Raw genomic sequence first — 46,288 nt, forward strand, 5'->3', positions numbered from 1 at the left:
ACGTCCTGGGGGGGGGGGGGGGCCCGGGGCCCCCCGGGCTCGGCTCCCAGCGCGGCCTGGTATCCCGCACCGGGGGCGGGGCGGCGGGGGGGGGGGGCGGGGGCCCCCCCCCCCCCCCCCCTCGACCCCACGGAGGTCGACGAACTCCATGACGAGCTGGCCGGAGAGTTCCTTCACGGCCCGGAACGGATCGCCCGCTCGCACGGCACGACGTTCCTCCTCCTGCGGGACAGCGCCGGTGCCCAGGAACACGCTCGCCGGGTGCTGGAGCTGCAGGCCGCCCTGCCCGAAGCGCAGCGGATCCCCCGAATCGAGGCAGAGGCGCGCGCCGACCTCGCGGCGGCACTGATCCTCGGCGGCGAACTCGACGGAGCCGCCGAGGTGCTGACGCCCATCACGACACTGGCGCCCGAGCGCCGCGCCGCGGGGCTGGTCGAGCGGATCGTCCACGTCGGTCGACTGCTCTCCACGGAGCCTGTCCGGACCTCACCCGGTGCCATCGCGCTCAAGGAGTCGCTGGAGGAGTACACCCGGGTCGCCGCGCCGAGGCAACTCGGGGGCGGCGCCGCTCGGCTGGCCCTCGAGTAGAGCACCACTAAGCCGGTCCGGGGTGGGCCGGTCGTGCCTGCCCACCCCGGACCGATCTGGTCAGCGAGCGGAGCCGACGGCGGCGAGGATCGTCTGCTCGCGTCCGGGGGTGATTCCGTGGGCGGACGCGCGCGGGTGGGGGACGGGGGTGTTGCCGGCCTGAAGCCAGTCCCAGGTGTCCCGCACCGTCTGCTCCAAGGGGCGGCAGGTGAATCCGGCCGCGTAGGCGGGCTCTGAGTCGACCAGCCAGACGCCTTCGTTCGTCCGCCACAGCGGCAGCTCCGTCCACTGCCGCACGCGGTGCTCCAGCAGAACCCCGTCCGGAACCCAGCGGAGATGACCCTGACTGCCGGTAGCCTCCAGGCACGCTTGAAGGAAACTGCCCATCGTGTCCCGGCCGATCGGGGCGGTCACGTTGTGGACGCCACCGCCCGGCCGCTCGGCGACGTCGACGGCGAAGCGCGCAACGTCGCGCACGTCGACCGGCTGGATGGTCTTACCCGCACTGCCAGGGGCGAGAATGTCGCCGCCCTGCTCAGCCCGACGAAGCCACCACGGCAGGCGGCCGACGTACTCGCCCGGACCGAGGATCACGCCAGGCCGAAGCAGCCAGGACCGCTCGGCGCCGAAGGTCTCGATCACCGCCCGCTCTCCGCCAGCCTTCTGCCGCCCGTAGTGGAGATCGGGGCCCAGCCAGCCTTCCGGGTTCCGGCCGTAGTCGCTCCCGGCGTCGGCCGGCCCGTCCATCAGCGGGTCGCCGACCTTGAGCGGGTGGTCCGGCCACCCCGCATACACCGACACTGTCGAGACGTAGACGTAGCGGTCGGTGGCACTCTCCAGCGCCCGCGCACCTGCGAGCACCACCTTGGGCGGCTGCTCGCCGGCCGAGGTGTCGATCACGGCGTCCCACGGACCCTGCGCAGCCAGCCGAGCCAAGTCCTCGGCCGACGTCCGGTCCCCCAGCACCTGCCGTACGCCGGGCAGGACGACTCCCGACCGTCCCCGGTTGAACGTCGTCACACTCCAGCCGCGGCCCAGCGCCTCCTCGACCACGGCCTTACCCAGAAACCAGCCTCCACCGACCACCAAGATGTCCATGCCCGGCATCCTGCCCAGAACCGGTGCCAGCTGGCCACCCCGTCGTAGCGCCCGGGCCAAGTCGCCGCAGGTCGAGGCCATGATCGTGGCGAAGATGACACCCAGATGACACTCGTGTGCGAATCCGCCCGCCGGATGACAGGCGGACGCCATGGTCCTGCCAGTCATTACTCGGAAGACTTGGCCGCTCACCCGCTGCGACATCTTCCGGCGCCCCGGAGGACCGAGCAGCGCCAAGGGGAGAGGAGATCCGATGGAGAGCGCCGCAACTGCGGTCCAGCCGGAGGAAGACAGCGGCCTGCTGGTCGCCGTCCGTGCCATCCGGGCCGCGCGTTCCCGTGCCGACGTGCCGTCCGACAACACCGGCGGCAAGTCCGACCAGAACGACACCTGAGCAGGTAGCCCACGATGCATAAGACCGCCTCGTGGGCGGTGCGCCTGGGTGGGGACCAGTTCCTCACCCAGGCGCTTCACCGCTCCTACGCCGTGATCCCCGCCAAGGGCGCCGACACCGCTCCCCTTCTGTCCTGGGAGGACCTGAACACCATCCTCGCCACCCACCGCATCGACCCGCCGCGGCTGCGGCTGTCGATGGATGGGCAGACCGTTCCCGTCGGCCGGTACTCGACCCCGGCGACCAACCGGCGCGGGGTGGCCTGGAACCGGCTGCACCCCGCGCAGCTCCACGCTCAGCTCGCCGAGGGCGCCTCGCTCGTGGTGGACGCGATCGATGAGATCCACCCGCCGATCCGCACCGCCGCCGAAGCGTTGGAGCGCTTCATCGGCACGCCCGTGCAGACCAACCTCTACGCTTCATGGACGGAGAAGGAGGGCTTCGGCCGGCACTGGGACGATCACGACGTGGTCGTGGTCCAGCAGTACGGGGCGAAGCGCTGGAGGCTGTGGGAGCCGACCCGACAGGCCCCGACCTTCCGCGACGTGGATTCCCCAGAGGAACCCGAGGGCGAGCCGGTCGCGGACGTCGTCCTCCGCCCGGGCGACGTCCTGTACCTGCCGCGTGGCTGGTGGCACAGCGTCACCGCCGACCAGGGCAGCGAATCGCTGCACCTCACCTTCGGACTCGTCGCCCAGACCGGCGCGACGCTCCTGGGCTGGCTGGTCGACGAACTGCACGAGAGCCCCGCCGTGCGGAAGGACGTGCCGCTCCACGCCGGCGCGGACGAGAAGGCCGGATACCTGGACGGCCTGCGGACTGCGCTGTTCACCGCACTGTCGGACCCTGGCCTGATCGACCGCTGGGCCACGGCCTCCGGCACCACCCACTTCGGCCGACCGGCACCGTCCCTGCCCTTCGTGGACGCCCTCCCTGCGGAGCCGGAGATCAAGGTGCGGATCACTGCCCCTCGCGCCGAACTCACCTGCGACCCCACCGCCGGGACCGTCACCCTGTCCGCAGCCGGAACCGCATGGGACTTCTCCGAGCGGGCGGAGCCCGCCCTCCAGGCTCTGCTCACCGGAGACGCGGTCAGCATCGGGGAACTCGCCGACCTCGCCGGCCTGGAGGCCAAGGACGTGGCCAGCATCCTCACCGTCCTCGTTCAGGGCCAGGCCCTCGCCGTGGTCGGAGTCGGACGGTGAGCCCGGACCTCGGCCTGGGAACCTACCGGGTGCGCGCCGCCGGCGAAGCGGCGCGCACCGCCCTCACGGCCGGGGCGAACTGGATCGACACCGCCCCCAACTACGGCCACGGCCGAGCACACCACGACCTGGCCCCGGCACTCGCCGAGCACCCGACCGCCAGGGTGACGACCAAGACCGGCTTCTACCCGGACGGCCACCACAGCATCGCCCCCGACGACGTCCGCGCCCAGACCGAGCAGTCCCTCGCCGTCCTCGGTCGGGCCGACATCGTCTTCGTCCACAACCCCGAACGGTCCGACCACGACCGGCAGCAACTGCACCACAACCTCCGCGCCGCGTTCGCCGTGCTGGAGGAGGTCGCGCAGGCAGGCCGTATCGGGGGGTACGGCGTCGCCACCTGGGCCGGCTTCACCGACCAGGCGTTCACCGTCGCCGAACTGATCGCACTGGCCCACGAGGCGGGCGGGTCGGCGAACCACCACCTCGCTGGTGTCCAGCTGCCGGTCAGCCTCGTCATGGCCGAGCCCATCGCCCAGGCCCTCGACGGAGCCGGGCCGCTCGTCCACGCGCGCGACGCCGGGATCCTGACGTTCGCCTCCGCACCCCTGCACGGAGGCGAACTGCCGGGTCTGATGACACCCGAACTGGTGAACCTGATCCAGCCGGGATCGACCCCGCACACCGCCGCGTTCCAGCTCATCGGTGCCTGCCCCGCGCTGGACGTTGTCCTCACCTCGACCGGCACCCTCCAGCACTGGGAGGATGCCCGGGACGCTCTCGCCCAGCCGATCCCCGACGCACGACTCAGGACGGTGCTCGATGTCCTTTCAGCCGGATGACGACACCCGGCACGACCTGACGGCAGCGCACCACAAGGCCGCTGGATTCCTCCGCCTGGTGTGCACCGGACCCCAGGTCTTCGGCACCTCCGGAACCACTGTCGGCCGCCGGGCCGAGAACGTCTGGCTCCGGGTCTCCAGGAGCAGCCGCCGCAGGGCGCCCCGGCCGACCGGCCAGGGCGCCCTCGGCGCCGAACAGCTCGTCCCCGACTCCGTCCCGCGCCCCAGGCTCCACGACACCCTCGACTGGACCGAGGACGGGTGGTTCTACCAGGCCGATGTCTTCGACCTGGTAGGTCCCGCGGTCTCCTCGACCCCGGACCTCCACGAAGACCCCGGCCTGGATGACGGCTGGTGGACCGGGCTGCGGAACGCGCTGGCCGCCATTGCGGAAGCGCCGCCCACGAAGATCACTCTGCGCCAGGCGTGGGTCGGAGAGGTCTTCCCGAAGTACCTCGGCATCCCTGCCCCGGCCGACGTCGAGCGGACCACCGGGCACGGTGATCTCCAGTGGGCCAACCTGACCGCCCGGCCCCTCAAGATCCTCGACTGGGAACGCTGGGGGCTGGTGCCGGTCGGATACGACCCCGCTGTCCTATGGGTCAATAGTCTTCTTGTGCCGGCCGTCGCAGACCGCGTCCGGATGGAGTTCTCCAAGGTCCTGGAGACCCCCGCTGGACGGGTTGGCCAACTTATCGCTCTCGCAGAGATGCTCCAAGCGGTCGATCGCGGGCATTACGCGGAGCTTGCACCACGTCTGCTCGGCTGCGCGCGTGAACTGACCGGTGTCGCTCCGCCGCAACCACTCGGATTGTCTTAACAGTCACGGCAAGTGAGTGTTACTCAGATACCGCCGATACCCTGGGTCGCTGGTTGGTCAACTTCAACGACTGTGGTGACTCCGGCGATTTCTCGTGCGCGCCGTCACCGCAGCGCCCAAGGGATAGGTGCGACTATGACGGCCCCGGCAACAACGGCCTCGGACTTCTACTGCAACGAGGCACTGAACGGTCATACGCCGGTGAAGGTGGTGGAGGAGACCGACACGGTGCTCGCGTTCGAGCACACGAGGCCGTCCTACCCCGTACACATCGTGGTCGTCCCGAAGCGGCACATCCCGTCGTTGGTGGATCTCGGCGACGGCACGGAGGAGGACCTCGCGGACGTTCTTCGAGTGGTCCGGAAGGTGGCGGCGACGGTACGCGAGGAGTACGGCGCGGTGTGCGTCGTGACGAACGAGGGCGCGTACCAGGAGTCCAAGCACATGCACTGGCACGTGCTGTTCCGCGGCAGCCTTCCGGAGGGCCTGGCCTGAGACTCGGGCTGCTCAGCGGGCGTGCCGGCCGCGCGGGCGGGCGAGAGCGATCGTCCTGGCTGCGATGTCCCGCGCCGTGCGGCGGACGGCCTCGGGGTCGGGGCGGCGGCGGGCGCCGCCGAGTGCGGGCAGCAGCTGCTCGCAGGCGCGCAGGAGGGGCGTTCCGTCGCCCATCTCCTCGTCGTCGACGACGACGCAGGTGGCGCGCCCCGCGTACGCCTTCGCATTGTCGAGCTGGTCGCCGCGGCTGACTGAGGCCGGCAGCGGGACGAGCACGGCCGGCTTGGACAGGGCCCCCAGCTCGGCGAGGGTCGTTGCGCCCGCGCGGCCGATGACGAGGTCGGCGAGCGAGAGGGCGTCGACCATGTCGCCGTGCAGGTACTCCAGCTGCCAGTAGCCCGGCACGGAGGCTAGCGTGTGGTCGAGGTTGCCGCGCCCGCAGATGTGGACGACGGAGAAGTGCGCCGTCAGCGCTCCAAGTTGGCGGCGCACGGCCTCGTTGACGCGCCGGGAGCCGCTGCTACCGCAGAAGACGAGCAGGACCGGCGGTCCGGCCGGGACGCCGAGCCGGACGCGGAGGTCTTCAGGCCGACCATCGGCGAGGTCGTCGCGTAGTGGAAGTCCCGTGACCACCGCCTTGCGCTGGAGCCACCTGGGCAGACCGGGGGTGTCCTCGGCGAGGAAGACCGTGGTGGCGAAGCGGGCGAGGATCCGGTTGGCCAGACCGAGGGTGTGGTCGGACTCGTGGATGGCGAGGGGGATGCCGTTCAGCCACGCGGCGACCCCCACTGGCACCGACACGTAGCTGCCCTTGCTGAAGACGACGTCGGGCCGCTCGCGCCGCATCGCCCGTGAGGCGGCGAACACTCCGCGGGCGACGGTCACCGGCATGGTGACGTTGCTCCAGGACCGGAACCGCTGCAGCCCTGCGGAGGGGACGGCCGCGAGCCGGATCCCGGCCTTCGCGGCAAGGTCCGCTTCGATGCTGTCGGCGCGGCCGAAATAGACCAGCTCGCATTCGGCGCGCCGCAGTTCGGCGGCCACCGCGAGAGCGGGAACAACATGGCCGGCGCTCGCGCCCCCGGTAATTCCAATCTTCAGCGTCACGCGGTGAATCGTAACAGGGTTCGCGGGAAATTCCATCCGGCCGGGGAATCCAGGCTTCTGTAATGCTGGCCGGATTTCCAGCCCGGAGCCGGAGCGGCGCGTTGGGAAGCTCGGCCTTCGACCCAAGGGGTTCGCGGCCCCATTGGGGCAAGCGTTGATGGTGCGGGGGGAGTGGTCGGGCTGGCTGGGTTCGAACCAGCTCCTCGGCAACACTTATGCCGTGCTCTTTCCGTTGAGCTCCAGCCCGTGGTGAAAGAAAGCTATCGCATCGGCGCGCAGCGGGTCAATATCGGATTTCGCGGCCGGAGAATTGAATTTGGGCGTGACAATTCCGGCATCGGGCCTTTCCTCGTCCGATGCCGGAATGGCTGTGGGTGGCCGTCAGGTCAGCTGTTGGTCCTCCGCAGGGTGTGGAGGTTGTCGACGGAGAGGGGGCTGTTGCGCCCGGTCCATCGGTCCACCGTCTCCAGCTCGCCCTCGGCGTGCCGGGGGGAGAGCACGAGGGTGGTGGGAACGCCGAGCGCCTGGGCGTACCGGAACTTCTCCCCGGCCGGCAGGGGGCGGTCGTCGACGAGGAGCCGCAGCCCGAGACGGTGAAGCTGCCGGACGGTGTGGTCGGCGCGCTCCTGCTGCTCAGCCAGGTCGGAGCGCAGGACGACCAGGTGGACGTCGGCAGGGCCGGTGCCGTGCTTCCAGCGCAGGCCCTCGGCGTCGCGGTGGACGCCGGCCAGGGTCTGGATGCAGCGGGTGAGGCCGATGCCGGAGCAGCCCATGAGGGGGGTGTGGGGGGTGCCGTCGTGGCCGGTGAAGGTCAGGCCCATCTTGGCGGAGTACTGGGTGCCGAGTTCGAAGACGTGGGCGACCTCGACGGCTTCGGTGGCGCGGTAGCGGCCGGAGGGGCAGCGTCCGCAGTCGAGGCCGTCGGTGGCGGTGTGGACGTCGGCGGGGTGGAGGTCGAGCGGGGGCAGGCCGGTGGCCCCGGACCACGATGCGCCGGGGCGCAGGTCGTGGGGGCCGTCGGCGATGGTGAAGCGGTCGAGGCCGCTGACGGAGCGGTCGTGGACGACGGCGATCCTGGTGCAGTCCCACGGGGTGAGGGTGCCTGCGTTCTTGCCGAGCAGGCTGGGAAGCTCCTCGGGGTCGAGGAGTTCGATGTGCTGGCTGGGGCCGAGGGCGGCGGCGAGCTTGCGGGTGCTGATGGTGAGGTCGGAGCGGATGCAGACTGCGGTGGGCCTGGTGGTGCCGTCCGGGCCGGTGACGGCGAAGACGATCACGTTGACGACGGGTTCGCCGGAAGTGGTGGTCCCGGGGAACTTGGCGCTGAGGATGGTGCCGTCGCCGCGGTGGCCGCAGTGGTCGCAGGCGAGGATGCTGCTCTGGCCGAAGTCGGCGAGGACGAGGTGCTCGGTGGTCGGGCCGGCGGAGATGGCCCCGCCGTCAGCGGGAGCCTGGAAGACGCCGTGCAGGCCGATGCCGGTGAGGGCGTCGTTGCAGGCCCGGTTGAGCAGGCTGATCGACTCCAGCATGCCCGCCCGGTCGGCGTCGAAGGTGTAGGCGTCGGCCATGGTGAACTCGCGTCCGCGCATGAGGCCGCCGCGGGGCGAGGTCTCGTCCCGGAACTTCGTGGTGTTGAGGGCCAGGCGCACCGGCAGGTCGCGGTGGGAGCGAAGGTGGGGCCGGACGGTGGCGACGGCCATCTCCTCGGAGGTCGGCGCGAGGCACATCTCCGTCCCGCCGACGCGGGTGGTGATCAGCGCGCCCTCGTCGGTGTAGACCTTCCACCGGCCGGACTCCTCCCACAGGGTCCGGCTCTGCAGGGTGGGCAGGGAGACGCTGTTGAAGCCGTGGTGCTCGAAGGCGTCTCGGGTGATCCGGTCGAGTTGGTCGCGTACGCGCAGGCCGAGCGGGAGCAGGGTGTGCACGCCGGCGGCGTCCGTGCGGCCGACGAGGCCCAGGTGTTCGAGCAGCTCCCACGTCGGGGCGGTGGGGTCGGTGGCGCGGGGGCGGGGCGCGGGGAACAACCGGGAGGTGTAAATGGGGGCCGGGGCAGCGGCGGTGCTCATGCAGCAGCTCCGATCGCATCGCGGGTGACGGTGGTGAGCCGTTGGGCGCTGTGGGCAATGTCGTAGCAGGAGGCGTTGGCAAGGCCCGCCGTGCTCAGGCCGGTGCGCAGCGAGTGGTCGGCAGCGAGCTTGTCGATCGCCTCTGCGAGCTGGGCGGCGTCGCCGGGGGCGTAAGGCAGGCCGGCGGCGCCGAGGGTCTGGTTCATGCCGGCGACGTCGGAGTAGACGACGGGCAGTGCGTGGGCCTGGGCCTCAACGGCGATCAGGCCAAAGGCTTCCAGACCGGAGGTGGTGAAGAGGAAGGCGTCGAAGTCCGCGAAGCGCTCCCACAGCGCATGGCGGGGCTGGAACGGCGCGAAGCGGATGCGGTCGCTCAGGCCGAGTGTCCGGCTGAGCTGCTGGAGGGCGTCCCGCTCGGGGCCGCTGCCGATGATGGTGAGTTCATGCCGGTCGCTGGTGAGCGCCATCGCCTCGATGGCAGTGCGGGTGCACTTGTTGGCGTCCAGGCGGCCGGCGTGCAGCAGCCGGAGCGTGTGGGTGTGGGTGGGACGCAGGGGCCGGGCGGCGCGGGCGAGCGGGATGCCCCAGGGGACGAGGACCGTCTTGTCGCTGTAGCGGTGGCCGGTCAGCTCGCCGATCCTCGCGGCGAGGGCCGTGTTCGGGGCGACGACGGTGGTCGCGCCCGCGACGATCTCGGTGAGGACGTCGCGGGCGAGCGGGTCGGCGTCGGCGGCGATGACGTCGGTGCCGTGCGCGATGGCCACGACCGGAATGCTCTGGGCGGCGCGGACGAAGGCGAGGGCGAGACCGAAGCCAAGGTGCTGGGCGTGGATGGCGTCCGGGCGGGCCTGGTCCAGGTGGCGGCGGACCTCGGTGGTCAGGGCGCCGACGTAGGCGTCGAAACCGGGGCCGTAGGGCGCCTTGGCGGCGGTGGCGAGCACGGTCTCCTCGAAGCCGTGCCGCCAGGTGGGGTCGGCGGGCGGTAGCGCGAGGAACGTGGTCCGGGCGTGGTCGGCCATCTCTCCGTAGAGGTCGGAGCAGAAGATCATGGAGCCGCAGGAGGGCTCCAGCGGCAGGTCGATGCCGGTGGCGATCTGCATCCTGTTCATGCGGGCCGTCCTTCCTGTTGGAGGGAGTCGAGGTAGGTGGCGAGGCCGGACCGCAGTAGGGCGGAGGTCCCGGCCCAGCCGATCGCGCTGGCCGCGTCGAGGACGGACAGGTTCGGCGTGAACCCCTGCTGCGGCCACGCCTGCTGGTAGGCCGGGTGACGGGGCAGGTACTCGTTCCAGGTGACAGCGACGCCGTCGGCGGAGAGGTCAGCGGGGTCCAGGTAGCCGCGGGTGCCGGAGCCCGCCCACAGCTCGTCGGCACCGGCCGCGCGGCAGATTCGGACGATCCGCCCGGTGCGGTCCTCCGTTGGCTCGATCGGGAGCCGGGAGGTGAGGGTCAGTTCGGCGGGCGCGCCGAGAGCGGTGGCCAGGCCGGTGGTCAGTTCGAGGTTGAGGTCGAGCAGCCACCGGTACCCCGCGGTGAGCGGCGGGCCGAGGACCTGCAGCACCTCGTCGAGGTGACTGCTGCGGCCGTAGGCCAGCCGCATCCGGCGGAGCATGCCCTGCGGGTCGAAGGTGTCGGCGATCCGCACGTCTTTGATCAGCTGGCCATGGCTCTTGACCACCGGGACGGTCAGCCACTTGACGCCGTCGGGCGTCTTGACCCGGTTGCGGTTCTGGAAGCCGCCGTCCTCGAACTGCACGTTGTCGTACAGGGCAACGGTCCGGCACGCGAACAGGGCCTCACAGAATCCGAGCCACGGCGCGAACGGCGGCTGCTCGATGTAGAGCCGGTGCTTCACCGGGCCTCCTTGCGGGTGAGCAGGGTGATGAGGGAGGTCTCGAACGCCTCGAAGCGGTGACCGTCGGCCGCGCGGGCCGGGGCGAGGGTCCAGCCAGCGTCGGCGGCGCGGTGGCGGGTGTACTCTCCGCCGAGGTACCAGCGGCCGGCCTGGCTCTGGTGCTCCGAGAGGGCCTTGACCTTGTCGGGGAGCAGGTCGGTGATGTCGACCAGCACGGTGGGGTGGAAGTCGCCTCGGGGGGCGTGGGGTTGGCCGTGCAGGATCGTGGAGCAGGTGCCGACGCGGGTCGCGGCGTTGACGGCGGCCTGGGCGACGGCGAGGTGGTCCTGGTGGTCGGGACCGGCGTGCAGGCTGTGGGTGATCAGGACGGTGCAGCCTAGGCGCACGAGTTCCGCCTCGATGCCGGAGACCAACTGGCGGTCAGGCACCAGGGCGCCGTCGGTGAAGCCCAGGAGCAGCAGGTCGATGCCGCTGCCGTCGTAGGAGGCCGCGGATTCGGCAGCCCTTTCCCGGTCGGTGAGGCTGACGCCTCGTTCACGGTCGGCGAGGGAGACGCCGTTGACCCCGGTGGTGACGACAACGACCGTGACCGCCGCACCGTGTTCCTGGTAGCGGCGCAGGGTGCCGTAGCACATCAACTCGGCGTCGTCGGGGTGCGCGACCACCGCGACAACGTGCTCACGCGGCGGCGCCACGGGCGTCCTCCTCCTCGAAGTCGCGCCAGATCTGCGACGGCTCCGGCAGAGTGCTGCCCTGGTACTTGCCGCGGTACAGCTCCCGGCGGCCAGTGGGCACCCAGAACGTCACCTGGCCGATGCGCTGGCCGGGGTAGACCCGGACCGGCTGCACGGCGTGGAACTGCAGCGTCAGGCGGCCGAGCGACCCGAGGTCGATCAGGTCGGCGGTGCAGTGGACGAACAGGCCGGTGCGGGCGGTGGAGGAGCGGGCCCGGATGATCGGCACGAAGTGCTCGGATCCGATCGTCTCGGCGGTGGAGGCGAGGTAGATCCGGCCGGGCCGCAGGACCATGCCCTCCTCGGGGATGGTGGAGCGCACGAACCGGTTGGGGCGGCGGCAGTCGAGGGTGCGGCCTCCCCACCAGCGCCGCCGGTACCAGCCAATGTCCGAACTGAGGTGGAAATCGTAGGAGTTGGGGCTCAGGAGAGCGGTGTCGAAGGGGCTGATGGTGATCCGCCCCTCCTCGACCTCGCCCGCGATCTGGGGGCCGGTGAGGATCACGCGGCGCTCACCTCCGGGAGGAGGCCGACGGCACCGCCGCCGGCCAAGGCGTGGGGAGCGAACGGGGAGGGGTCGCTGAGGGTGCCGTAGTACCCGGCGTACGGCATCGGCTCGCCGACGACGTCCCAGAAGGACACCTGGCCGATGACCATGCCCGCGTACACCCTGAGCGGTTGGGTGACGACGATCTCCAGCGTCCACTGGTGGACCGCGCCGAGCTGGGCGAGGTCGGCGCTGATCTGGGTGAACAGCCCGAGGCGGCCGACGGAGGAGCGGCCGATCAGGCTGGTGACGTAGTGATCGGAGCCGATCCGTTCGACGGTGGAGCCGAGGTAGACCCGGCCGGGCCGCAGCCGGTAGCCGCGGGCCGGGATCGTGATGGTCCGGGTCGGCGGGCTGGTGCGGGGGTCGACGGGGGTGCGGGTGAACACCTTGAGGGTGTCTCCGAGCCGGTAGCCGTGGCTGTTGGGGTTCGTGTGCTGCGGCAGGAACGGGTCGATGGTGATGTGGCCGGCCTTCACCGCTTCGGCGATGGCGGGGCCAGTGAGGATCACCGGGTGCCGCCCTGCACGTAGGTCTGCCGCAGCAGTCGGCGCTGGCCGGGCTGGATCGCTTCCTGGCCTTCGCCGAGTGGCATCCGGCCGTGGGCCCAGCGCAGTTGATCGAAGACCAGCAGCTGCCCGGGGAGGAGCCGGATCTCGACGCGGTGGCGCAGCGCGGCGTCGGCGAGCGCGCCGAACGCGGTCGCCGCCTGCTGCCGTGCGGTGTCGGTGCCGTCGACGAGCTCACCGCTCAGCAGGTGCGGGTGCATCTTGCTGGTGAACCGGATCGGCAGACCGGGCTCCAGCTGCTCGGGCAGGACCGCGAAGCGCTCCAGTCCCCGGCCGACGCCGTGCACGCCCTCGTCGGTCCAGTAGGAGAACACCGGCTGCTGGAGCAGCGACTTCTCGGCGTCGCCGAGTTCGGCGGCGGCGACCCACAGGTCGGACAGGGCCGAGGCCCCGCCGCCGGCCGGGTCGTCGCGCTCGCAGTACAGCGCGATGTAGCGCGGGATGAGGTCGCGGTCGACGAGGTCGACGTGCAGCCGGTTCTCCCCGGTGCCGTGGGTGCGGCCCGGGTCGGCCTCGGTGCGGACCATGAGGCTGCTCCAGCAGCCGTCGGACGGGTAGACGGCCAGGACGGGACCGAGCGCGGACAGCAGGCTCAGCGCGAGTTCCTGGTTCAGGCGGTGGTCGGCGGTGTCGAAGTCGACCAGGACGCGACCGTCGCCCTCGCCGGTGATGTGCTCGGCGAAGCTGTGCGGTGCGACGGGGCCGTCGAGGAACACGGATGCGGGCAGCGACTGCATGGTCATGACCCCTCCTTGACGTGGTCGGTGAGCAGGCCGCGCAGGGTGCGCGGCGGGTCGAGCGGGCTGGCCGGCAGGCCGAGACGGTCGGCCAGGTACGCCGTCGTGGCGACGGCGCCCTGGTCGGGGGTGGCCCCGGCGGTGACAGGGGTCTCGCCCAGACTCTCGGCCAGGGCGGCGATCTGCCCGGCCGTCTGCGGGCCGTCGAGGACGACCAGCTCGGTGTCGAAGGGCGCGGCGGCCACCAGCGCCTGCTGGTCGACCTGCCGGGGCAGCCCGGTGCGCAGGGTGGCGAGGTTGAGCACGAAGGCGTCGGCCCCGGCCGCGCTCCGGCCCCGATCGGCCAGCAGCTCGGCGAGTCGGCGCCGGTCGTCCAGCGGGACGGCAAGGTGTCCGATCGCCGCGCTTCCCCAGGCCCGGAACGCGCCGACGGCTTCCCGCACGTAGCCCGGGACCGACCCGCGCGCGACCTTACGGCCGCCGGTGTAGTCGACGGTGAACGAGGGCCCTGCCGGGCCGAGGTCGATCCGGAGCAGGCCGGCACCGCACTCGGGCGGTTTGGCCACGTACCGCGGCGGGAGCGCCCAGTGGCCCATCGGGCTGTGGCAGTGCCCGGCGACCATGATGTCCAGCGGGCCGTCGGCGAGTTGAAGCGCCACGTCGCTCTCGAAGCCGGTGTGGCTCAGCCCCAGCACCACCTCGGCACCCGCCTCCAGCAGCCGGTCCCGCTCGGCGGCCAGCAGGGCGGCGGTCGGCTCCTCGAACTCGAACCCGGCGCGCTCGGCGGACGGCACCGCCCCGAACGCCTGGGCCCCGAGCACGCCCACGACACCGATGCACCGACCAGCCGCCTCCAGCAGCAGGCCCCGCTCCCACCGCCCGGCGAAGGTCGGCGGCGGTGTCAGGTTCACGCACACCACCGGGGGGAACCGGTCGGGATCGTGCAGCCGCATCAGGTCGGCCAGGTCGTGGTTGCCGGGCACCACTGCGTCGTAGAGGTCGGCCAGCAGCCGCTCCTCCGTGCGCCCCCGGGAGTATTCATGGAAGGCGCTCCCGCCGAAGAAGTCGCCGACGTCCACGACCAGCGCGCCTTGCTCGCGCAGCGCCTGGACGGCAGCGAGCATCCCCGTGCCGTTCGGCACCGCAGAGTGGAAGCAGCCCGTCGCCGCCACCGTCATGGTGTTAGCGGCCAAGTCCCTGTCCACGTTCAGCACCTCGTGATCGACACGACGCGCAGCGGCACGGCGGCCTCGGGCCAGAAGGCGCTTCGCGAGATCCCGTCGACCTCCTCCAGCCGCAGGCCCGCGCCGAACCAGGCCCCGGCTGCGGTGTGATCGGCCGTGACGGCGGGGAGCACCGCCAGGCCCCGCGCCACGTTGGCGGTGGATGCGAACACGTGGGCGGTGATCCCGAAGGCCAGCGTCCAGTCGAACGGGAGGATCGACAGGAACACCGTGCCGACGTGCAGCTCGCCGTCGAGGTCGACCTCGCGGACGTCGGCCAGCAGGGGCCGGGCCCGGTCGCCGTACGGTCCGAGGGCCGCGCACAGTGCCTCGGCCATCCGCGGGTCCTTCTCCACTGCCCAGATCCGGTGCCCGGCCTTGGCCACCGTGGAGGACAGCGTGCCCAGGCCCGCACCGACCTCCAGCACCGCGTCGTCGGCGCGCAGGCCCGCCAGCTCCAGCAGGCGCTCCGCGACTGCCGGGAAACGCAGGAAGTGTTGGCCGAGGTCGGCCCGGGTCCGGAAGTCGCTGTCCCGCAGGTCCGCGACGACCGCGCTCTCCGGCACCTGCTGCGTGGCCGTCGAGGGTGCCGCCGCGGTCTCCGGGCTGCGCGTCCTGACAGAGGTTGCCATGGTTTCCCTTCCACAAGATGTGGGCCGGACCGTCCTCGGAGGTCCTGCTCGCCGACAGCGGGTCCGCGACCGTGGGTGCTCGGCAGCTGAGCAGGCCGGAGTCGCAGCGGCGCCGGGTCGGGCTTCTGATGTGCCAACTACGCTAGGAATCACCGGAGTCGGAGAACACTCACCGGCAGTACGGGTTCGTGTTCCTCCGCGCCGGCGGTGCCGCGCGGATGCACAACGACACACCCTTTGACCGCGGTCGGGCAGGGGCGAAGGCCGCGATCGTCGAGAACTTCGCGTGGCCGGTGTGAAAAGCCGCGAATTCACGCACGCAGCTGCCCGATTGACGTACCGTCGCCGGGTGATGACGCTCGGAGACTCCCAGCTAGGGGCCGAGACGGCACCTTCCGGCGACCGCCCCGGAGCGGTTCTGGTGCAGGCCCTCGGATACGCCAACTGGTCGCCACGCGATCTGGTGCGCGAGATCAACGGACGGCTCGCGGGCCTCGGCGAACGACGACTCGACCTGACCGTCGCCCACGCCTGGAGCCGCGGCTCGGTACCCCGCTCTGAGACGGTCCGCCGCCTGGCCGCCGCGGTGCTGACGGAGAGGACCGGCCGGACCTACACCCAGACCATGCTCTGGGGTACTCCCGAGCCGGGCGCCCGTAGGGACGAGCAGACCGTCACGGACGACCTGGTCGGGCGTCGCTCGCTGGCCGCTGTGCTGGTCACCGCCACCGCCTGGAACGCGACCGACCCCGCGTCCCAGGCCACGGTTCGACCGTCCGGTGACCTGTTCACCGCGGTCTGGGACGCCGACCGCCAGCAGCACCACAGCATCAGCCGGGAGAGCGGCACCGACCACGTCCTGCCGCCGATGATGACGCTGCTGGAATCCCACCTCGCCGACCTGCGCCGCCTCGACGACGCCACGGGAGGGGGCGCCATCTCCCAGCGGTACGTGCGCGTCGCCCTCGACGGCGTGCTGTCGCTCCTGCAGAACAGCCGCTACACGCCGGACATCGGCACCCGGCTGCTGCGAACGGCCGGGGGGCTCGCTCAGCTCGCCGGGTGGATGGCTTTCGACGCGGACCTTTCGGCCTCGGGCCAGCGCTACCAGCTGGTCGCCATCCGACTCGCCCGTGCCAGCGCCGACCACGACACCGTCGCCAACATTCTCGGCATGCTCGCCTACCAGCACGCGGCGGCCGGCAACCCCACTGCGGCGATCCGCTTCGCCGAGGCCGCCGTCGAGACAGCGGCCAGGAGTCTGCCCACCGTCCGGGCTCGCGCCCTCGGACGGCTCGCCACCGCCCACGCCGCCGCCGGCGACATCGACGCCTTCCGATCAGCCACCGACCGCTGCCTCGCGTTCCTCGAGCACCGCCGCGACGACGACCCCCCTGCGCTCTACTACTTCACCGCTGACCAGGTCGCCGCCGAGAACGGTCAGGGCCTGGTGGACCTGGCCGCAGCCAACCCCGGTGCCAGGGGCCGCCGACTGCTAGAGGAGGCGTACAGCCTCCTGTCACCGATCACCGCGCACGGGCCCACCACCGGGTACACCCGTTCCGCCCTCCTGCACGGCGTCCACCTCGCCCGCGCCCACCTCCTCGCCCACGACGGCGAGGCCACCCTCGCCACCCTCGGGGGACTGACCGCCCACCTGCCCGAAGTCCAGTCCGTGCGCTGCCGCAACCTGCTGCTCGGGATCCGCCGGCACGCAGGTACCCGGATCAAGTCGGCGAGCGGCAAGGATGCGCTGACCCGAGTGGACAGGGCACTATCGGGCATATGACGCCGACTGGTCTTGCCCGCCCCGTTGCCGCCGTGCTCTCCGCCGTCCCGTACGACCACCCGGAGGCCCGCCGCCTCACCTCCGCTCTCCACGCGGAGCAGTCCGCCATGTACGGCTTCGCCGACGACCCAGCGGCCACCGAGCCGGTGCTCTTCGCGCCGCCGAACGGTCTCTTCCTCATCGCCCGCCCGGACGGTCAAGACGAGGCGCTCGCCTGCGGCGGCTGGCACTTGGTGGCTCCGGCCACGGTCGAGATCAAGCGCATGTACGTTGCCCCGCCCGCCCGCGGGCTCGCACTCGGCAGCCGGATCCTGCGCGCCTTGGAACATCAGGCGTACGAGCACGGCGCACGGCGCGCCATCCTGGAGACCGGCAGCCGCAACCTGGCCGCGCTCGCCCTGTACGAGCACCTCGGCTACCAGTCGATCCCCTCGTACGCCCCCGGCCGCGACCCGCTGGTGAACCGCGCCATGGCCAAGCAGCTCACGGCGGCGTAGGCACTGCCCCGCCCCGTCAGGCCGGTGCGGACTGCCAGTCGGTGGGGTCGAGGTCGAGAGCCGCGTCGGCGATCTGCTGGGCGGAGGCGGTGAGGAGGGCTGCGCGGCAGCGGTCGATCTTGCCCTGCACCGCGGGGACACCGGCCGCCCGGTACTCGACCGCTCGCAGCACGCAGTCGAGCTTGTCGGCGTCCTTGGCGCAACGGGCCTCGGGGGTGACGCCATCCTCGAACTCGGCGATCACGTCGGTGAAGAGAGCCTGGATGGACGGTGGGGCCGCCGCGGTCTGGTCGGTTGTGACCTTGCGGGGGTCGGCGGCGGTAACGTACCGGCGGGTGAGCGGGGTGAGGTCGCCGGTACGGGCCTCGGGGACGTCGTGGAGGGTTGCCAGCAGGCTGGTGCGGGCCGGGTCGGCGCCCTCCAGGGCGGCGAGGGTGGCGGCGATCACGGCGGTGCGGTGGCTGTGTTCGGCGACGGTCTCGCTGGCGGACAGCGGGATGCCGTCCTGCCGCCAGCCGGTTCGGGGCAGAGCTCGAAGGGAGCCGGCCTCGAAGAGGAGACGGGCAACGCCCGCTGCCTGGTCACCGTCGAGCTGCACCACAGGGTCCTCCTGATTGCATGTCACCCTTCGTTCCGACCGTAGCGCAGGCGGTCCAGGTCGCGTCGGGACGTCGGGGAGATGAGACTCCCGTCGAGGAGCTCGGCCGTGAACGTGCCGAACGCCTGAGCGGCGTCCGGTGCTGCGTGCGGCAGCCACGGGTGCAGGGCCAGCAGGGTGCTGATCGAGTGGACGTACAGGTCGACGGTGCCGGGCGCGAGATGGAACGAGGAGACGAGGGCGCGGAAGAGACGGATCGGATCCCAGGACGCCGGGTCCGGATGGTGCATGAAGCTGTCGTCGGTCTGGTCGGCAGGCATCGCGCCCAGCCACAGTGCCCAGTAGGACAGATTCGCTAGTTCGCCCCGCTCGTCCTCCAGGAGCGCGGTGGAGATGAAGTGCCGCAGCTGGTCCGGATCGCCCTGGCGCGCTGCGACGGTGGCGACGGTGCGGGCCTCGATCGAGCGGGTGCTGTAGCCGCGCTGGCCCAGAGCGGGTCGCATGCCGCGCAGAGCCTGCTCCGACCAGGCGGCGGCATCGGCGGCGGTGTCGTAGCTGGCGAGGTACAGAGTCTGACGGTGCAGCAGGCCGCCATGCCCGTTTACGGTTGCGTGCTCGGCGGTGGTGCGGAGGTTGGCGAAGAAGCGGGCGCGCTCGGGTGCGGGCAGCAGCGGGCCGGGGCGGGCCGGGCCTCGCCGGGGCCGGGAGGCGCGGTCGGCCAGCGCCGGCGGCGGGGTGCCGCTAAGCGCCCAGGCGACAAGGAGAGCGGAGTCGCGGGGCTGGACCCACCCGGCCAGCGGATGGCGGCCGGTCTCGGCCGGCGGGTCGAGGACGGCGGCCAGGACGCGGTCGGCGTCCAGAGCCGAGCCGCTGTGCGCGAGCAGCAGCGGGTCGGCCCCCAGCAGGGCCAGGCGTCGGCGCAGATCCAGGTAATCGCCGGCGCGGGTGTGAGTCAGCGGGCGACGACCGGATTCCCAGCCCTGCACGGTGCCGACATCGACGCCCAGATCCTCCGCCAGCCCTTCCTGGGTGCGCGGGATGCTCTCGCGGGCCAGCCGCAGCAAGTAGCCGGAGACCAGACCGGCCGACGGCGCTTTCGCGGACACGGGCCCCCTCCTTCGCGCGCTCATTCACGGCTTTCACGCCGACGCCACGGAGTTCACGAAGCTCGCGGCGTCCACCTCTGCCCGCCGGCGGACAGAGGGTGTGTCGTTGTGCAACCGAGCGGTCCCGGCCTCGTCGGAGGGTGTGGCAACCCGTACCGCCGGTGAGTGTTTCCCACCACGCCTGATTCCTAGCGTAGTTGGCACATCAGAGGCCCGGCTGGGCAACGCGGCAAAAGCCGACGGACCTGCCTGCCGCGCAGCCGCGGCTCCACACCAACTCCGCTGCAAGAGAAGGGGATGGAACTCGATGAAAGTTTTGGTCACCGGCGGAGCCGGATTCATCGGCTCGCACTTCGTGGACCGCCTGCTGCGCAGGGACGACGTGGAGCACGTGACGGTGCTCGACGCGCTCACCTACGCGGGCAACCTCGCGAACCTGGAGCCCGCCCGGGGCTCGGGCCGCTGCGAGTTCGTGCACGGCAACGTCCTCGACGCCCACCTGGCCAGCGGACTCGTCGCCCAGCACGACGCCGTGGTCCACTTCGCGGCCGAGTCGCACGTCGATCGCTCGCTGCTGGACTCCGGCCGGTTCATCGCCACCAACGTGGCCGGTACCCACACGCTGCTGGAGGCCGCACGTCGGGCCGGGGTGTCCCGGTTCGTTCACGTCTCCACCGACGAGGTGTACGGGTCGATCGAGAGCGGGGCCGCAACGGAGGAGTGGCCGCTCGCGCCGAGCATCCCCTACGCCGCCTCCAAGGCCGCCGGTGACCTGGTGGCCCGCTCCTACTTCGAGACGTACGGAGTGCCGGTGTGCATCACCCGCTCGTCCAACAACTACGGGCCCCGCCAGTACCCGGAGAAGGTGATCCCGCGGTTCGTCAGCAGCCTGCTGCGGGGCAGGGCGGCGACCGTGCACGGCGATGGCGGGCACGTGCGCAACTGGCTGCACGTTGAGGACAACTGCGCCGGCATCGAGCTCGTTCTGGACCAGGGCACACCGGGCGAGGTCTACAACATCGGCGGCGGTCACGACCTCACCACCAGCCAGCTCGCCACCCTGCTGCTCGGCATCCTCGGCGCCGACCGCTCGATGCTGCAGCACGTGCCGGACCGCACCGCCAACGACCGCAGGTACGCGATGGACTGGTCGAAGATCGCAAACCTCGGTTACCGGCCGACCCGCGACCTCGAGCCCGGCCTGGCGGCCACCGTCGCCTGGTACCGGGCGAACCCGGGCTTCTGGCAGCACACCGCCCCCCTCGCCGACGCCCTCGCCCCGGCGTGAGCGCCATACCTCCACCGGCATCGGGGCCGACTACACGGCCAAGGACCCGCACATCACCCTCAACCCGAACCAGGAGAGCCGCATGACTGAAAACTGGCCGCGGAGCGCGCTGCTTGTGCTCGGCGCATCGGAGGAGCACATTCCCCTCTACCAGGAGGCCGGGCGCCGGGGAATCCCGACCATCGCCGTCGACATGCGCCAGGACGCCCCTGCGTTCCCCTTCGCCGACGCGGCCATGCAGGTCTCCACCCGGGACGCGGACGCCATCGCCGAGGCGCTGGGCGACACGCGGCCCGCAGGGATCGTGGCAGGTGCGACCGACGCCGCCCTGCTGACCTGGCGCGTGCTGGGCCTGCGCTACGGCATGCCCTACGTGTACCCGGAGGCGGCCTTGGCCGGCCTCGACAAGGCCGCCTTCCACCAGGTCGTCGCCAACTGCGGCATCGCCGGGTACGGGTGGGTAGCGTCGGACGACCCGGGCAAGGTCTCCGCGAAAGCGGCAGCGTTGCGGTTCCCGCTCATGGTCAAGCCGGTGGACGGATCAGGCAGCAAGGGCATCACCTGTGCCGCCCACCCGGACGACCTGGCTGCCGCCATCGCCCGCGCACGCTCCTACTCCCCCTCGCAGACTGTGATCGCCGAGGAGTTCCTCCCCGGGCGGCAGCTGACCATCGACCTCTTCCTCCAGGGCGGCGCGTCGGTCATGACCTGCGTCAAGGAGCAAGAGCTGGTGGACGGGAGAAGCGTCGTGCGGCGGATCAGCACGACGCAACTCTCTCCTGCAGAGCACCACCACCTTGAGGACGTCGCCGAGCGGCTCTGCGGTGCGCTGGGCATCACCGACGGGCCCGCGAACTTCGATCTCGTCCTGGGCGAGGACGGCCAGGGCCGCATCGTCGAAGCCAACCCGCGCCTGAGCGGGGACAGCATCCCGCGCCTGCACGAGGCCGCCATGGGCGTCAACGTCGTGGGCGCGCTCATCGCACTCGCGCTCGGCGAGCCGTTCGACGCCTACCTGACACCGACCCGCGATGCGCACGCCGGGGTGGAACTGCTCGGCTCCCCCCTCGACGGGGACGGCGTACTGGAGACGTGGGAGGGGGCCGCCGAAGCCCGCAAGGTCCCCGGCGTCACCGGCATCGAGCTGTACGCCCAGCCCGGAGACCGGGTGCACCCGCACGACCAGTCCGGCCACAAGATCGGCATGATCACCGCCGCCGGACCCTCGCCCGCCGAGGTGTCCGTGGCCCTGGACACGGCCAGCTCACTGCTCCGACCGATCATCCGACCGACCCGGGAGGGATCGTGACCACCACCCCTTCGCGGCCCGACGCCGCACGCAACGCCAGCCCGTACCTGTATGGGACCGAACTCGGTGCGCTCGCCGCGGTCTTGGAGAGCGGCCAGTACGGGCACACCGCCGTCACCGAGACGTTCGAGCGACAGGTGGCCGACTTCCTCGGCGTCTCCGAGGTGGTGGCCGTCTCCTCCGGGACGGCGGCGCTGCACTCCGCGCTGGTCGCCGCCGGCGTCGGCGCCGGCGACGAGGTGCTGGTGCCGTCGATGACGTTCTGCGCCTCCGTGCAGGCGATCCTCGCCGCCGGGGCCGAGCCCCGGTTCGTGGACATCGACCCGGTCACGATGTGTACCACCCCCGACCTCGTGCAGGAGGCGCTGACCGAGCGCACCACCGCGGTGATGCCCGTCCTGTTCGGCGGCCGGGCCATCGACCTCGCCCCGATTGCCGACCTGCTCGACCAGCGCGGAATCGCCGTGGTGGAGGATGCCGCCCACGCCTTCGGCTCCCGCACCGCCGACGGCCCGCTGGTTGGGGCGCACGGGCACCTGACCTGCTTCTCCTTCGGGCCGATCAAGAACCTGACCTGCGCCCAGGGCGGAGCGGTCGTCCCCCGCAGCCCCGAGGAGGCCGAGCGGCTGCGGACCCTGCGGCTGCTCGGCATGGTGGAGTCCGCCGCTGACCGCGCCGCCTCCACCACTTACCAGGTCACCGCCGCCGGGTTCCGCTACCCGATGTCCGCCCTCAACGCCGCGATCGGCACCGCGCAGCTCACCCGCTTCGGCGAGGCCGCCGCCGTGCGTCGCGCTCTGTGGTGCACCTACCGCGACGCGCTGGCCGGCCTGCCCGGCGTCGAGCTGGTCGACGTCGACGTCGAGCACTCCGTCCCGCACCTCTGCATCGTCACGGTCCCCGACCGCGACCGCGTCTGGGCCGAGATGCGCGACGCGGGCATCGGCGTCGGCGTCCACTACCCGCCCAACCACCTCCAGCCCGCCTTCGCCTCCTGGGCCCGGCCGTTGCCGGCCACCGAACAGCTCGCCGGGCGCATCCTCACCCTGCCGTTCCACCAACACCTCACCGAGGATGACGTCCACCGCACCGTCGCCGCTCTGCGCGAGGCTCTGACCAACCGAGAGGCCCGATGACCGGTCCCGCCGCGCCCCGGCGCATCCGCGTCGTCTGCGCCCTGCTCATCGAAGCCGGAGCCTCGCGCCACCTGGGCTAAGCGCACGTCGAGCGGCCCTGGTGCTCGCCTTGTTCGAGGGCGGGGGCACCGGGGCCGTTCGGGTTCAGCCGCTGGTGGCTGCGTCGAGCACTACGTCGACCAGGCGCTGGGCCGCGTCCGGGCGGCCGTGCTCGCGGGAACGCGCTGCCATCGCCGCGCGCCGTGCCGGGTCGGCGAGCAGTGGGGCCAGCGCCTCCCGCAGGCCCTCCGCCGTGATGTCGCCGATCAACGCGACGGCCGCGCCCGCGTCCTGGAGGTGAACGGCGTTGTGGGCCTGCTCGTTGCCCGCCGAGGTAGGCAGCGGGACGAACACGGCGGCCTTGCCGAGCGCGGTCAGCTCCGCGAGCGTCCCCGCGCCGCTGCGACTGACCACCACGTCCGCCAGCGCCAGCACGTCCGGCAGCTCCGCCCCCATGTAGCCGGTCAGCAGGTAGCGACCCGCCAGCCGCGGCGGCAGTGCTCCGGCGGGCTCGCGGAGCGCCGCCTCGTTGGCCGGGCCGCATTGGTGGACTACGTTCGCGTGTTCCAGCAGCCACGGCAGGACGGCCGAGACGAGCGTGTTGATCTGCACCGAGCCCTGCGCGCCCCCGGTGACGTACACCGTCGGGAGCGCGCGGTCGAAGCCGTACAGACCCAGGGCGGCAACCGCCTTATCGGCCTGCCCGGTTAGCACCGCCGGCCTTACCGGGTTCCCGGTCACCACGGCGCTGCGACGTGCGGACTCCGGCAACAGCGGCAGGGTGGACTCGGAGGAGACGGCGACCCGGGTTGCCGCCCGCGCGAGGACCTTGTTCGCCAGGCCGAGCCGCACTGTCTGCTCGTGCACCACCAGCGGCACCCCGCAGGAGCGCGCGGCCAGGCCCGTCGGGACCGCCGCGTACCCGCCGGTGGCCAACACCACGTCCGGCGCGAACTCGGCGATCAGGGACCGGGCCTGCGCCGCGCCCAACGGCACCCGACCCATGTCACGCACGTTCGCGGGGGAGACCAGTTTCAACGGGTTGGCTGAGCGGCGGACCTTGCCAGTGGCGACCGGAGCGAACCGGATGCCTTCCGCCGGGGCGACCCGAGCCTCCAGCCCCTCGGCGGTGCCGATCCACAGCACCTCCACTGTCCGTCCCTGCGCCGCGAGTCGCTCCTGCAGTGCCTGCACCGCGGTCAGCGCCGGGTAGGTGTGTCCGCCTGTGCCGCCGCCCGTCACGACCAACCGCAACGGTCGGTCCTGCCCGCTGAGCCCCACGCTCGTCTCCCATCGACCATTGCGCCACGTCCTGGCTGAAGGCCCTCAGCCTACCGACGGGATGGACACTGTCCGTCGTTGCCTGGTTCCAAGGCGTTCTGCCTGGCGGGGCCCGGAGTGCTCTGTCGGATACCAAGCGCCGTACGTTCCCCGTGATGTGATCAAGGTCGCTCGGCGCGAGCTTCACTTGCACCGCGTTCCTGGCTATGGTCCGTCGTCCCTCGGCTGGGACGTGCCCGGCCGCGGTGCCGAGGAGGCTCTCCCTGCGTATCCACCGCAGCCCCCACCCGTCCAACTTCGTGATCGTTCCGAACGCCTTGGCCCAGAACCGGGCGATGTCCTATACCGCCCGCGGGCTGCTGGTGGACCTCCTTTCCCGTCCGGACGACTGGCGTGAGACGTGCCGGCAGATGGCGGACTCCAGCCCGCAAGGGCGCAAGGCCCTGGCGGCGGCGTTGGACGAGCTGCGGGTGTGGGGGTACTACCGGGTGGAGGTGGTCCGCGACCCGTCCGGCAGGGTGCGGTCGGAGGCGCACGTCTTCGACCGCCCGCAGACGGGGCTGCTGCCGGGTGCCACTGCGCCGGGCTCCGGTGAACCGGACTGCGGTGATCGTGGCGTCCTTCCAAAGGACCTGGTGAAAGTACCCTCCCTCCCCCGCGAGGAGGAGACGGAGCCGCTCGCCGAGGCGGCCCCGGCCGACGAGGTGGGAGGGCGGGAGAAGCCCGCTCCCGAACAGATGCCTCGGCCCCGCCGGGCGGAGCCCGCAGCGAGGCCGGAGGACCTGGACCCGGAGACGCTCGCAGCGGTGAACGCGCTGCTGAGAGCGGTTCGTCCGGAGCGGAGACTGCCGTTGGGTGTAGCGGAGGCGGCAGCGCTCGCCCCGTTGGTGCGGGAGTGGATGGACCGCGGGGCCTCGCAGGACGAGCTGCGGCAGGCGCTGCTGACCGGGCTTCCCGAGGTGGTGCACTCCCCGGTGGCGGTGCTGCGGTCGCGGCTGGAGCGGAAGAAGCCCGCTGAACGGCCGGTCGTGCCGCAGCGGCGGCTGGCGGAGTGCGAGCAGTGCCGCGACCCCCTGCCCGAGCCGGGGCTGTGCGCGGGCTGCCGAGGGGCGGGGCGGCCGGATGGTGCGGAGGAGCGCGGAGTCCAGGTGACCGCGCGCGGTATCGCGAAGGTGCGGGCGGCGATGGCCAGTTCGCGGCGGTGAGGCCCGCTGTGAGCCTGTGGCCAGCGGGGTGGAGTTGGTGGACCTGGGAGCCGCGTTCGGGCGACTGTCGGCCCGGTGCGGCCCGCTGTGGCACACGGCCGGGGTCACCGCCGGGTGGTGCTGCCCGGTTCTGCGGGCAGCACCACCAGCGGCTAGAGCTGCACGGGCAGCGCCTCCAGCCCGCGGACGAGCCGTGAGTGCCGCCAGGGCAACTGCTCGGCGGGCTCTGCCAGTTGCAGGTCGGGGAAGCGCTCCAGCAGCAGTTGCAGGACGGTCTCGACCTCGGCTTGGGCCAGCGGCGCGCCGAGGCACCGGTGGATGCCGTGGCCGAAGGCCAGGTGCGAGCGGGCATCGGGACGGTCGAGGTCGAGCCGGTCCGGGTCGGTGAAGCGGGCCGGGTCGCGGTTGGCGGCGCCGGGGCTGACGAAGACCGGGCTGCCCGCCGGCACCTCCGTCTCACCGAGGAAGGTGGCCTTCGGTGCCCACCTCCAGGTCGCGATGCTCACCGGGGAGTCGTAGCGCAGCAGTTCGTCGACCGCCGCGGGGATCCGGCCGGGGTCGGCGTGCAGCAGCGCGAGCTGCTCGGGGTGCTGGAGCAGCGCCAGGACGCTGTTGCCGATCGCCGCGGTGGTCGTCTCGTGCCCGGCGACCAGGAGCAGCACCGCGAGGGAGACCAGCTCCAGCTCGCTGAGCTGGTCGCCGTCCTCGTCGCGGACGGCGACCAGTGCGGACAGCAGGGCCTCGTCGGGCTCCTCGCGCTTGGCCGCCGCCAGGGCGGACATGTAGTCGGCCAGGGCGTGGGAGGCGGCGTCGATCCGCTCGTGGTCGCCGGTGGCCAGCAGGTCCGAGGACCAGCGGTGGACCCTGGCGCGGTCGGCGGCGGGGACGCCGAGGAGCTGGCAGATCACGGTGACCGGCAGCGGCACGGCCAGACCCTCCATCAGGTCCACCCGGTCGCCCGGGGACCAGCCGTCGACCAGCTCCTCGGCGAGGGCGCGCACCGCTGGACGCAGCTGCTGGACGCGCGCCGGGGTGAAGGCCCGGGTGACCAGCCGGCGCAGCCGCGTGTGGTCGGGCGGGTCGCTGTTGAGCATGGTGCTGGCCAGCGCCGGGTGCAGCACGCGGCCGGAGGGCCGGTCGGCGAAGAACGCGCTCGTGTCCTTCGACAGGTGGGGGTCGGCGAGCGCGGCCCTGGCCTGCTCGTAGCCGGTGACCACGGTCGCGGTCCCGGAGCTGCCGCCCATGGGTACTTGGGCGACAGGGCACCGCTGCCGCAGTGCGGCGTAGGTGGGGTAGCGGTCGCGGTAGAAGGCGGGGTCGGAGAAGGGGCTGGCCATGGTGCTCGCTCCTATGCCGCGTCCAGCGCGGGGGGCTGGTGCGCTGCGGCGATGCGGTGGACGATCTCGCTTCCGGTGTACTGCTCGGCCACCAACCGTAGCCAGACAGCCTCCTTCTCCAAATCCGCCTCGCGGGCGGAGCCTTGCTCGGCCAAAGGGGCCGGGTTGCGCTGGGCCCGGGCGCCCCAGCGGGCTGCCTGGATGGCGCCCGCGACGACGGCCGCTTCGACCACGGCCTCCGCCTCGATGCCGGTGAGGCCGGCGGCGGCCACCGCTTCCTCGGCGGCCTGCCGCACTGCCCGGGAGCGGTGCTCCTCAAGGCTGAGGATGCCGTCGGCGATTTCGACGGTGCGCCGGTGCAGCACGAGGTCGGGCTCCGCGCCGTCGCCGAGGGTGTTCAGTACGACGTCGGGGTCCACTGCGGTGATGTCCTGCCACAGAGGAACCATGATCTGGGCGGTCTGCCGCTGCCAGGCGGTGAGCCTGCGCTTGGCCAGTGGCCACAGCATCGCGGGCACGGTCAGTCCGGCGGTGATCAGCAGAACGCCGGTGAGCGGGGCCGTGAAGGAGAACGCGCAGCGGTACGGGGTCACCAGCGAGGTGCACCGGGGACCGCCGGGGAACAGCTCGACGTGCGCGAGGCTGCCCGCGGCGTTGACGACCTTGTAGAGCAGGTAGAGCAGGACGAAGAAGCAGCCGGCGGTGACGGCCTTGAGGCCGACCTTGTGGATCCGCCAGTCCGTCTCGGTGCTGCGCCGCCAGGTCTGGGCGAGCGCGTCGTAGGTGGCGTGGCCCATGAAAGCGACGTAGGCGATGGTGTAGATGGTGAGGGTGGCCGGGGCCTGGCCCCAGTGAGTGTTGGTGAAGGGGCTGCTCCAGCGCCGGTCGGCAGGGGTGGCGAAGAACGCGACGCTCATCACCGCGACGGTCAGGGTGAGCAGCCGCAAGCGGGGCCGCAGCTTGGCGCGCGCCGGTGCCGGGTCGTAGTTGAGGGCGAAGAGGAAGCCGACCACCGCGAGGCTCGCGCCGAGCATCAGCACGTTGCTGATCAGCTTGGCCAGGTCGCGGGTGATGAGGTCAGCGGCGTCTTGGACCGCGGGATTGAACCCCGTGATCGCGACGGCCCAGGCGACGAGCAGTACAGCGGTTGAGGCGGCGTTCGAGGGTCTGGGGGCCCCGCCGGCGCGGGGGCGCATCCAGAAGGCCGCAGCCGCGAGGAGGAAGGCGGGCAGGCCGAAGGTGACGATGGTGATCACGGTGGCGCTGTTCTCTCGTCTTAGGTGTACATGGCGGCCCACCGCTCGGAGGCGGCGGTCGGTCGGGGTGAGGGTGTCTTGCGCTCGCGGACCATCCGCGAGACGAGCAGCGAGCCGAGGTGCTCGGCCTCCTGCTCCTCGGGGGTGTTGTAGGAGGTGCGCGCCGAGACGCCGAGTGCGCCCACCCAGTCGATCTCGGACGCGAGTTGGGCGTCCGTCTTGAAGTCGGCCCGGTTCACGGTGCCGGCGTGGTCGAACAGGATGTGGCCCAGCTCGTGGGCAATGATCTGCAGGCGCAGCAGCGGTGGCGCGCTCTGCTCGTAGAAGACGACCTCGCGGTCGTCGTAGCGCTGGCGCAGGCCGCAGCCGTCGCTCTCCTGCATCGCCTTGGGCTCGCACTCGATGCGTCGGCCGACCAGGGCGGAGACGGCCTCGATTAGCTCGGCTTCGGTGAAGCGGTGAGGCAGTTCCAGCTGGCGCAGGCGGTCCTCGCAAGCGGTGCGCAGCGATTCGGCATGCACGATCCCCTCCCAAGAAATGATCATGAATTCGCTGCCCCGCGCCGGGCATCGGATTTCGCGGCCCGGCATCACAGCGATGTGAGGATGTTAAGCACAACGCATAAAGATCGTTTAAGCATTGATCTTGCCTAATGCTCACATACTGGACGGTATGGGGCCATGCCGTCACGCAGCGTCGCAACCTGATGGCCCCTGACCTGCGACGATTCCTGACGCTTACGGGGGGCTCACAGGCATCACTCAGGTGCTTCACTACCGAAAGTAATAAGCGCAGGGACATGCCAAAAGTAAGAGTGACATGCATCACTCTCTTACCCTTACCGGATTCCTTCGCGGTTTCCCCAAGTAGGGGGATGAATTTCGTCAAGCCGGGGGGGATTGCTCCCCCCGATTGGGGGTCTGCATTCCCTGATGGGGAATCAGGAATGCAGATCGAAAGGTCTTCGCGCGTAGATTTTTGGGCATGCCTGAGCCGCCGGGAGCGAGGGGCTCAGGGTGTCGGCTCGCCCGGTTCCTCGGCCGGAGGCAGGCCCTGCGAGCTGCGTGCCATGTCGATCGACTCCTTGACGAAGCGCAGGCCCTTGGCGTCGAGGCCCTTGCTGCGCAGTGCGATCGACTGGACGCCGGCGTCCTCCATGGCCCGCTGGAGGTCGCGGCCGGCGATCTCCTTCTCCGGGTCGTCCGAGACCCAGTAGGTCGGGGGTACGTCGAAGAAGGCGGCGATCTTCATCAGGGTGTCGATCGTGGGGTTGGTCTTGTCGCCCCGGCGCATGCCCCGGAGCAGGGTGTCGCTGATCCCGGTGCCGGCGGAGACCTCGGCGACGGTGTACGGGCCGCGGTCCGCTGGGCGGCGCTCCTCGAAGAGGCGGTCGAGGCGTGCGGCGATCTGCGCAAGGCCCTTGTCCTTGTCCGCCTGTCCCGCCATGGCCCTGTCCTCCGTGTCAGATCGTCCCACGGACGCACTTTAGTACCCAACAGTGCCCGGATGCACGCCAGGGCCAGAACTTTAGTGTCCCATTCGGGCGAACTCTGGTGTACGTTGATCTCGCCGAAGGGAAACTAAAGTGCAGAATCCCTGGTGGGGGGCGGTATCGCGCCCGCTCAACCGGGGGCTGCCTCCGCTGGCGCGCCGGTCCGACCGGCGGGGCAGCGGCTTCGGCCGCCCTCGGCGGAGGGCCCAGGAGTTGGCGCTCCCGGACTCCTCCGCACGCGAGGACGTCGAACACGTCCGACGCCCGGCCCCCGCATCTCACAACGCGGCCGGACATCAGCCCTGGAGTCTCGCATGTCCTCCTCGATCCGCACAACCGGGACCGGTGACGGCCGCCTGGTCGCCGTCACCTCCGTGGCCTTCGCCGAGATCCTCGCCCGTCTCGCCCCCGGCACCGCGTCGGTGGTCCTGAACAGCGCCGCCGAGGGCGGCCTGCCGCGCACCGCCGAGGCGTACGACGCCCAGGGCCGACCGGTCCCGCAGCCGCTCGCGATCCGCCAGGCCATGGCCCGATGGATCAGCACCGCCTTTCCGCTGGATCGCGGATGCGCCCACCGCCTCGACCTGGCCACCGGGGAGCTGACCGCCCTGGCCGTTGCCGGCGGCGAGGACCTCCCGCTGGCGGCCTGAGCCACCACCTTCACCACGTCCGCCGAGCGGCAGAGCCCGCTGCATCGCGGACCGCGCAGAGCGCAGGCACACCCGCGCCGGGACCGACCGCCCCGCCGCCGGCCGCAGCCGCGCCTTCTCCTGCCCTCACCCGTTCCGCGCTGACGGCACCGCCTGCCCTGGCGACCACTGCCGTGCGCACCAGGCGAAACCTTTCACCTCCATGCCTAGCTCCCTCCTGCCCGCGCGCACCTCCGCCGCGAGCGCGCCGGGCGACCCCGGCCTGCCCGTTCCCCTCGCCGAGCAGTGGATCTCCACCACCGGCTCGCGCATCGCCCCCGACCCGTACACCTGGCTCCAGGCCGTCCACTGGGCCCACGACATCGGCACCCGCACGCCTGTCCGCAGCCACGGCCCGCGGTTCGGTACCACCACCGTGCTGCTGGCCCAGCAGCTCGCCCAGCTCAACCCGTGCCGACCCGGCGTGGACTTCCTCTCCCGCGTGCTCAAGGTCTCGACGCGCACCGTGAAGTACCACCTGGCGATCCTGCGCGAGGCGGGCCTGCTGGCCTACCGGGTCAAGGGCACCCGTGTCCGCCAGGAGCGCGCCAGGGCAAGCGAGTTCGCCCGGACCATACCCGACGCCTTCGACCAGGACCTGGGCCTGCGCACCGCGCCCTCTGACACCTTCATCCGCGCCGTCGTCGGTGTCTCCGAGCAGGGCCGCACCCAGCTGGCCCGGCTCGGCAAGAAGGCCGCCCGCACAGTGCGCCGCAAGGTCCGCAAGGCCAAGAAGCCTTCATTTTCTGGCACTTCGGATTGCACCCCAATGGAGGGTGGTTTCTGCACTGTCTCTCCTGCGGGACTTACCTCTTCTCCCTCTGAGGGCGAACCTCGAAGCGGGAAGCCCAGCAGCACCCCGACGAGAAGAAGAACCCGCAAGGCGCTGAACCAGGTTGGGCGGCGCTACCAGCTCGGCCTGGAGCTGGTGCAGCAGGTCCCGTGGCTGGCCGGAACGCCCGTCGCCCGCGTGGCCTGGGCCGTGCGGCACCTCGCCGACGCGGGCTGGACCGCCCACGAGGTCATCGCCGTACTCGCCCTGCGCGCACCCGCCGACCGGATCCACCGGCCCAGCGGCTTCCTGACCGCCCGCCTGGCCGGGACGGAGCTGCTGTTCGACACCCCGGCCAAGCGGAACAACCTGGTCGCCTGGTGGCGGGACAGCCGCCACGCCTCCCGAGAGCGCCACGCCGAGTGGAACAGCTCGTGGTCCGCACCGCGCAGTACCGCGGTCGCCCGCCTGGTCCGCGACGCCTTCACCGCCTCCAAGCGCCAGCAGCAGCTCGTCGAATTGCCCCTGGAGCCCACGGACGCCGAGCGGGCCGAGGTCCGCACCCTCGCCTGGCGCCAGTACCTCGCAGGCCAGCCCGAACTGGTCGCCTCCGCCGTCGCCCTCGCCGGCCGGGACAAGGCCGAGGAGATCTACGGCGCCGACCTCGTCGAGCGCGTCGTCCGCCTGACCGCCACCACCAGCCACCTCACCGCCGGAGCCACCCGATGAACCCGCAAGACGAGCCCCGCGGTATCGACCTCGCCCGCCTGACCCTGCGCCGCGCCCAGGCCGACGCAGCCAAGCGCCCCGCCGGTGCCGCCAAGGCCCGCGCACCCCGGCGCGCTGCCGTCCGCTCCGCAGACCGCGACCCGGTCGGGCTCGCCGCCGCACTCGGCGGCCTCGTCGAGCAGCACGCCTGGAACGCCCCGCTGTCCGGCGGCGCCGTCACCGACCTGTGGCCCCGCGCCGCCGGCGACCTCGCCGCCCACACCACGGCGGTCGCCTTCGACCACGCCACCGGCCGCCTCGACGTCCAGGCCGACTCGCCCGCCTACGCCACCCACCTGCGCCACTTCGCCGCCCACCTCGTCGCCGAGATCAACGCCCTGCACCAGCAGCCCGCCGTGCGCAGCATCCGCGTCCTGGCCGAGCGCGGCGGCAGACCCACCACCGCCCCCTCGCCCGGGACCGGTACCACCGCACCGGACCGCCGCCCGCCCGGACCGCTCAGAACCCGGGAGAACGCCTCGCCCGGCTACCAGCGGGCCCTCGCCCAGCTGCAAGCCGCCCGCGCCCGTGTCCCGGCCGACCCGCTCGCCGCCCCGGCGATCGAGCAGAAGGTCCGCGCCTTGGCCAGAGCCAGAGCCACACCCGCGCCCGCCACGAGCAGCTGAGCGGCCCCGCCGCCGCTGCGGCCGGGCCCGCCCGCCACCGACCAGCCGCCTGCCGCAGCAGGCCCACCTCGGAGACCACCGCAACCGTGCCCGACACCCTGCCCGCCCCGATCCAGCTCGCCGCCCGCCGCCGCGACCACAACTGGGTCAAGGACGCCGCCTGCGCCGGCACCGCGCAGCCGGACCTGTTCCACCCGCTGCCCGACCAGGCGGAGGAGACCGCCGCCGCCAAGTCGATGTGCCGCTCCTGCGTCGTCAGCCAGCAGTGCCTGCAGGAAGCCCTGGACCTGAACGACCGCGAGGGCATCCGCGCCGGCCTGACCAAAGGCGAGCGTGACGTCCTCCACCGCCGCGCCAACGTCCACCGCTGGGAGGAGCCGCGAATCCGCGAGGCCCTCGCCGGCCGATCCGTCAGCCTGTCCTGGCCGGAGCGCACCTCCGTGGTCACCGTCGCCGCGATCCTCGGCCTGGACGTGAACATCTGGTCGCGCGCCCTCGGCATCAGCCGCAAGTACGCCCTGGAGCTGCTGCGCGACGCCCGCGCCGACATGGAGAACCAGCCGCTGGCCGTGCAGCGCGAACAGCGCATCGCCGCCTCCATGACCACCCGCCGGGCGGTGGCCGCGTGAGCGACGAACAGCGAACCACACCGGGCATGTCCTGGTGGGACAAGGCCGCGATCGGCGCCATGGGCGGCGTCGGCGGCGCCCTGTCCTACGACGCCTTGCAGCAGATGGCCGTCGCCATGCACATCCGGCCCGAACTGACCTACCTGTTCCCCGTCGCCATCGACGGGTTCATCGCCTACGGCACCCGGGCCCTGGTCGTGCTCAAGGAAGCGCCGCTGCGGGCCCGCGTCTACACCTGGTCGGTGTTCGGCAGTGCCACGGCCACGAGCGTCTGGGCCAACTGGACCCACGCCGTGCGCCTGAACGACCTCACCCCGGCCGGCGAGGGACTGCACCTGCCGGACTGGTCCGTCGGCGTGCTCAGCACCATCGCCCCGCTGGTGCTCGGCGGCGCCACCCACCTCTACATCGTGATGTCCCGGCACACCTCCGGCGCCGACGCTGACTCCGCGACCAACTCGAGGACGCAGAAGCCGGCCAAGGCCAACTGGTGGAGTCGGAAGGACACCTCCAGCGAGGACGGCCAGACGAATCCGGCCGTCCGGACCCGGTGGTGGAACCGCAAGCTGACCGAGACCGCTGTCCTCGACAGCGCGGCCTCGGCGACCGCGGACCCGCACCATGAACTGCCCGCCGTCCCCACCCCGTCCCCGGTGTCCCTGACCAAGGCCCCCCAGGAGCCGACCGCCCTCCCGCCGGGACCGGCCGCCACCAGCACCGCCGTCCCCGTCCCCAGCACTGAGCCCGCCGCCACCAGCGGGACCGTCCCCGGTCCCCAGACCCCCGCCGCCGATCCCACCCGCGGGATCGCCCCAGAGAACGGAACGGTCCCCACCGCCGGGACGGTCCCCGTCCCCGGACCCGCCGGGGCCGTCCCCCCGAATCCCGTCCCGGAGCCCGGGACCGTCTCGGTCACCCCTCCGTCCCCGGGACCGGTGAGCACCTCGTCCGGGACCGTCCCCGCCGATCCGTCCGTCTCCGCCCCGCTGGTGCACGCGGCGCCCCCCGCCGTCCCCACGACACCGGTCCCGGTAGCCGAACCCGGTCCCGGCGACGGGGCGGGACCGGTCCCCAACGGCACCGCCGCGAACCGGCTGGGCGAGGCCGCCGGGACCGGCCGGGTCAGCGCCGCCACGGCGACCGCAATCCAGCGCCACCCGGCACCCGCAGCGGCCTCCCCGTCCCCGGTCCCGGCCGTCCCCACCCCGGCCGAAGCCGCGGCGGGCCGTCCCCGCGACCCCGGGACCGTCCCCACCCCGACCGTCCTGCGGGCCGTCCCGGCACCGGGGACCGCGAGCACGGGGACCGGCCCCGAAGCCCGGCCGGGACCGGTCCCCGCGAACGAGGCCGGTCCCCGACGCGGGACCGACCCGACCCCGATCACCTCGACCGTCCCCGGCGGGGACCGACCGGGACCGCCGGCCGTCCCCACGGCCAGCACCACCACCGGGACCGTCCCCGCCGCCCCGTCCCCGGTCCCCGGCGCTGACCCGGGACCGGAGCGCGAAGTCCGCAAGCGCCAGCTGAGCGACGACGAGCTGGAGGCGCTGCTGCCGATCGGACGGACCGTGGCGGCCACCGCCGAGGGACGCCTGACCCGCGAAACCCTGCGCGCCGGCCTCCGCGCCCAGAACGTGCCCATCAACAACACCGCGCTCGGCCAGCTCCTGCGGGAGCTGAAGGACATCGAGGGCAAACCCCCGCCCGCGCGCCGCTGACCTGCCCGAAACCGCCGCACAACCGGCCCCCACTCCACCCTAGGAACCGACTTGACCGCCAAGAGCAACACCGACGAGCACCTCGCCACCGGCCTGATGAGCCTGCTGCGCGAGCAGGGCCTCCTCCACACCGCAGACGGAGCCAGCGACGGCAGCTGGATCGTCCGCCGCACCCGCAGCGGCCCGCAGTTCGTCCTGGAGTCGCCGCCGGAGGTGATCGAGTACGCCGTCGACGTGCTCGTCGACTACCAGCTGGAGGCCGGATCGAGGCCGTGAAATCCGTTGCCGTGGAAGCGAGTTGACCCCGCCGTCCGGGACGGGGACGGGCACCGACGGCGCAGCAAGCTATCGCCTGGGGCAGCCCTACGGGCCGCCCCAGGCACTTGCCCTCGCCCCAGGGGGGCGAGGGACCTGGGCGGAGCCGAGCGAGGGCGCTCGACTCCACCCAGGAATCCGGAGCGAGGGCGCTCCGGGAACCGAGGAAAGGAGAAGCCACGACCACGCCACAACCCCAAGAAGCCGAAGCCGAGTTGACGCCCAAGCGCCGCCCGCGCCGCCGCCACCGCGACGCCCAGCAGCGCCCCCACCGCATCGTCACCCGCTTCAACGCCGCCGAGCGCGACGAGATCACCACCGCCGCCGAGCAGCGCGAGCAGACCGTCTCCCGCTTCGTCGCCACCAGCACGCTCGCCGCCGCCCGCGGCCACAGCAGCGCCCGCGACCCGCAAGACCAACTCGACCGAGCCGTCGACACCCTCGTCTCCGCCCGCGCCCACCTCGCCCGGGTCGGCAACAACCTGAACCAGATCGCGTTCGCCTTCAACGCCGGCGGCCAGGTCCGACCTGCCGACCTCGACGCCACACTCGGCGCGGTCCGCGCCGCCATCGCCACCGTCGACCGCACCGCCTATCAGCTCGCCACCAGGGCCGCCGGTGGTCCCTGACATCAGCCGCGGGTCGAAGACGTACGGACTGCTGGCCTACCTCTTCGGCCCCGGCAAACACGAAGAACACGAAGACCCCCACATCGTCGCCAGCTGGGACGGCTTCGCCCCGGACCCCGGCCGCGACCCGCACGCCACGCTCTCGCAACTGGAGGCCGCCCTCGACCTGCGGGTCAACCAACTCGGCGCCCGCAAGCCGAAGCGGCACGTGTGGCACTGCCCCGTCAGCGCGGACCCCGGCGACCGGCTCCTCACAGACGAGGAGTGGGCCGAGGTCGCCCGCCGCGTGGTCGCCGCCGCCGGCATCGCCGAGCCCGGCGACCCCGACGGCTGCCGCTGGATCGCGGTCCGCCACGACGCGCGCCACATCCACATCATGGCCACCATCGTGCGCGGCGACCTGCGCCAAGCCCGCCTGAACGGCGACGCGACCCGCGCACAGGCCGCATGTCGCCAGATTGAGAAGGACTTCGGCCTCAAGGAGCTGAACCAGGGCGACGGGACCGCCGCCAAGCGGCCCACCAGCGCCGAAGGCCACAAGGCGAAGCGCCTCGGCAAAGGCGAGCCCGTCCGGCTCCAGCTGCGCGACGCCGTCCGGCGCGCCCTCGCTGGCGCTGCCGACGAGCAGGAGTTCCTCGACCGGCTCAAGACAGCTGGTCTCCTGGTCAGCTTCAAGACCGGACCGTCGGGCGACGTGCTCGGATACTCCGTCGCCCACCCGGACGACCGCAACGCCAACGGCGAGCCGGTGTTCTTCGGCGGCTCCCGGCTCGCCCCGGACCTGTCCCTGCCCCGTATCCGCAAGCGCCTGGGCGCCGGACCGGTCGACGCCGCCGACACCGTGCCGCCCGACGGCGCGGCGACGGGCAAGACCCGCACCCCCGGTTCGCGCGCCGCACAGGCCCGGCGCGGTGCAGCCCAGGCGGTCGAGGCCGCCGCCCGGACGATCGACGAAGGCGAAGACGAGCAGGTCGCCGCCCAGCTCACTGGAGCGATCGAGGTCATCGACGTGATCGCCATCCGCGCACCGGCCGACACCCGCGCCCAGCTCCTCGCAGCGGCGCGGGCGTTCGAGCGTGCCTCGCGCAGCCACATCCGCGCCGAGCGCGCCGACAACCGGAACCTGCGTTACGCCGCTCGGCAGATGCTGTCCAGCGGCTACGCCACCAACAGGGGCGAGGACGGCGGCGCGACGGCCATGCTGCTGTCCGCCCTGGTCCTGCTGGCCATCGCCGCCGCCCGCTGGCACTCCGGCCGAGGCCACGCCCAGCAGGCCGCTGCCGCCGACGCCGCCGCCCGCGAACTGCGCGCGGCGTACCGGACGGTTGCCGCCAGGCCCATGGCCGCGATGGCCCACAGCGGCCGGACGCTGCCGACGGCGGTCCGCGAACGCCAGAACGAGATCATCCGCACCCGGCTGGCCGACGCCGAGGGCGCCCCTCGGGAGCAGGAGGGCTGGGACGCGCTCGCCGCGACCCTCGCCGAGGCAGAGGCCGCCGGCCACGACCCGGCCGCCCTGCTGGAGGAGGCCAGGTCATGGCGAGAGCTGGACACCGCCGACTCGGTCACCGCCGTGATGGTGTGGCGGGTCCGGCGGATCGCCGGGCTGACGGCTGCACCCGAGCCCGCCACCGCGAGGCGCGGCACCGGCACCCGGATCGGACAGGCTGCCGCTGCGGCGCCCGCGCCGAGGCGACGCCCGACGCGCTGACCGAACCCGATACGCCGTCGGGTCCGGCACGCTAACGTGGCCTCGCTCTGAGAAAGCAGCACCGAGGACGCCAGCCCCGCAGGGCTGGCGTCCTCGGCGTTTCCGGCACTCGGCCGGAGCGAAGGAAGGAACAGAAAACGAAAATCGAACAGGCGTACGATGGCGGTATGAGCGCCGCCCTCCCGCACCCCCGCCCCGAACGACTCCACCTCGGGGACGACGACGGGGACGCGACGCCCGCACCGGCAGCTCTGCTGACCGGCCCGGGCCGCACCTGGCCGGCGGAGGCCCGCTGGGCGCGGGCGCAGATCCGCGTCGGCGGGCAGTGGCGACCCGCCCGGATCGAACACTGGCGGCTGCGCCTGGGCAGCCTGCGCTGGTCGGCGCAGATCACCTGGCAGGGAGAGGACGGCCTCCCGGTCAGCGGGTGGTACCTATGCAGCCGGTCGACTGTCTCGTTCTGCGGGAGCCCGGTCGGCGCGAGCATCAGCTGACTGCAACCGCGGCGCCGGACGGTCAGACGACTGCTCGGTCAGCCCGAGGCGCGCGATTGCGCAGCCAGTAGTCGGACCATCCCGCCGCCCAGCGGAAGGCCGTCCCCGGGAACGGCTGCTCCAGCGAAGGGAGAGCGTCCCAGCTGGGATCCCACTGCTTCTCCCGCGTCAGCTGGGAGAACAGCTCCAGCAACCGGTCACCGGGAGAGCCATGGCCGCGTTCGGCCAACCCCTCACGAATCCGCTGCTCCGCCTCGGGCGACGCCAGCATGTCGGCGATCTCACACGACCCCGGACCATGTCCGGGGTCGAAGTCGTCCCGGGCGTAGAGCGCGAGGGCGAGAACGTCCAGCGCGGGGACGAACGGGCCGTAGCCGTAGTGCTCGGGCAGGCCCGGCTCGATCAGCGAGGCCGCCTCGCGGACCGCCTGATCCCAACGCCGGGCGAGGTAGTCGCTGGCGGGGGCGAAGCGCTCGGCGTGCCGACCGGCCAGGTACCACAGATCGTTGCTGTCCATCGAAGCGCCTCCTGAGACGAGTGGCTGGGGCTGAGCGTGATCTTGGCCCACGACGTTCCGACTGGTCCAGGCTGCCGCGGCGGCACTACCACAAGATCGGCCGGATGCATCCGGCCGCTCGGCGCGGAATCTGGTGATCCGCCCGCCGACGGACGCGATCGACGCTGCGTCGGCGGGCGCACCACCCCTGTCCCGCGCAGCAGAAGAGAGTGCCCGTGGAGTCCGAGCCCCAGGTGACCGTCCTGTTCACCGAGAAGCCCGACGAGCTGAACGCCTACGTCTACGGCCCCTTCACGCCCAGGCCCCTTGACGCCGCCAGGGTGAGCCGCCGGTACCCGCACATCACCGGCCCGCTCGAACACCGCGGGCTGGAGTGCGTCGAGGACTTCGGACTGAGCGAGTACATCGTCCACGCGCTGCTGCCCGACGGCGCGCACCTGACGATCTCACCGCCGCAGGAGACCGGCGACATCGGCGACTCCATCCCCGGGTTCCCCGACAGCTGGCACGTCACCCGGGACCACCCGGAGGACAGCGACCAGTTCGAGGTGATCTACAACAGCGAGCCCGGAGGCCCGCACGAGCACAACCGGGGCAGCGTGCCCGCGATGCTCGCGGCCGTGTACCAGCGCCTGGAGCAGCTGGGCGTCCCTGGCCGCGACGAACTCCTGGCCACCCAGGCCCGGGCCGAGCAGCTGCTGCGCGAGGCGGGCTTCGTCGACCGCTCCACCACCACGGACGTCCGGTTCCAGCTGCCTCCCGGCGCGACCGGACTCGCCGAGCGAAGCGCCGCGGTCACCCGCGCCGTCCGCTCCTTCCAGGGCCACGACATCGGCTACGTCTGCCCCTCCGCTCTCCTTGACGTGGTCGTCCAGGCCGCCCCCGCGCCGGTGCTGTCATCCACCCGCGACTCGGCCGCCCGCACCACCTCGCCAGCCCTGCCCCCGGCCGCGCCGCCGGCACCGCGCGAAGGGCTGCACCAAGCGGCCACCGGCCAGCCCCACCAGCCGGTCGCCCGCCCGCGGTAGCGCCCGTTCGGTGCGGCGTGCCGCCACAGTGCCTTGCCGGTCCGCCCGCAGCGCAACCCGTTCCCCGCCACGTACAGAAGAAGGAGCGTCGCCATGCTCGTCGTACTCTCCGCCCTCCGCTCCCACCTTGAGGACCTGCTCACCGAGCGCGGGCAGCAGATCCTCGCCGTCGTACCGCCCGCCGTCCAAGACGACCGCCGGGCCAACGGCGTCCCGTACCCGATGCTGACCATCGCCGCCTGGGACGACCAGCGGGAGCTGTCCGCCCTCGCCGACGAACTGGCCGCACTGCCCGTCGAATCGGTGGTCACCACCGACGAGCCCTGCCTGCGGGCCGCCGCTTTCCTGCGCGGTCGGCTGGGCCTGCCGGGCCAGTCCGCGAAGTCCGCCGCAGCCGGAACGGACAAGCACCTCCAGAAGGAGGTGCTCACCGCCGCCGGCGTCCCCGTCGCCTGGCACGTCCCACTGGACAGCGTCGCCGACATCGAGAGCGCTGCCGAGCTGCTCGGCTGGCCGGTCGTCGTGAAGCCCCGCAGGGGGTTCGCCGCGATCGGCACCCTCCTCGTTCGCGACCAAGCCCACCTCGACCGCCTGCGCGGCAGCGACGCCTTCGGCCCCCAGGCGCTGCCCGCCAGCCTTCACGCCTCCGGCATCCACCGGGGACTGGACCACGCCAGCGGCGGCCTCATGGCCGAGGAGGGAATCGACGTCGCCGCCGAGTACCACTGCGAGATCCTCCGCCACCACGGCCGCGAGGTCTACGCCGTGCCGGGCCGATATCCCGGGCCCCTGCTGGGCGCCTCCGTCCTGGGCGCGGTGCTCCTGGGTTCGGGCGACGACTACGCCCAACAGGTCGTCGACCTGGCCCGCGACGCCGCCGACGCCCTCCAGTTGCGCACCGGGTTCGCCCACGTCGAGATCCTGCGCGCACGCTCCGGCGACCTGCTGGTCGGCGAGATCGGCCTGCGGCCCGGCGGCGCCATGCTGCCCCACCTCCTCCGGCTCCGGCACGGCATCGACCCCTGGTCGCTCGCCGCCGACCTGGCCATGGGCCTGACGCCGAAGGCGCAACCGCGCCACGACGGCCCCGCCGTGGCCTGGGCCGCCCCGATCGCCCCACCCGGCTGGATCACCGGAATGGAAGACGCCGACGAACTCCGGAAGCGACCCGGCGTCATCGAGGTGCACCAGCTCGTCCACGTCGGCCAGCAGAGCCCCACCCGCGTCGGCTCGCTCACCCCCGCCGCCCACGTCTTCGCCATCGGAGACACCTCCGAGCAGGCCGAGGCCCGAGCCCACCAGGCCGCCACCGCCTGGCAGATCACCACCAGCGAGCTGCCACCGCACGAAGCCCGACCAGTCCGCTAGACCCCCGCACCGGACCGCCACACCACCCCCATCCGCGTCCCCCCCACACCACCCACCGGAGTGACCCAGCTGATGCACGTCCTCGTCCTGTCCACCGGCAACCCCCTGCTCGAAAACGCCCTCCTCGCCTCCGGCCACACCGTCACCGTTCTCCAGCCGGCCGGGACGGACAGCATCCCCGGCACCACCCGGCACACGGTCGAGCACTGGGACGACCTCGACGCCCTGACCGCGCTGGAACCCGCGCTGCCCGACGTCGACGCCATCGCCACGATCGACGAGCAGGCCATCGTCGCCGCCGCGCACCTGCGGCAGCTGCGCGCACTGCCGGGCCTGACGGTGGACGCCGCCCGCGCCTACACCGACAAGGCGACCATGAAGACCGCCCTCGCCGCCGCCAGTCTTCCCGTCGCCCGCCACCGGGTCGTCCACCACGCCGACGAGGTCGCCACCGCCGCACGCGAGTTGGGCTGGCCCGTCCTGGTCAAGCCCCGAGCCGGGCTGGCCACGCTGAACACGTTCGTCGTGCGCGACCCGGACCACCTGAAGGAACTCGTCGACACCGGAGCGTTCGACACCCGGATCACCGACCCGACCGGCCGCCTCACCGCCGGCCACGTCCTGGACTCCCTGCACGAGGCCCCCCACGGATTCCTCGTCGAGCAGTTCCTCGACGTCGAGGCCGAGTTCTTCTGCGACCTGTACGTCCACCGCGGGACCGTGCTCCTCGCGGTTCCGGGCCGCTACGACGCCCCGCTCCTACAGAGCGTCGGCGACGCCTCCTTCGATACCGTCCTGCCGCCCGACCACCCCGACGCCCGGGACATCGCCGACCTGGCTACCCGCGCCGCCGCCGCACTCGGCGCACAAAGCGGCGCGGTGCACTGCGAGATCCTGCGCGACCGCACCAAGGGCCTGTTCATCGGCGAAGCCGGCGCACGCCCGGGCGGCGGCAGCATCACCGAACTCGCCTCCGTGATGTACGCCTTCGACCTGCCCGCCACCCTGGCCGCCCTCGCCACCGACACGCGCCCGGACCTGGACACCACCCCGCGCTTCCCCGCGCTGACCGCCGTCATGATCCCCGCCCCCGCAGGGACCGTGACCAACGTCGCCGACCAAGACGCCATCGAGGAGCTGCCCGGCGTGCTCCACGCCGACATCCGCCTCACCGTCGGCCAGCCCGCGCCCGCCGGCATCGGCACCATGACCCGCGCCGGCCGGGTGCTCTACGTCCCCGACCACCTCGACACGCTCGACCAGGAGGTCGCCGACTTGCGCGCCGCGCTGGACATCCGCGCCGAGTAGCGCACCACCCCTGACCCTCCACCACCCGAACTCCACAGCCGGAGAAGCCCCTTGACGACAGCTGCCGCCGAAGCCGAACCGACGACCACCCGCCCCTCCAACCGCCTACCGGCCACGTACTGGGTGCTGGTGATCGGCTTCGGCGTCAGCCGCATCGGCGCCGTCCTCGTCCCGTACCTCACCCTGTACCTGGTCACCCAGCTCCACCTGTCGATCGGCACGGCCGGCCAGGTCCTGGCCGCGTTCGGCGCCGGGTGGGTGCTCGGCCAGCCGCTGTCCGGCGTTGCCGCCGACAGGTTCGGCCGCAAGAGCACCATCGTCGTCTCCCTCGCGCTGACCGCCGCGGCGTACGGACTGCTCGCCGCGGCCACCACCGTCACCGAACTGGTCGTCCTGGCCATCGCCATCGGCCTGGTCTTCGATGCGCCGCGCACCGCGATCACCGCATGGATCGGCGACGTCCTCACCGAGCGTCAGCGCGCCCGCGGCTTCGGCCTGCAGTATTGGATGCTGAACGCGGGCGCCGCCGTCGCGGGCATCGTCGGCGGCTACCTCGCCAGCGCCCACATGGGCTGGCTGTGCGCAGTCGACGCCCTGACCTGCGTCGTCTTCGCCCTGGTCATTCTCGCCCTGCCCGCCACCCGCGACCAGCCGGTCACCGCCTCCGACCCCGTCCGGTACCGCAGCGTCCTGGCCGACCGGCGCCTGCTCACGTTCACCGGCCTGTCGCTGGCCACGCTCACCGTGTACCAGCAGATGGTGTACGGCATCCCGCTGGCCATCCACGCCAGCGGCCTCTCGCCCGCGGTCTACGGCGCGGTCAATGTCGCCAACGCCGTCACCGTCCTGGCATTGCAACCCCTGCTCCAGCCGCTGATGGACCGCAGCGCACCCCTGCGGACCACCGCAGCCGGAGCGCTGGCCATCGGCTTGGGCATGGGCGCCAACGGCCTCGCCCACTCCGCCACCGCCTACGTCGCCGCAGCCGCCGTGTGGACCCTGGGCGAGATGGCCTTCTGCGTCGGCGCCGCCGCGTACGTCACCGAACTTGCACCCGACGGGGCACGGGGACGCTACCTCGGCGTCTGGGGTGCCGCGTTCGGCGGATCCGCCCTGGCCGCCCCGCTGCTCGGTGCCCTGGCCCTGGACAACGGACCCGGGTGGCTGTGGACCGGCAGCACCGTCCTGGCCTCGGCGTGCGCCGCCGTCTTCGCCCTCCAGCCCGCCAACCGCCGCCCCGCCCGCGGCTGACCACGCCCGCCACTTCCCGAAGGAGACCTCTATGGCCCCACTGCGCAAGAAGGACCGGACCCGCACCACGCCGGCGCGCCGCCGCGTCGCGACGGTCCTGGCCACGGCCCTCGCCGTCGTCGGCCTGTCCGCCACCCCGGCCCTCGCGGCCACCCACCGCGGGGTCGCCGGGTGCTTCGCCTGGTCCTGGGACGACAGCGGCTGGTTCTCGACGACGGTGTACTGGCACAACAGGTGCTCGACCGCCCATCGGATCGAAGTTGTCTGGGATGGCAACGCCTACGCCCTGACGACCCGCACCGTCCCCGCGAACGGGTCCGGCAGCACATGGACCACCAGCGACGCCGTCGAGCACGTCTACGACCTCGGCCGCGCCTGACCCGAGCCCCCTCGGGCCCGACCGCGTCACCGCGCCACCTCCTGAGCCTCGCAGCCCCGATCGGAAAGACTGCATGCCCCACGCCGCCGACGACACCGTCCTGCTCGTCATCTCCATGGGCAACCCCGCCTACCGCGCCTACTGCCTGGAAAGCGTCGCGCGCCGCCACCGCGTCGTCCTGGTCGACTCCACCGCGCCGACCTGGCAGTTGGCGCACATCGTCGACCACGAGGTCGCCGACCCCCACGACCTGCCCGCCCTGCGCGCAGCGGTCGCCCGCCTCGGGGAGCGCCACACCATCGCCGGAGTGCTCACCTGGGACGAATACTGCCTGCTGCCCGCCGCGCAGATCGCCACCGACCTCGGCCTGCCCGGCCAGTCGTCCGCGACCGCCGCCGCCTGCCGCAACAAGTCCGCCGCCCGCGCCGTCTGGGCGGCCGAGGGCGTGCCCTCCGCGCAGTCGATCCGGGCCACCTCGCTCGTCACCGCGAACACGGCCGCGCGTCGCATCGGATACCCCGTCGTCCTCAAGCCCGCCGCCCACGCCGCCAGCATCGGCGTGATCAAGGTCGAACGGGCCGAAGACCTGCCGGCCGCCTTCGCCTACACCTCCGGGCAGGCCGCCGGCCAGGGCACGGAAGGCTCCGGCGTCCTGGTGGAGGAGTACCTCGACGGGCCGGAGATCTCGGTGGAGTGCGTCACCGCGCACGGCATCACCACCCCGGTCGCCGTCACCCGCAAGGCCCTTGGCCCCGAGCCGCTGTTCCAGGAGGTCGGTCACACCGTCGTCGCCGCGGACCCGCTCCTCGCGCAGGTCGGCCCCATCGCCGAGGCCGCGCTGGACGCCCTCGGCGTCAACGCGGGCGTGTCCCACGTCGAGATGCGGCTGACCAGCGACGGCCCGCGCCTGATCGAGGTCAACGCCCGCATCGGCGGGGACCTCATCGGCCGACTGGTCCAACTGGCCACCGGAATCGACCTGCCCGCCGTCGCCGCGGACATCGCCCTGGGCCGCGAGCCCGACCTCACCCCCACCCGCCACGAGGCCGCGGGGGTGAGCTTCCTGTCGCCCGCTACCTCGGGCACCGTCCGCCGAGCACAGGCTCGAGAAGAGCTCGGCACCCCCGCCTGGCTGGAGCGGCTGTGCTTCGAGCGCGAGACCGGTGAGCAGATCCTCTCCGCAGACCAGGGCGGCAACCTGCACACCGGCCGCCTCGCGCACTTCGTGGTCACCGGCACCGACGCCGACCAGGTCCACGAGCGCCTAGAGCAGGTAGCCGGCCTGCTCGACGTCCAGGTGACCGGGGCCGCCTGAGCCAGCGCCCGACCCGGCGGGCCTGGTTGAGGGCCACGGGGGAGAACAGCCGCCTCAGCTGGGCAGCTTCGCCAGCTGGGGCGGCTGCGCGTGGCTCAGGCGTCCAGGCTCACTAGCTCCAACGGCACCGGATCCGGTGCGGCCAGACTCGCCCAGTGCTGGTGCAAGATCGGCAGGACCGGGGGCCAGGACCGGGGCTCGCCCACCGGCCACAGAGGCGCGAGCTGCAGCGTCGGCGCGAACGGCCTGATAGCGCGCCCAGGAAACGGGCCCGCTCTGAGGATCTGCACCACGAACATCCCGAGGCGCAGTGTGGCGAGGTACCCGTGTCCATCCGGGACCACCAGGGCATGACACGAGAAGTCGCTGGCGAGGGCGACCTGCGCGTTCTCCGGCATCAGCGCGAACCCGGTGCGGGCCACCATCGCCGCGCTCGGTCGACGCTCGCGGTAGAAGTCGGTGTAGTCGCCGGCAGGGATGATCGGCTCGGGCGGGTTGTGCGCCTTCGCCATCATCAACATGGTCTTGAGGCTCCACGCGGCGAGTACCTGCTGCTGCTCGCGGTTGAGGAACACCTGACGCCCGTTGATCATCGCAGGCAGGAAAGGCTTCACTCCGGATTCGAGGCCGCTCATCCACCCGTTGTTGCACGGCTTGCACACGGCCTTGACCGTGCCGTTGAGCAGGCCCTGGGCGTGCTGGTGCGTGGTGGCAGTGTTGGCTCGGTAGTGGAGGCCGTTCACGAGGTCCTCGGGCGCGAAGGCGACGCGCATCCACTGGCCGAGAACGTGTTCCTTGCTCAGCGGGCGACCGCCGCAGAAGGCGCAAGAGCGGGACATGGGAACACGGTAGCCGCAGAAAGATCACGATCAGGTATCGGTCCCTGAAAATGGGAATATTCCAGTCCGACGCCCGGTTAGAGCCACCATCTCTCCAGCGAAAGGGCTTGCAGCTTGTCGGACTCGCCGAGACGCGATCTGAACCCGAACGACCCCTCGAACCTCCCCCCGCTCCCGGCCGACCTGCACATCCCGGACTACGCGGTGATGGTGCCTGAGCCCGCTCCGGGTGGCGCCGTGATCCGTACCGTCGAGTACCCCGCCGAGCTGAACCCGCGGGGCACCCTGGTCGTCTGCGCCTCGTGCCGGGCGAACCGGGACTGGCTGCTCCTGGAGACCCGTCAGCGGGTCTTTGTGCGCTGCCGCTGCGGCCACGAATGGGAGGAGGGGGAGCTGGACTTCGACTTCTTCGAGGCGAACTTCGCCTACGCGGACCGCTCCTGGGATGACGCCGAGCAGGCGATGACCGACCTGGGCTTCGGGGGCGAGTTCGCAGGGATCTACTTCAACTGACCCTGCACCGGCAGGGCGCCGGCCAGGACCCTCCGGTCCGACCGCCGACAAGCCGTGGCAGACCGGACGACGGTCCTCGACCACCCGCTGCCTCGATCCGACGCTGTAAGCGCCGAAGGGCGGTGGGGCACAAGGAAGTTCCTTGTGCCCCCCCCCCCAGCCGCCAGTGGGAGGGGCGGG

Annotated in this window: 48 protein-coding genes and 1 tRNA gene; 28 read left to right on the forward strand and 21 right to left on the reverse strand. The window is 72.2% G+C overall.

Annotated features, from left to right (window positions below; translation table 11 throughout):
• Nucleotides 1-261 precede the first annotated feature (261 nt).
• Nucleotides 262-588: a hypothetical protein gene (locus tag AB0K51_RS28115; RefSeq protein ID WP_363459955.1), complete on the forward strand. Its 327-nt coding sequence runs from the start codon at nt 262-264 to the stop codon at nt 586-588.
• A 60-nt stretch (nt 589-648) separates the two neighbouring features.
• Here AB0K51_RS28115 and AB0K51_RS28120 read toward each other — a convergent pair whose 3' ends face one another.
• On the reverse strand, nt 649-1,686 hold the full coding sequence (locus tag AB0K51_RS28120; RefSeq protein ID WP_363459956.1) for an NAD-dependent epimerase/dehydratase family protein: 1,038 nt from the start codon (nt 1,684-1,686) through the stop codon (nt 649-651).
• 253 nt (nt 1,687-1,939) lie between these two features.
• Here AB0K51_RS28120 and AB0K51_RS28125 point away from each other — a divergent pair, with 253 nt between their 5' ends.
• From AB0K51_RS28125 to AB0K51_RS28145, 5 genes are all read left to right on the forward strand, one after another.
• Nucleotides 1,940-2,080 (forward strand): hypothetical protein, encoded by a 141-nt coding sequence (locus AB0K51_RS28125; protein WP_363459957.1) that lies wholly within the window; start codon nt 1,940-1,942, stop codon nt 2,078-2,080.
• A 14-nt stretch (nt 2,081-2,094) separates the two neighbouring features.
• The gene (locus AB0K51_RS28130) at nt 2,095-3,285 is read left to right on the forward strand and encodes a cupin domain-containing protein (RefSeq protein WP_363459958.1); all 1,191 of its coding nucleotides are present in this window, start codon (nt 2,095-2,097) and stop codon (nt 3,283-3,285) included.
• Complete coding sequence (locus tag AB0K51_RS28135; protein WP_363459959.1) at nt 3,282-4,127, forward strand: aldo/keto reductase; 846 nt, start codon at nt 3,282-3,284, stop codon at nt 4,125-4,127. The genes AB0K51_RS28130 and AB0K51_RS28135 overlap by 4 nt, the downstream gene beginning before the upstream one ends.
• Nucleotides 4,108-4,947: a hypothetical protein gene (locus AB0K51_RS28140; RefSeq protein ID WP_363459960.1), complete on the forward strand. Its 840-nt coding sequence runs from the start codon at nt 4,108-4,110 to the stop codon at nt 4,945-4,947. The genes AB0K51_RS28135 and AB0K51_RS28140 overlap by 20 nt, the downstream gene beginning before the upstream one ends.
• Before the next feature lie 135 nt (nt 4,948-5,082).
• On the forward strand, nt 5,083-5,442 hold the full coding sequence (locus tag AB0K51_RS28145; RefSeq protein WP_363459961.1) for an HIT domain-containing protein: 360 nt from the start codon (nt 5,083-5,085) through the stop codon (nt 5,440-5,442).
• A gap of 12 nt (nt 5,443-5,454) precedes the next feature.
• Here the strand turns inward: AB0K51_RS28145 and AB0K51_RS28150 are convergent, their stop codons facing one another.
• The 11 genes from AB0K51_RS28150 to AB0K51_RS28200 all read right to left on the reverse strand — a co-directional run bounded on the left by AB0K51_RS28150 (nt 5,455) and on the right by AB0K51_RS28200 (nt 14,906).
• On the reverse strand, nt 5,455-6,549 hold the full coding sequence (locus AB0K51_RS28150; protein WP_363459962.1) for a UDP-N-acetylglucosamine--N-acetylmuramyl-(pentapeptide) pyrophosphoryl-undecaprenol N-acetylglucosamine transferase: 1,095 nt from the start codon (nt 6,547-6,549) through the stop codon (nt 5,455-5,457).
• 172 nt (nt 6,550-6,721) lie between these two features.
• Nucleotides 6,722-6,796 (reverse strand) — tRNA-Thr (locus AB0K51_RS28155).
• A 139-nt stretch (nt 6,797-6,935) separates the two neighbouring features.
• The gene (locus tag AB0K51_RS28160; RefSeq protein WP_363459963.1) at nt 6,936-8,612 is read right to left on the reverse strand and encodes an aminoacyl--tRNA ligase-related protein; all 1,677 of its coding nucleotides are present in this window, start codon (nt 8,610-8,612) and stop codon (nt 6,936-6,938) included.
• The gene (locus AB0K51_RS28165; protein WP_363459964.1) at nt 8,609-9,721 is read right to left on the reverse strand and encodes a glycosyltransferase family 4 protein; all 1,113 of its coding nucleotides are present in this window, start codon (nt 9,719-9,721) and stop codon (nt 8,609-8,611) included. Before AB0K51_RS28165 ends, AB0K51_RS28160 begins: the two co-directional genes overlap by 4 nt.
• Nucleotides 9,718-10,464 (reverse strand): WbqC family protein, encoded by a 747-nt coding sequence (locus AB0K51_RS28170; protein WP_363459965.1) that lies wholly within the window; start codon nt 10,462-10,464, stop codon nt 9,718-9,720. Before AB0K51_RS28170 ends, AB0K51_RS28165 begins: the two co-directional genes overlap by 4 nt.
• On the reverse strand, nt 10,461-11,159 hold the full coding sequence (locus AB0K51_RS28175) for a PIG-L family deacetylase (protein WP_363459966.1): 699 nt from the start codon (nt 11,157-11,159) through the stop codon (nt 10,461-10,463). Before AB0K51_RS28175 ends, AB0K51_RS28170 begins: the two co-directional genes overlap by 4 nt.
• The gene (locus AB0K51_RS28180) at nt 11,143-11,703 is read right to left on the reverse strand and encodes a dCTP deaminase (RefSeq protein ID WP_363459967.1); all 561 of its coding nucleotides are present in this window, start codon (nt 11,701-11,703) and stop codon (nt 11,143-11,145) included. Before AB0K51_RS28180 ends, AB0K51_RS28175 begins: the two co-directional genes overlap by 17 nt.
• On the reverse strand, nt 11,700-12,257 hold the full coding sequence (locus AB0K51_RS28185; RefSeq protein WP_363459968.1) for a deoxycytidine deaminase: 558 nt from the start codon (nt 12,255-12,257) through the stop codon (nt 11,700-11,702). Before AB0K51_RS28185 ends, AB0K51_RS28180 begins: the two co-directional genes overlap by 4 nt.
• A complete protein-coding gene (locus AB0K51_RS28190) occupies nt 12,254-13,057 on the reverse strand; it encodes a TauD/TfdA family dioxygenase (RefSeq protein WP_363459969.1) in 804 nt (267 codons plus the stop codon). The genes AB0K51_RS28185 and AB0K51_RS28190 overlap by 4 nt, the downstream gene beginning before the upstream one ends.
• Nucleotides 13,054-14,256, reverse strand: coding sequence for a metallophosphoesterase (locus tag AB0K51_RS28195; RefSeq protein WP_363459970.1), 1,203 nt, complete (start codon nt 14,254-14,256; stop codon nt 13,054-13,056). The genes AB0K51_RS28190 and AB0K51_RS28195 overlap by 4 nt, the downstream gene beginning before the upstream one ends.
• A gap of 2 nt (nt 14,257-14,258) precedes the next feature.
• Nucleotides 14,259-14,906 carry an rRNA adenine N-6-methyltransferase family protein gene (locus AB0K51_RS28200; RefSeq protein WP_363459971.1) on the reverse strand — a complete coding sequence of 216 codons (648 nt, stop codon included), beginning with the start codon at nt 14,904-14,906 and terminating at the stop codon, nt 14,259-14,261.
• Nucleotides 14,907-15,327: 421 nt separating this feature from the next.
• Between AB0K51_RS28200 and AB0K51_RS28205 the strand changes: the two genes are divergently transcribed.
• Both AB0K51_RS28205 and AB0K51_RS28210 read left to right on the forward strand, forming a co-directional pair.
• Nucleotides 15,328-16,695 carry a hypothetical protein gene (locus AB0K51_RS28205; RefSeq protein WP_363459972.1) on the forward strand — a complete coding sequence of 456 codons (1,368 nt, stop codon included), beginning with the start codon at nt 15,328-15,330 and terminating at the stop codon, nt 16,693-16,695.
• Nucleotides 16,692-17,192 carry a GNAT family N-acetyltransferase gene (locus AB0K51_RS28210; RefSeq protein ID WP_363459973.1) on the forward strand — a complete coding sequence of 167 codons (501 nt, stop codon included), beginning with the start codon at nt 16,692-16,694 and terminating at the stop codon, nt 17,190-17,192. The genes AB0K51_RS28205 and AB0K51_RS28210 overlap by 4 nt, the downstream gene beginning before the upstream one ends.
• A 16-nt stretch (nt 17,193-17,208) precedes the next feature.
• Here the strand turns inward: AB0K51_RS28210 and AB0K51_RS28215 are convergent, their stop codons facing one another.
• Both AB0K51_RS28215 and AB0K51_RS28220 read right to left on the reverse strand, forming a co-directional pair.
• Nucleotides 17,209-17,790, reverse strand: coding sequence for an HD domain-containing protein (locus AB0K51_RS28215; RefSeq protein ID WP_363459974.1), 582 nt, complete (start codon nt 17,788-17,790; stop codon nt 17,209-17,211).
• A 23-nt stretch (nt 17,791-17,813) separates the two neighbouring features.
• Nucleotides 17,814-18,896 carry an XRE family transcriptional regulator gene (locus tag AB0K51_RS28220; RefSeq protein ID WP_363459975.1) on the reverse strand — a complete coding sequence of 361 codons (1,083 nt, stop codon included), beginning with the start codon at nt 18,894-18,896 and terminating at the stop codon, nt 17,814-17,816.
• Between the two features lie 307 nt (nt 18,897-19,203).
• Here AB0K51_RS28220 and rfbB point away from each other — a divergent pair, with 307 nt between their 5' ends.
• The 3 genes from rfbB to AB0K51_RS28235 all read left to right on the forward strand — a co-directional run bounded on the left by rfbB (nt 19,204) and on the right by AB0K51_RS28235 (nt 22,629).
• On the forward strand, nt 19,204-20,184 hold the full coding sequence (gene rfbB, locus AB0K51_RS28225) for a dTDP-glucose 4,6-dehydratase (protein WP_363459976.1): 981 nt from the start codon (nt 19,204-19,206) through the stop codon (nt 20,182-20,184).
• Nucleotides 20,185-20,266: 82 nt separating this feature from the next.
• Nucleotides 20,267-21,493, forward strand: a complete 1,227-nt coding sequence (locus AB0K51_RS28230; RefSeq protein ID WP_363459977.1) for an ATP-grasp domain-containing protein — start codon at nt 20,267-20,269, stop codon at nt 21,491-21,493.
• Entirely contained in the window at nt 21,490-22,629 is a 1,140-nt protein-coding gene (locus AB0K51_RS28235) for a DegT/DnrJ/EryC1/StrS family aminotransferase (RefSeq protein ID WP_363459978.1), read from the forward strand. The genes AB0K51_RS28230 and AB0K51_RS28235 overlap by 4 nt, the downstream gene beginning before the upstream one ends.
• 144 nt (nt 22,630-22,773) lie before the next feature.
• Here AB0K51_RS28235 and AB0K51_RS28240 read toward each other — a convergent pair whose 3' ends face one another.
• Nucleotides 22,774-23,922 (reverse strand): UDP-N-acetylglucosamine--N-acetylmuramyl-(pentapeptide) pyrophosphoryl-undecaprenol N-acetylglucosamine transferase, encoded by a 1,149-nt coding sequence (locus AB0K51_RS28240; protein ID WP_363459979.1) that lies wholly within the window; start codon nt 23,920-23,922, stop codon nt 22,774-22,776.
• Nucleotides 23,923-24,284: 362 nt separating this feature from the next.
• On the opposite strand from AB0K51_RS28240, the gene AB0K51_RS28245 reads away from it, so the two are divergent.
• The gene (locus tag AB0K51_RS28245; protein WP_363459980.1) at nt 24,285-25,154 is read left to right on the forward strand and encodes a hypothetical protein; all 870 of its coding nucleotides are present in this window, start codon (nt 24,285-24,287) and stop codon (nt 25,152-25,154) included.
• A 152-nt stretch (nt 25,155-25,306) separates the two neighbouring features.
• Here AB0K51_RS28245 and AB0K51_RS28250 read toward each other — a convergent pair whose 3' ends face one another.
• The 4 genes from AB0K51_RS28250 to AB0K51_RS28265 all read right to left on the reverse strand — a co-directional run bounded on the left by AB0K51_RS28250 (nt 25,307) and on the right by AB0K51_RS28265 (nt 29,193).
• Nucleotides 25,307-26,491, reverse strand: a complete 1,185-nt coding sequence (locus AB0K51_RS28250; protein ID WP_363459981.1) for a cytochrome P450 — start codon at nt 26,489-26,491, stop codon at nt 25,307-25,309.
• 11 nt (nt 26,492-26,502) lie between these two features.
• Nucleotides 26,503-27,747 (reverse strand): MAB_1171c family putative transporter, encoded by a 1,245-nt coding sequence (locus tag AB0K51_RS28255; RefSeq protein ID WP_363459982.1) that lies wholly within the window; start codon nt 27,745-27,747, stop codon nt 26,503-26,505.
• Nucleotides 27,748-27,767: 20 nt separating this feature from the next.
• A complete protein-coding gene (locus AB0K51_RS28260) occupies nt 27,768-28,268 on the reverse strand; it encodes an ImmA/IrrE family metallo-endopeptidase (RefSeq protein ID WP_363459983.1) in 501 nt (166 codons plus the stop codon).
• Nucleotides 28,269-28,758: 490 nt separating this feature from the next.
• Nucleotides 28,759-29,193 carry a helix-turn-helix transcriptional regulator gene (locus AB0K51_RS28265; protein ID WP_363459984.1) on the reverse strand — a complete coding sequence of 145 codons (435 nt, stop codon included), beginning with the start codon at nt 29,191-29,193 and terminating at the stop codon, nt 28,759-28,761.
• A gap of 360 nt (nt 29,194-29,553) precedes the next feature.
• Between AB0K51_RS28265 and AB0K51_RS28270 the strand changes: the two genes are divergently transcribed.
• The 9 genes from AB0K51_RS28270 to AB0K51_RS28310 all read left to right on the forward strand — a co-directional run bounded on the left by AB0K51_RS28270 (nt 29,554) and on the right by AB0K51_RS28310 (nt 37,590).
• Nucleotides 29,554-29,889 carry a hypothetical protein gene (locus AB0K51_RS28270; RefSeq protein ID WP_363459985.1) on the forward strand — a complete coding sequence of 112 codons (336 nt, stop codon included), beginning with the start codon at nt 29,554-29,556 and terminating at the stop codon, nt 29,887-29,889.
• Nucleotides 29,890-30,091: 202 nt separating this feature from the next.
• The gene (locus AB0K51_RS28275) at nt 30,092-31,429 is read left to right on the forward strand and encodes a helix-turn-helix domain-containing protein (protein WP_363459986.1); all 1,338 of its coding nucleotides are present in this window, start codon (nt 30,092-30,094) and stop codon (nt 31,427-31,429) included.
• Nucleotides 31,426-32,094, forward strand: a complete 669-nt coding sequence (locus AB0K51_RS28280) for a DUF721 domain-containing protein (protein ID WP_363459987.1) — start codon at nt 31,426-31,428, stop codon at nt 32,092-32,094. Before AB0K51_RS28275 ends, AB0K51_RS28280 begins: the two co-directional genes overlap by 4 nt.
• A gap of 86 nt (nt 32,095-32,180) precedes the next feature.
• Complete coding sequence (locus AB0K51_RS28285) at nt 32,181-32,723, forward strand: WhiB family transcriptional regulator (protein ID WP_363459988.1); 543 nt, start codon at nt 32,181-32,183, stop codon at nt 32,721-32,723.
• Nucleotides 32,720-34,441: a DUF2637 domain-containing protein gene (locus AB0K51_RS28290; protein ID WP_363459989.1), complete on the forward strand. Its 1,722-nt coding sequence runs from the start codon at nt 32,720-32,722 to the stop codon at nt 34,439-34,441. The genes AB0K51_RS28285 and AB0K51_RS28290 overlap by 4 nt, the downstream gene beginning before the upstream one ends.
• 51 nt (nt 34,442-34,492) lie before the next feature.
• Nucleotides 34,493-34,717, forward strand: a complete 225-nt coding sequence (locus AB0K51_RS28295; RefSeq protein WP_363459990.1) for a hypothetical protein — start codon at nt 34,493-34,495, stop codon at nt 34,715-34,717.
• A 254-nt stretch (nt 34,718-34,971) separates the two neighbouring features.
• Nucleotides 34,972-35,385 (forward strand): plasmid mobilization relaxosome protein MobC, encoded by a 414-nt coding sequence (mobC, locus tag AB0K51_RS28300; protein WP_363459991.1) that lies wholly within the window; start codon nt 34,972-34,974, stop codon nt 35,383-35,385.
• A complete protein-coding gene (locus AB0K51_RS28305) occupies nt 35,375-37,096 on the forward strand; it encodes a relaxase/mobilization nuclease domain-containing protein (protein ID WP_363459992.1) in 1,722 nt (573 codons plus the stop codon). Before mobC ends, AB0K51_RS28305 begins: the two co-directional genes overlap by 11 nt.
• Before the next feature lie 167 nt (nt 37,097-37,263).
• Nucleotides 37,264-37,590, forward strand: a complete 327-nt coding sequence (locus tag AB0K51_RS28310; protein ID WP_363459993.1) for a hypothetical protein — start codon at nt 37,264-37,266, stop codon at nt 37,588-37,590.
• Nucleotides 37,591-37,612: 22 nt separating this feature from the next.
• Here the strand turns inward: AB0K51_RS28310 and AB0K51_RS28315 are convergent, their stop codons facing one another.
• On the reverse strand, nt 37,613-38,107 hold the full coding sequence (locus AB0K51_RS28315) for a hypothetical protein (protein WP_363459994.1): 495 nt from the start codon (nt 38,105-38,107) through the stop codon (nt 37,613-37,615).
• Nucleotides 38,108-38,322: 215 nt separating this feature from the next.
• On the opposite strand from AB0K51_RS28315, the gene AB0K51_RS28320 reads away from it, so the two are divergent.
• The 6 genes from AB0K51_RS28320 (at nt 38,323) to AB0K51_RS28345 (ending at nt 44,756) form a co-directional block, all read left to right on the forward strand.
• Nucleotides 38,323-39,135: a hypothetical protein gene (locus tag AB0K51_RS28320; protein ID WP_363459995.1), complete on the forward strand. Its 813-nt coding sequence runs from the start codon at nt 38,323-38,325 to the stop codon at nt 39,133-39,135.
• A 93-nt stretch (nt 39,136-39,228) separates the two neighbouring features.
• Nucleotides 39,229-40,503: a hypothetical protein gene (locus AB0K51_RS28325; RefSeq protein ID WP_363459996.1), complete on the forward strand. Its 1,275-nt coding sequence runs from the start codon at nt 39,229-39,231 to the stop codon at nt 40,501-40,503.
• Nucleotides 40,504-40,575: 72 nt separating this feature from the next.
• On the forward strand, nt 40,576-41,811 hold the full coding sequence (locus AB0K51_RS28330; RefSeq protein WP_363459997.1) for a hypothetical protein: 1,236 nt from the start codon (nt 40,576-40,578) through the stop codon (nt 41,809-41,811).
• Nucleotides 41,812-41,862: 51 nt separating this feature from the next.
• Complete coding sequence (locus AB0K51_RS28335; RefSeq protein WP_363459998.1) at nt 41,863-43,062, forward strand: MFS transporter; 1,200 nt, start codon at nt 41,863-41,865, stop codon at nt 43,060-43,062.
• A gap of 31 nt (nt 43,063-43,093) precedes the next feature.
• Nucleotides 43,094-43,441: a hypothetical protein gene (locus AB0K51_RS28340; RefSeq protein ID WP_363459999.1), complete on the forward strand. Its 348-nt coding sequence runs from the start codon at nt 43,094-43,096 to the stop codon at nt 43,439-43,441.
• Between the two features lie 73 nt (nt 43,442-43,514).
• The gene (locus AB0K51_RS28345) at nt 43,515-44,756 is read left to right on the forward strand and encodes an ATP-grasp domain-containing protein (protein ID WP_363460000.1); all 1,242 of its coding nucleotides are present in this window, start codon (nt 43,515-43,517) and stop codon (nt 44,754-44,756) included.
• A gap of 95 nt (nt 44,757-44,851) precedes the next feature.
• On the opposite strand, the gene AB0K51_RS28350 is transcribed toward AB0K51_RS28345, so the two are convergent.
• Nucleotides 44,852-45,595 (reverse strand): hypothetical protein, encoded by a 744-nt coding sequence (locus AB0K51_RS28350; protein ID WP_363460001.1) that lies wholly within the window; start codon nt 45,593-45,595, stop codon nt 44,852-44,854.
• A gap of 237 nt (nt 45,596-45,832) precedes the next feature.
• Between AB0K51_RS28350 and AB0K51_RS28355 the strand changes: the two genes are divergently transcribed.
• On the forward strand, nt 45,833-46,108 hold the full coding sequence (locus AB0K51_RS28355) for a hypothetical protein (RefSeq protein ID WP_363460002.1): 276 nt from the start codon (nt 45,833-45,835) through the stop codon (nt 46,106-46,108).
• Nucleotides 46,109-46,288 lie beyond the last annotated feature (180 nt).

Source organism: Kitasatospora sp. NPDC049285 (assembly GCF_040678815.1).
In the GTDB taxonomy this organism is placed as follows: Bacteria; Actinomycetota; Actinomycetes; order Streptomycetales; family Streptomycetaceae; genus Kitasatospora.

What these genes read in the sequence shown, in the direction of transcription:
- AB0K51_RS28210 (WP_363459973.1), top strand. Translation starts at nt 16,692, where the DNA reads ATGACGCCGACTGGTCTTGCCCGCCCCGTTGCCGCCGTGCTCTCCGCC.
- AB0K51_RS28345 (WP_363460000.1), top strand. Translation starts at nt 43,515, where the DNA reads ATGCCCCACGCCGCCGACGACACCGTCCTGCTCGTCATCTCCATGGGC.
- rfbB (WP_363459976.1), top strand. Translation starts at nt 19,204, where the DNA reads ATGAAAGTTTTGGTCACCGGCGGAGCCGGATTCATCGGCTCGCACTTC.
- AB0K51_RS28265 (WP_363459984.1), bottom strand. Translation starts at nt 29,193, where the DNA reads ATGGCGGGACAGGCGGACAAGGACAAGGGCCTTGCGCAGATCGCCGCA.
- AB0K51_RS28325 (WP_363459996.1), top strand. Translation starts at nt 39,229, where the DNA reads ATGCTCGTCGTACTCTCCGCCCTCCGCTCCCACCTTGAGGACCTGCTC.
- AB0K51_RS28165 (WP_363459964.1), bottom strand. Translation starts at nt 9,721, where the DNA reads ATGAACAGGATGCAGATCGCCACCGGCATCGACCTGCCGCTGGAGCCC.
- AB0K51_RS28130 (WP_363459958.1), top strand. Translation starts at nt 2,095, where the DNA reads ATGCATAAGACCGCCTCGTGGGCGGTGCGCCTGGGTGGGGACCAGTTC.
- AB0K51_RS28310 (WP_363459993.1), top strand. Translation starts at nt 37,264, where the DNA reads ATGAGCGCCGCCCTCCCGCACCCCCGCCCCGAACGACTCCACCTCGGG.
- AB0K51_RS28140 (WP_363459960.1), top strand. Translation starts at nt 4,108, where the DNA reads ATGTCCTTTCAGCCGGATGACGACACCCGGCACGACCTGACGGCAGCG.
- AB0K51_RS28145 (WP_363459961.1), top strand. Translation starts at nt 5,083, where the DNA reads ATGACGGCCCCGGCAACAACGGCCTCGGACTTCTACTGCAACGAGGCA.
- AB0K51_RS28250 (WP_363459981.1), bottom strand. Translation starts at nt 26,491, where the DNA reads ATGGCCAGCCCCTTCTCCGACCCCGCCTTCTACCGCGACCGCTACCCC.
- AB0K51_RS28280 (WP_363459987.1), top strand. Translation starts at nt 31,426, where the DNA reads ATGAACCCGCAAGACGAGCCCCGCGGTATCGACCTCGCCCGCCTGACC.
- AB0K51_RS28200 (WP_363459971.1), bottom strand. Translation starts at nt 14,906, where the DNA reads ATGGCAACCTCTGTCAGGACGCGCAGCCCGGAGACCGCGGCGGCACCC.
- AB0K51_RS28190 (WP_363459969.1), bottom strand. Translation starts at nt 13,057, where the DNA reads ATGACCATGCAGTCGCTGCCCGCATCCGTGTTCCTCGACGGCCCCGTC.
- AB0K51_RS28230 (WP_363459977.1), top strand. Translation starts at nt 20,267, where the DNA reads ATGACTGAAAACTGGCCGCGGAGCGCGCTGCTTGTGCTCGGCGCATCG.
- AB0K51_RS28315 (WP_363459994.1), bottom strand. Translation starts at nt 38,107, where the DNA reads ATGGACAGCAACGATCTGTGGTACCTGGCCGGTCGGCACGCCGAGCGC.
- AB0K51_RS28340 (WP_363459999.1), top strand. Translation starts at nt 43,094, where the DNA reads ATGGCCCCACTGCGCAAGAAGGACCGGACCCGCACCACGCCGGCGCGC.
- AB0K51_RS28245 (WP_363459980.1), top strand. Translation starts at nt 24,285, where the DNA reads ATGTCCTATACCGCCCGCGGGCTGCTGGTGGACCTCCTTTCCCGTCCG.
- AB0K51_RS28270 (WP_363459985.1), top strand. Translation starts at nt 29,554, where the DNA reads ATGTCCTCCTCGATCCGCACAACCGGGACCGGTGACGGCCGCCTGGTC.
- AB0K51_RS28160 (WP_363459963.1), bottom strand. Translation starts at nt 8,612, where the DNA reads ATGAGCACCGCCGCTGCCCCGGCCCCCATTTACACCTCCCGGTTGTTC.
- AB0K51_RS28275 (WP_363459986.1), top strand. Translation starts at nt 30,092, where the DNA reads ATGCCTAGCTCCCTCCTGCCCGCGCGCACCTCCGCCGCGAGCGCGCCG.
- AB0K51_RS28330 (WP_363459997.1), top strand. Translation starts at nt 40,576, where the DNA reads ATGCACGTCCTCGTCCTGTCCACCGGCAACCCCCTGCTCGAAAACGCC.
- AB0K51_RS28125 (WP_363459957.1), top strand. Translation starts at nt 1,940, where the DNA reads ATGGAGAGCGCCGCAACTGCGGTCCAGCCGGAGGAAGACAGCGGCCTG.
- AB0K51_RS28120 (WP_363459956.1), bottom strand. Translation starts at nt 1,686, where the DNA reads ATGGACATCTTGGTGGTCGGTGGAGGCTGGTTTCTGGGTAAGGCCGTG.
- AB0K51_RS28350 (WP_363460001.1), bottom strand. Translation starts at nt 45,595, where the DNA reads ATGTCCCGCTCTTGCGCCTTCTGCGGCGGTCGCCCGCTGAGCAAGGAA.